Consider the following 43,278-nt stretch of genomic DNA (forward strand, 5'->3'; position numbering starts at 1 on the left):
AATCAATTACCACACGGATTTAGCCCATAGCGAGCTAAACGATGTTCTAGCTCATTAGCACCAAGCTGAGGATAGCGTTTTTGCAACCATTGTTTTGCTGTTCCTTGTTCGTAAGCTTTGAGGAAATCAACTTTTAAAGCCTGTGTTGGTAGCAAATCAATGTTTGCTCTGGCTACAGCTTCACCAGCCCATTGAATTGCACCTTCACCACTGTAATATTGTTTGCGGACAGCCTCAATACATTCTGTTAATGTCGGCTTGCGGTGAAAAACTCTGGTATGGTTGGCCATTCTCAAAGCATCGCGCTCTGGATCGATTCGCCAGTTACCCTCTGCATCCTGTTGCCATAAATTATCCTTAGCTGTTGCTCCCAGGCTGTCATCAGCAGTAAACTGACGCATCCCAGCGCTGTTATGTGTGAGATAGCCGTCGCAGTAGAAACAATGAGCTTCATCGACTTCTATATCATAAGTCTGAACATAATCGTAACTACCCAATCCTTTGACAGTGACGGGAATATCTAAAGAAATATCCGCCTCAGCAACGTAGCGTTCGTAATTAGCATCTACAGTGCGGGAACCCTGGAATCCCATGTCGCGCATTTCGCTGTAGCTGTAAGCTTCGCGCATGATTGTACCAGGAACGGTAAAACCATACATTTTTAGACCTTGATGTAGTTCACCTTTAGCTGAGTGAGGCGCAATCAGGGCATTGTAACGCTCCTTTAGTGCTGGAATTGTCAAGTTGTACTTGACTTGCCAACTTGAATTTTGCGGATAAGTTGTGGTCAGTCTCCCAGCAATACCCAAGCTGGATAAAACTACACTGACTTGTCTGATAAATGAACGATAAACTGAGGTAATTAGGTGAGGAGGGCGGTTATTAACAGCGCCATCACTATCCATTAATCCTGCTAAATATGCAGCTCGGATATCTACTGAACCCTGGAAAATAAAATTAGGAACAGCTAGGGCAACATTTGGCTGCTTAATATAACGATGGAAATACTCAGCTAGACGAATTGATGAACAGATGGACTTGGCTGTGTTTTCACCTTTAGTAATGCTATGAACAGCACTTAACCCAAATAAAGCTAAACAAGCATCAATTTTGCTCTGGATTCTAGTTGTAACTTCAGCATACAGGCTGTTCATTGACCACTCAACACGGCCGTAGGGTTTATTGTGTTTATTACGACCAAGAGCTACATAACCATCACCGTGTGTAAACCCAATAAGCCAAGCTATTTCCGCAGTTAGTTCCGGAATAACAAAAGATTTGGCTCCTTGACTTCGGCAAGGACGAAATTCAGTAAAATCTGGGGGTAAATGGGTAACTGTTCCTGGTAGAACTTGTTTGTTGTGCAGTAGGCGATCGCCTGCTTTTAAACTAGCAATATCTTTCCAGACAATGCCGCCTTTAGCATCCGCCAATACTGCTTGTCTATGGTTTAAAGTTGCTCTGGGATAAGTAGCATTAGTTTCAATTTCATAGACATCTTGAAACCCTTGGTCAAATTTATCAACAACCCGCCGGAATCCCAAAGGAGTTTGTACCAAATCACCTATTTGTACATCACGAATGGGAACTAGTCCTTTAGCTGTATGTACCAAAGCATCTTCAGGTAAACAGCGCCGGATATTACCAGCCACAATTGTCACCGCAGCTTCATCAATTAATAGACAACATTCAACAGAAGTTAATTGTCGCCCTTTGGCTTTATTCAGAATGGATGCACAACGCTGATAAAGTCCTGGCAATTTCACAGGATTCGCAACTCCCCCAAAGCCATTGAGAGTTTCTCCGGCTTTGCGGACATCACTAATATCAACTAAAACTTCAACATCTGAAGAAAAACGTTCATCTGTAGAGAGTTCCAACAGAGTTTGATATGATTCAACCCAACCTTCGCGGCTATCTCCAACGTAGATAGTAACTTTGTTACCTTCTATAAGTGTTTGTGTAAATTCACGACGCTCAATTCTAACAGTACTACCAAGTTCACCTTGTACGCTAACGTTCAAATGGTTACGGATGGGGGGCAACTGGTTAATATATTGTGGTTCTAAAATAGCTCCAGTACCACAGCCCATCATTGCCAAATCCATCATTAATCCGAAAGCACTCCAGTCTTGGAGATTGGTGGAGGTACAATTATAAGCACCGGAAAAATTCTTTGGCTTCCTAATCCAGTCTGTACCCCCAACCCACAACCAGCGCCCGCTAGGCATAGCTTTCAAATTGCGCTGCATCCGCTCTAATATGGCAACTTCTTCTCTTGTGAGTTTTCCTAACTCCATTAAGCCTTGTAAAGTGCGATCGCATACCTCATCCCATGTTTCCCTCAACCCTGCCTCAGTACGGCGGCTATAGGTTCTAAAAAATACAGGATTAGCAGCAGGAGCAGTCTCAGGGAACCCTCCGCTCTGGCGTTTTCTTTCAAGCTTCTGAACCATAAATCAAGTCTTGTTGCGTGCGAACAGATTATGACTATACGCCAAGTAGATTTAGGATTAAAGATTGTCAAATTGTCCACTTTACGCTAGCGCCATATCGTACTAATTGCAACATAACTTCATGATATATAATATCCATCATTTCTACGTAAAAATTATTTACTAAGTTTGAATTGCTACAAATTGTTGATGAATAAATCTTCCCATTCTCCACTCGCAAAACAATAAATTCATCATGCTAGAGTACAATCCATTAGCTTGTTTGCCCTCATCTGAGGAATTACCAGACTCAGACGATACCCCTGTGGATAACGAATTACAAGATTTAATTCCTGGTTTACTCAAAGCAATACTCGCAATTGCTTGGCCGGAACGTATGGATTGGTTTTTTGGCGTAGATATGGGTATTTATTATGACCCAGATTTGCCAGCAATAGTCCCAGATGGGTTTTTGAGTTTGGGGGTAGAGCGATTTTATGATGAAAACCTCCGCCCCAGTTATGTGCTTTGGGAAGAGAAGAAAGTACCGATATTAGTCTTAGAAGTAGTATCTCAAAAATACCGAGGTGAATATTCCACCAAAAAAATAGAGTATGCAAAATTGGGAATTTTGTATTATGTTGTCTACAACCCATTTCGTCGCCGCAAACGACCTTTAGAAGTTTATAAATTAGTGAATAATATTTACGAATTGCATGATGGTAATCCAGTTTGGTTGCCAGAAATAGGTTTAGGAATTGGCATCGAAAGAGGAACTTATTTAGGCATACCACGGGAGTGGGTGTATTGGTATAATCAACAAGGACAAAGGTTTTTAACGCCAGAAGAAGATAGAAAACTTGCTCAACAACAAGCCCAGCAAGCACAACAAGAAGTACAATTGTTACGAGAACGGTTGCGATCGCTCGGCATAGATCCTGATTCTCTCACGTGAATTGCTGTTAGAAAACTCTAACAAAAGTATCTTTAAGATTTACGAATCTCATTTAATTATTTTTAGCAACACAACTGTAAAATGACACTGGCTCCTTGGCGAAGTACCATCGCCCACGCCCTCCACCGCAACCGTAGCCTTGTTTACGCCCGTTACTTACAACTAGCAACGGTACAAGCAAACAATCGCCCCGCGAATCGGACTGTAGTCTTTCGCGGCTTTCTCGAAGATACCAACCAGCTAAAATTTATCACCGACAGCCGTAGCGCCAAAACCGACCAAATAGTGCAACAACCTTGGGCCGAAGCTTGCTGGTACTTTCCCAACACACGAGAACAATTCCGCATCGCTGGCTGTTTGACTTTGGTAGGTAATGATAATTCCCACAAAGATTTACAGCCAGCACGCATTTCCACCTGGCAAGAACTGAGTGATGCAGCGCGTTTACAATTTGCTTGGCCTCATCCTGGTAAACCCAGAGTTATGAAACCACAAGCCTTTGAGCCACCAGCACCAAACTGTGTGCAACCAGTACCTAATTTTTGTTTGGTGCTACTAGACCCAGTGCAGGTAGACCATTTAGAACTGCGCGGCGAACCACAAAATAGAAGACTCTATCACCGCGATGAAAATCAACAATGGTTATGTGAAGAAATTAATCCTTAATTTTGTCAGTTAGAAGCGCCCCATAATTTTTATTCCTCACTCCAAACTCCAAACTCCAAACTCCAAACTCCTAACTCCTAACTCCTAACTCCTAACTCCTAACTTTATATCCCCGCACCATCTAAAAACTGTTGTATTGCTTTATCTCTGAGGCTACACACAGGAGCATTTTCTAATAATTCAGCTTCCTTGGAGGCTACAGAACCCGCCAATACAGGAGTTTTTTCATTTGAAGAATGAATACGCTGAAGATTTTGTATTTGTTCTTCTAACGATTCGATTCGATTTACCAAAGCGCGAATTACTTCCGCTTCTGAGTCTGGCAAATTATTGTGTTCTAGTGGTGCAACTCTCACTCCAGAACGATACACAATACGGCCAGGTACTCCCACCACTGTGCAGTCAGAGGGGACATCCCTGAGGACAACTGACCCAGCACCAATACGGACATTATTGCCAATTTGGATATTTCCCAGGACTTTCGCTCCCGCACCGACTACAACATTTTCACCCAACGTAGGATGGCGCTTACCGCATTGTTTACCAGTTCCCCCAAGGGTGACACCTTGATAAATTAGTGCATAGTCTCCCACGATCGCAGTTTCACCAATTACCACACCCATACCGTGGTCAATGAATACGCCATATCCAATTGTTGCACCAGGGTGGATTTCAATTCCAGTCAAAAACCGAGCCAAGTAAGAAATCAAACGGGGAATAAAGGGAAGACCAACACCATGAAGCCAGTGAGCCAGCCTATGCAATAACAGGGCTTGCAAACCAGGGTAACAAAATAAAACTTCCAACCAGTTACGGGCAGCTGGGTCACGTTCAAATATGATACGAAAGTCAGCACTCAGAGTAGATAGCACGAGATAGTACCCTCGGAAAGCACAACAAGCTACTATCCCATATTATCGTCTTAGGTGTTGCATAAAAAATGGGCAATGGGGCATAGGGCATAGGGCATAGGGCATGGAAGTTAGGAGTTAGGAGTTAGGAGTTAAGAATTATTCACCTTGCCTCCCCATCCCCCCATCTCCCCATCTCCCCATCTCCCCATCTCCCCATCTCCCCATCCCCCCATCCCCCCATCACTGCTCCACTGTGACAGTATAATCCCGCTTCATTCCAGGATTAAATGTGCCTACCCAAATGCGATAGGTGCCTTTTTTCCAGTTGCGATCGCTAATGCTAGCATCTTTACTTTTGCCAGTGTCATCGCCGCAGCGAATGGTAGCTTTATCTGGCCCTTGGATGAGTAAGGTAGTATCGTTGTTATTGCTATCTATCTGCACTGTCAACTGGGAAAAGTCATTTTCCAAAACCATAATATGATCTGGATTCGGATCGGCAAAACCGATACAGGCTTTTTGTTCGCGATCGCGGTTACTAATGGCAGATAATGAGTAAGAACCACCTGTAAATCCCTGCACTTTTCCTTGTGCTGGGTCAAAGTTTGTTGATAGCGTCAAAGTACCAAAATTTGCTGTCTGTGCTATCGCAGGGGTAGCTGCTAAGGCTGTAATTATAGCTAACAACCAGCCGCGACTATATTTAAGTCGGGGGCGACAGTATTTCATAGTAGCCCTCCAACAGGCTTGAATAATAGTAGTCATATATACATAATTGTAGTTAAAAAATTACTGTGAAATTTCTATTCGATGTGCCACATTCAAATGTGCCACAATTCATGATTTTACAAAGCATACAGGTAATTGCTATCGCAATCATATTTTAATTGTGAACAATATCGGTGTTAACTGTTGAGTGTTGACTGTTAACACTCAACAAAGCTAACACTTAATATTTAAGAAATTATTTTTGATTACCCTATTTTGTATCTCGTTATCAACGAGTGAGTAAAATTTTTGCACTGAAATAAAGTACATAAAATTAAAAATTTTAACTTTATGTACTTTTAGTTAGTGCGAACATTTCAGGAATTATTTAGTTGGAAAAAGATGCCACCTTTGAGGGCTTGTGTGTTAGTTCCATAACTACTAACTGTGAGCGATCGCAAGTTATTAAAAAACGGTTTTCCGACAACTTCCACTAACTTGAGAATTGGAATTTGACGCTCTAATAAATCCTGGCTTTTTGCCCAATCAAGATAGATATAGCCTTGGTTTGGTCGAGGAATTGCGGCAATACTTTCTTGAAAATTAGGATTGTTAATTAAGGAGTTTTCCTTGGCTGTGAAAATTTCATCCATTGTCTCAAGGTCTGAGGTGAAAATTTCGTAATTTCCTAAAGTTGTATGCGCTCCTCTAACTTTTGCTTCAATGGTGAATGATGGTCGATTGTTGTCATTGGTTTTTTTACTAGCTGTAGTTAACTCTGTCCAAGCAGCAATTTTTTGGTTGTCTATGGTTACAGGACTGATGGTAAGTCCATTAGATGAAGCAATGGCGTCTAGGTTCGCCACGCCTTGTTCTACACCCTCTGATTTTTCCGCAACAAAAATCCAACGGGGAGTTGTTTGTTTTTGAGGTAATAATGCTATGGCATATTCTCCCTGTACCCAAGTGAAAATATCCTTTGGCAAATTTACTCCCCAAACTTTTTGAACATCGCCCAATGGTTTTAGTAACTGAGAAACCACATCTTCTTGGGAACCATATATAGTTGCTGCTGCTTGTTTCCAAAGTTTGGCTACATCAGTGTTAGCTAAATTACTCAAATTTGAGCCAGAAATTGCCAAACCTGCTGATGATGGAATATATTGCAATGCTCCCACAGGTTTTGTTAATGATGGCGATGGAGAAACACTTTCTAATGAACTGACAAAGGCTGTTTCTGCTAGCAATCCTTTGGGCTTCAACAACAGAGAAATTATTTCACTGTCATATGTTTGTTCGGCTAATTCTAATCCTTGCCATTTTGCCACAATGGGAAGGTTTAAGAAAGCTATAGCTATACTACCTTTGGGTAGTTCTTTGGTAGCTTTTTGGTATTCAAAGGAGCTAGTCAAATTCAAATCCGGGGCTTGGACGTTATTAATGGCCTCGCGCAGCACTTTCGCATCGTTAGCAAACAAAACAAAACCTCCGCCAACTACAGCGCCAGCTAAGTTATTTTGGATTTTACTTTCTGCTATCCCTTGCGGATTGTCAGAAATTAGCTTTATGCCTTTGTATTCTTCAACATTTAAGTTTGCCCCAGCTAAAGCTCGTTTGGAAAATAACAACTCGACAAACTCGCGAGTTTTTTCTGGTTGCTTGGTTGCAAGTGCCAAAAGATAGCCTGGTTGTTGTCCATTTTCCGGGTCGCGATCGAGATCTAGGGTGGTTATAGCGAGTGTAATTTCGTTACCTAGCCAGGGTTTAATATCTTCCTGGTAATCAATACCACTCTTAGCCAAGAAACTAGTTTTGAGTTTAGATAGTTCTCCATCACCCTCCAACGCTTGCAAACTGTCAGGATTTGTCAGTAATGACACTATTACGGGAGAAAGTTTCGATACAAATATTGTTGCACCAGGCTGGGATGTAGGGCTTACGAGGCTAGCCGGATTTTTCGGGAAAAACCAGTAGAATAAAGCGATCGCAATGGCTAAAACGGCGATCGCACCAGCTACGATAAAACCGATGAATGGGCGTTGTCTATTCACATTAAACCTATTAAAAAAGATAGTTCACAGCCATTTAAGCAGAAAGAGGATGCGGAAAGACGTAAAGACGCATCCTCCCCGTTTCCCCTTGGGAATCAATGCTCATGCCAAGGCAGAGATTTTCTGTCAACATAAGTAAATTACAATTGTCTACAAAAATCTCATGACAGAGAACTCTTTTAGTCAGCTCATTGCCCACATTAGCGTACAGGAACTATCACAACGTCTCGCTTCAGGGGATCCAAGCATACAGCTAGTAGATGTACGCGAACCACAAGAATTGGCGATCGCTAGAATTGAGGGCTTTGTTAACTTACCTTTAAGTGAATTTCCCGAATGGGGCGATCAAGTACCGACTATCTTCAACCCCCAAGCTGAAACCCTTGTGCTGTGTCACCACGGTATCCGTTCTGCTCAGATGTGTCAGTGGTTAATTGCTCAAGGCTTCACTAATGTGCAAAATATTTCAGGCGGTATTGATGCCTATTCTAAATTAGTAGACCCTTCGATTCCCCAGTATTAGGGAATTCCAAAAAATAAATAACAGCAGATGACTGTTAACTGTTAACGGTTCCCAGTCAACAGTCAAAATTAGCAATAGACTTTTAACAGAAGTGGGGAAAAGGGTAAGGGGTAAAGGGGAAAGGGCAAATAAATAAAAACCCTTTTCCCGGTTGGTGAGCTTGTCGAACCATTAACCTTTTCCCTTTCCCCCCTCTTGCAAAAGGTCTAATGTTATTGTAAAACCAGCCGTCAATCAATTTGGGGGTTTCTTGGGGAAGCTTGGAACCTTACATAGGATGGAGATTTATTCAGTTTTTAATTCCTAATTTAGCAGCGATCGCTACAAAAATACGTATTCGCTAATACTGTTCGCAATATATAGTTGTGCAAAAATACGGTTATAAAGCTATGAACTTGTAGATTAAGATAGTCGCTCTTTATAGCCAAAAATAAAATTATGTTTGCAGCAGAGCTTCCACCGTATCATACGCAGACTTTAAAAGTATTTATCACAATATAATTGTATAATCTATTAAATTAATTAATTAATTATTAATAATTTTGTTTAGGATCGAATCCTCAACTTTTTCCAATCCAATTTTGATTAAAATTTGCACTCAGCAAAGCATACTCTATGGAAGTCCAGTTGACCAATCGACAACAGCATATACTTTGGGCTACAGTACGTCATTACATAGCTACGGCAGAGCCTGTTGGTTCAAAGGCTTTGGTGGAAGAGTACGATTTGGGTGTTAGCTCAGCAACGATTCGTAATGTCATGGGTGTTTTAGAAAAGTCTGGGTTACTTTACCAACCACACACTTCTGCGGGAAGAGTACCTTCAGACTCAGGGTATCGCATTTATGTTGACCAGCTAATTACACCTTCTCTGAAAGACGTTACGCGAACAGAAATATTAGCAAAAGAAGTAGAAGTGGCACTGCAAAAGCGCCTACATTGGGAAGATTGGAGTTTAGAAACTTTGCTGCAAGGAGCTGCACAAATTTTAGCAACCTTGAGCGGCTGCATTAGCTTGATTACCATGCCTCAAACCACTACAGCACTGGTGCGACATCTACAATTAGTGCAAATTGACGCCGGAAAAATCATGCTGATTGTAGTGACTGATAATTATGAAACACACTCCAAATTAATGGATTTGTCGCTAGCACCAGAGGAAACACAACGCGAACCAGAAGTAATAGATCGCGAATTGCAAATTGTTTCTAACTTTTTGAATAGTCACTTACGAGGGCGGAGTTTGTTAGAATTAGCCTCTCTCGACTGGAGTCAATTAGATCGAGAATTCCAACGCTACGGCGAATTTCTCAAAACTTCAGTTGCAGAATTGACTCGTCGCACTCTAGCGCCCACTGCAACACAAATTATGGTTAGAGGTGTTGCAGAAGTTTTGCGTCAGCCGGAATTCTCGCAGTTACAACAAGTACAAACAATTATCCACCTCCTGGAAGAAGAACAAGACCAGCTATGGCGATTAATATTTGAGGAATCAGAGTCAGAAGATTTGGGTAAGTCCAAGGTAACCGTTCGCATTGGTGCAGAAAATCCCTTAGAACCGATACGTACTTGTAGTTTGATTTCTTCTACCTATCGCCGAGGTTCAATACCTGTGGGTAGTGTAGGAGTTTTAGGGCCAACACGCCTAGATTATGAAAGTGCGATCGCTGTTGTCGCTGCTGCTGCTGATTACCTTTCAGAAGCTTTCAGTTAATTTACAGAGATTATGGTGAGAAAAATTGCCTTTGGATTACTATGGCTGGGATTCATTTTCTATGCGTTTATCCTCTCGCCTCCCCAACAACCAGGCACATTCGAGTTGATTAAAAACCTTTCTCTTGGTCAATGGCAAGGTATTAATCCATTAGTAATAGCCCTATTCAACCTCATGGGGGTTTGGCCCCTCATCTACAGCGCAGTAGTGTTTATCGATGGTAGAGGGCAAAAAATACCTGCTTGGCTATTTGCGATCGCTTCTTTTGGGGTTGGTGCTTTTGCCCTATTGCCCTACTTAGCCCTTAGAGAACCAAATCAAAAATTTGTTGGTCAAAAGAATACTTTCTTCAAGCTGCTAGATTCTCGTGTAACTGGTTATGTTCTGACTTTAACTGCTGTGATTCTGGTTACCTACGGTTTAACACAAGGAGATTGGACAGATTTTATCCAACAGTGGCAAACTAACCGCTTCATTCACGTCATGAGCCTAGATTTCTGTTTACTTTCCCTATTATTTCCGACATTAGTAAAAGATGATATGGCACGGCGTGGTTGGGAAAATCACCAAATGCTATGGATAACAGCCTTAATACCACTATTTGGCCCATTGATTTACTTATGTGTGCGTCCATCTCTACTAGAAGTTGATGCACAAAACATAACCGCTAAGCAACCAGCAGCGAATTAAAAAATTTGGTCTTGCCTAATAATTCAATAGTTGAGGTTGACGGAGGGATGGTGGATTATGTAATCCCAAAAATTCGTAATTGCAATTTAGTATCTAATAGCTTAACATTACTTAATATTTATAAGAGCGGCCAATCATATTATTTATAATGCTTATTTGTTATTTATTCTCAATAAACATATCTTTTCAAATACAATAGGACTTACACAAGTACTACTTTTTCATTGCGGCCGAAACGAAGTTAAGGGAAGCAATCCCAAAGTTTTTGGCAATTACTCCTCTACAAAACGCTTGTCTGGGACAACCTGCGCGAACGCTTAGCTTGCTTGTCTATTCTTTAGTTTACTGTCGCACGTCATACCAATTCACCAAAATATTGGTACACATACAACAACTCGTAGGGGCGAACTGCTGTTGGCCCATACTCAAAGGCTGTGCTTTGGGGGTGCGTAAATTCTAAGAAAAAATTTTTTCTCAAAGTACTTTACAAAAATAAATACTTTGTTTTAAGATATGTAACAAGGTAGTCAAACCTACCTCATTTATTTGCACATAAACAACTGCATTTATAAAACAATGACAGCAACCATTCAACAGCGCCAAAGCGCCAACGTATGGGGCCGCTTCGCCAACTGGATAACCAGCACCAACAACCGCTTATACATCGGTTGGTTCGGCGTCCTGATGATCCCCACCTTACTAGCAGCAACAGCTTGCTTCGTAATCGCCTTCATCGCTGCTCCTCCAGTAGACATCGATGGTATCCGCGAACCAGTAGCAGGTTCCTTACTCTACGGAAACAACATCATCTCCGGAGCAGTAGTACCATCTTCCAACGCCATTGGTTTACACTTCTACCCAATTTGGGAAGCAGCATCATTAGATGAATGGCTTTACAACGGTGGCCCATACCAATTGGTAATTTTCCACTTCCTGATTGGCGTATTCTGCTACTTAGGACGTGAGTGGGAACTATCTTACCGCTTGGGAATGCGTCCTTGGATCTGCCTAGCGTTCTCTGCACCAGTAGCAGCAGCAACAGCAGTATTCTTGATTTACCCCATCGGACAAGGTTCCTTCTCTGACGGTATGCCCTTGGGAATCTCCGGAACCTTCAACTTCATGATCGTGTTCCAAGCGGAACACAACATCTTGATGCACCCCTTCCACATGTTAGGTGTAGCTGGTGTATTCGGTGGTTCTTTATTCTCTGCAATGCACGGTTCTCTAGTAACCTCTTCCTTGGTACGTGAAACCACCGAAAGCGAATCACAAAACTACGGTTACAAATTCGGTCAAGAAGAAGAAACCTACAACATCGTTGCAGCGCACGGTTACTTCGGTCGCTTGATTTTCCAATACGCTTCTTTCAACAACAGCCGTTCCTTGCACTTCTTCCTAGCTGCATGGCCTGTAATCGGCATCTGGTTCACCGCCTTGGGTGTAAGCACAATGGCGTTCAACTTGAACGGTTTCAACTTCAACCAGTCCATCATCGACTCTCAAGGTCGCGTCATCAACACCTGGGCTGACATCATCAACCGTGCGAACCTGGGTATGGAAGTAATGCACGAGCGCAATGCTCACAACTTCCCCTTAGACTTGGCATCTGCCGAAGCGGCTCCTGTTGCAATCAGCGCTCCTGCTATCAACGGTTAATCGTTGCCTTAGTCAACTGAACTGAAAATTAAATAGAATCAAAAGCGCCCTCCTTGATGGAGGGTGCTTTTTAGTGTCAGTGAAGAATGCGATTCAATTGTTTGGGAACCCTGCTTAAGACAGATTAGGGAACTCCAAAAAATCAGGACTTACGCACAGGTAACGGAAAATCGAACCGCGGAGAATAGGTAGAAATAAGAGTTTCAGAGAGTTTTTGCGTAAGTCCTAAAATAAATTATTCCGGTTAAAGAGTTGACTGTTGACTCTTAACTGTCAACCGTCAACGGTCTTCTATGAAATATTTTTTTACTTGAAAGTGCCTTAAATTATCTTCTTCGGGAAAATCCTAACTTCTTGTTTATGAGCAAGCTACCAAGTCCAAGGAATGCCAGAGCAAAGTTAGTATTGGGTTCTGGTACTGAGGTGGCGTTATCAAGTGACTGAAATCGAATAAAATCCAATTCATAAGCTGAATTCACACAACAATTGGGGAAAAAAATGCTGTCATTAGACCCGTCGCCAAATGCCACAGTACCAACCACACTTTCGTCTTGTGGTGTTACACCAGTACGTGTTAGCACAGGAGTTGCAGTACCGGCAATAATGTCGTCAAAAGATTTATCCACGTAGACATTCAGATTGCCATCTGTATAGCTAATTGCATATTCATGAAAAACAGAAGTGTCGATTGCGAAGCTATCCCCTACTAAGTCAGACCACTGTATACTGTTTTCGCCTATAGTTAATGAATTAGCCCGATCTAAGTTAGAACCCAAATAATTACCATTTGTGTCAAAAAATTGTTGTGCAAAGGGTGATAAACCCAAGCCATAGTCAAAAGAATTGAAAGAAGAACGCAGTACTTTTACACCCATCGAAATTATATAGTTAGTAGCATTAATGTTTCTGCTATACAGATGAACTGCTGTTCCGGTAGTACTAACACTTAATACATCACTGGGTTTACCAGTTAATTGTGGTATTACTGTTATCGTATCGTTCGGTAATTCTCCCAGAAAACTGTCTAATTGCCAACCAACAGCGTCGGGTGTACCACTTCCGTCAAAGAGAAATGTTGCTGCTTGTGCTGCATAAGGTAAACTCACACTAGCGCAACCGAGAACAACACCTATAGTGGAAATACCCAGTTTTTGAGTTAATTTCATGAGAAAATTTTGACAATTAAAATTGGATAATTTCGGTATTAAGTATTTTTACCATAAATATAAGTAGAACAGGGTAAATAATTAAAGGTTTGTAGTGAGAACTTTGGTTCTCAAAAAAGGACTAAAGTCCTTACTACGAAATGAATCTTATTTTTTACATTACTTAATATAGTTTGGTTTTTTCAAGTCGTTCTATTTAAATAGGACTTACGCAACGCCGATATTGTCATTGCGACCGAAACGGAGTGTAGGGAGGCAATCCCAGCGTCAGGGGGGATTACTTCCCTATCGCTCGTAATGACCGAATTACGTTATTTTTGCGTAAGTCCTGTTAAACAAATAATGTAAAATACAAAAGTTTAAAACCCCGAGCGAGACTGGCTTTTACCTCCTGCTTCCTGCTTCTACTTATCAGGGACAAGAATCAACATGAAACGAGCCTTATTAGTAATCGATGTTCAGAACGAATACTTCACTGGTAAACTACCAATAACCTATCCATCAGGAAGTTTAGATAATATTCTTCGAGTAATGAATATTGCTCAAGAGCGAAATATACCTGTGATTGTTGTTAGACATACACAACCGCTAGAAAACTCTCCCATTTTTCAAAAGGGAAGTCCAGAGTGGGAGCTTCATCCGGAAATTGCCAAATATCCCTACGATCTCCTGATCGAGAAAAATTTGCCAGGAAGTTTTACAGCAACAGAATTAGAAGCTTGGCTCAGAGAGAGGAATATTGATACCGTCGTTATCTCTGGATACATGACCCAAATGTGTTGTGACACAACCGCCAGACAAGCCGCCCATTTGGGTTTTTCTGTAGAGTTTCTTGCTGACGCCACAGGAACCCTTGGATTTCAAAATAATGGAGGTAGTGCTACTGATGAAGAACTTCATCGAGCAACTTTAGTTGCCCAAGATACTTTTATAAGTCAGGTAATCAATACTTCTAAATGGATTAATAATCTTGAAAATACCAAATGAGCCTAAAGCGTAACTGTGAAAATAAATTATTCAGGTTAAGGTATTGACTGTTAACTGTTAACTATGAACAGTCAACACTCTTCTATGGAATATTTTTTTAGTTGGAAATCCCAAACTAAATTTTTGGCTAGGCTAAAAAATGTTGGATTTTAGATTAACCCCATATCGTCGATGCTGGGGCTTGAATTTTTTAGGGTAGTACAACTAGCTGTACTACCCTACTACGTAAATGATTTATGAGACAATAGGGTTTGGTTAAAGGGAAAAGGGGGAAGGGGAAAGGGGAAAGGTTTTAAATACATCCTTTACCCCTTACCCCTTAACCCCTTCGGGGTTCGCCAGTCGCTCATGGGGGAAACCCCCAAGACCGCGCTGGCTCACCTTTTCCCAGACCACAAGGGAAGTTCATACTGCTTATCTGAACCGTATTGATTTATGAGAGTACTGGCTGGGCTTCCAGTTGCTGGGCTTTGTTCTTCAAAACAGTTGGTAATTCGCTGTTGAAAGCCTCACCTTCAACCACTTGGGAGCGGAAACCGTCAACTCCAACTGGAACGTCGCCGGTGATGGTGGTGCGGTAGAGTACGCGCTCGACTTCTATATGATCTAGATCTTGAGGTGCTAAATGTGAGGTGGCGCGGTTATCCCAGAAGGCAATATCACCATTGTTCCAGCGGAAGCGGGTGGTGTAAGCAGGCTTGGTAATCTGGTTGAAGAATAATTCAAGCAGCAAGTCGCTTTCTTGTCGTGACACGTCAAGAATGTGGGAGGTAAAGCCAGGGTTTACAAACAACGCACGTTCGCCGGTTTCTGGATGAACCCGAACAACTGGATGAATGGAAACCAAAGGATTGGCCGCAATGCGTTGGGCAATCTTGCTGTTGCTAGGCAAATTCAAACGCGCATTAAAACGATGTTCGGCTTTAAGTGTGTCTGCAAGGGCGCGCACGGGTGCTGATAAACCCTCGTAAGCTGCAACCAAATTAGTCCACTGTGTGTCACCACCAATGCTGGGAACGTTAACCGCACGCAAAATTGATGCCGCAGGGGGGTTGACAACGGCAGTCACATCTGTATGCCAGCGGCTTTCGTAGCTGGAACGCCGTAGACCGTTACGCTTTTCGTAGCGACTGCGGTCAATGGGTAGGATTTGTGAGAAACCTTCGATAGGCTCATCTTCGTGTGGATGTGCGTAGGTTACTTCGCCGAAACGAGCTGTGAAGGCGATTTGTGCAGCGTGGTCAATGTTCTGATTCCGAAAGAATACAACTTTCCACTTCAATAGTGTTTGCCGAATTTCTTGGACTGCTTCATCGTGCAGAGGACGCGAAAGATCCACGCCACTAATTTCAGCACCGATGAAACCAGACACTGGTTTGACTTCAATATGCTTGTAGCTCATGTAAATTCTCCAGAGTTCAATCTGTTGAGGAGTTTTCGTAAAGTCCGCTTCCTTTGGTTGCTATCTACGGTAATCAAAGGAAGCGATCGCAACTCAAAAAATTATACGGTAACTTGATAGATTTACCGTATAATAAATGTAAAGTTATACGAATCAGAAAACTCCAAAAAATAGATTGTTCCAATCTAGGTCGTTGACTCTTGAGTGTTCACAGTCAACGATCGAGCATTTGAAGTAACCATAAAGACGTTGCAATGCAACGTCTTTAAATTAGATAAACTGTTCGATAATTCCGCCACCTAAGACTTTTTCTCCGTCGTACCACACCGCAGCTTGGCCTGGTGTGATGCTGAATTGCGGTTCATCAAATACCAAGCGCACGCGGGAGTTTTCCAGAGGAATCACCGTTACGGGTGTAGGTGTGGAACGATAGCGAATTTGCACTTCGGCATGAATTGGAGTTGATGGTTCGGCAATAGAAACCCAATTTACTCGTCCTACAGTACATTCTGGCTGAGTTACTTTAGTGCGATCGCCAACGACAACTCGATTATTCACCGCATCTAATTCAACCACATACAACGGTTCCGGAGCGGCAATTCCTAAACCCTTGCGTTGTCCAATAGTGTAGTGATGAACGCCATCATGTTTTCCCAAAATTTTGCCCGTGGTATCCACAATATCGCCTGGTTTGGGAGCTAAATATTTATCTAGAAATGCCCGCATGGAACCATTACTTTCCACCAAGCATAAGTCTTGACTTTCTGGTTTATCAGCAGTTTGTAAACCATATTCAGCAGCGATACGACGGGTATCAGTTTTTTCCAATTCACCCAAAGGAAATATACTTGCTTCTAGTAAATCTTGAGATAAATCATAAAGGAAATAAGACTGGTCTTTGTTGCGGTCAACAGCCCTTAGTAACTGGTAACGTCCAGTAACTTCATCATAATTAATTCGGGCATAATGACCAGTGGCAATGCCATCGCATCCCAATTTTTCGCGGGCATATTGTACCATTGGCCCAAACTTCACAGTTTTATTGCACTGAGAACAAGGCAAAGGCGTAATTCCAGCGCTGTAACCAGTCACCAAATAATCGACAATATTCGTTTGGAAGACATCCCGAATATCCACAATTTCGTGGGTAATGCCCAGTTGTTCGCAAATACCAGCCGCGTCGATCATACCTTCAGAGCAACATTGGCCTTTGCCTTTCATCAGCCAAAGGGTCAAACCAATTACTTCATAGCCCTGATGGTACAGGATAGCAGCGGCGGTGGAACTGTCAACACCACCCGAAAGACCGACGACGACTTTTTTCATACAAACCCAACACGGTAGTTGCGTGGTTGTCCAATTGTAGCATAGACTCTTCAAAGCCTTGCTGACAAAGGGCTTTAGTTAACTGTTGACTGTTGACTGTTGACGGTTAAAAGTCAAGGTGAAATTCCATATCCTTTGAGGGTGGATAAGCTTAGCAGCAACCAAATAGGTAGTTGTCACTCACCTACTTATCTAAGATTAGTAACAGATGTATTGTTTAGAACCTAAATGAGGTAATTTAACACTAACGCTATCTAATTGCTACAACAGCAAACTAATTATTTCCTGACGTAAATTGCCATTTAGATTACTTTCTAATTAATTATGTCTAGTGCAATACCAAGTCAATTTATGCGATTTCAAATCTTCTCTTTGTTAATGGGAGGATGTTTTGTAGTGCTTGCCAACTCTATTCCAGCACAAGCACAAATCTCCAATAGCAAACTGCTACTAACTCAAGAATTTGAACCTTTACCGCCAGTTCCCTTCGCTCAAGAATCGCCGCAGTTACCACCAGCCGAACCAGCACAAACCGATCAAAGCGAACAATCCTCTCAGCCCTTAGAACCAGCACAAGTTTTTCAGCCCTCACAACCAACAGAAATTTATCAACCTGAACAGAATTTTCAGCCTTCTCAACCAACACAGTTTAGTCAATATAACCAAAACTTTGAACGCTATTTAGTTTTCGTAGATGCTAGCGATTTCCAGACCCTAGAACAAATACGTCGCCTAGAACCTAGTGCTTACGTTCGAGAATATCAAGGACGTAACGTCATTCAATCAGGAGTTTTTAGCAGAGTATCCAACGCCCAACAACGGGTGAATGAGTTACAGTCACGAGGCATTTATGGCGCAAGAATTATTAGCTTTGCTAACGGACAGGAAACAGGCTATTTTGACGCAGGTAATAGAAATAGCGATCGCCGTTCTGCAAATATCCCAAAACAAGTCTCTAGATATTTTGTAGCCATTCCCACCACTTCACAAGAATTACCTGCGATCGCTGCTCAAATTAGACAGACTTTAGCTCAATTCAGCCAAAATTTAGGACGATCTGGTGGTGTACTGGAAAGAACGCAACCACGAGGCCCCCACGTCGCAGTAGGGCCTTTTGCTGACCGAGTACAAGCAGAAGAATGGAATAAGTATCTCCGAAACATCGGATACAGAAATGCTAGGGTTTATTACGGTAAGTGAACAAGTTGAGAGTGGGAATTACTGATGTCAGATAGGCAAGAACAAATTTCACAAGTAGTAGTAACTGCTGAGCAAATGCGCGATATTGAAGCGCGGATTTTTGCAGCAGGAATGCCTGTAGTAGCTTTGATGGAAAAGGTAGCAGGCTTAATTGCCCGTCGCATTCAAAATATTTACCCAAATCAAAAGGACGCGGGGACATTGGGACGCGGGGACACGGAGAGTTCTTTCCCCGCGTCCCAATGTCCCCCACTCTTTGCGTCTTCTTCTTTGTTCTTCTCAAATCCCTGTATCGGCATTCTCGTCGGCCCCGGTCACAATGGGGGAGATGCTTTGGTAGTAGCCCGCGAATTATATTTTCGTGGCTATGAAATTTGGATTTATTCGCCTTTTTCTCAGCTCAAGGAATTAACTTCACAGCACTTGCAGTATGCTCGAAGTTTGGGTATTCCAATTTATCAAGAAATTGAACAATTGCCGAATTCTGATTTGTTGATTGATGGATTATTTGGATTTGGTTTAGAAAGAAACCTCACCGATCCCATCGCCTCTGCAATTAATCAGTTAAATCAATTGTCTGTGCCAATTTTGAGTATTGATTTACCTTCGGGATTGCACACTGACACAGGTGAAGTATTGGGAACTGCAATTCGCGCCACTCACACGTTTTGCTTGGGTTTGTGGAAGTTGGCTTTTTTGCAAGACCAAGCGCTGGAATATGTCGGTAAAGCTGAGTTAATTGATTTTGATATTCCTTTAGCTGATGTTGAAGCTGTTCTCTCAGAAGCACCCAGAATTAAACGCATTACACCAATAACGGCACTTTCGACTTTACCTTTACCCCGTCCAGCAATTACCCACAAATATAAGGAAGGACATTTACTGTTGATTTGTGGTTCGCGACGCTATGCAGGTGGAGCAATTTTAACTGCTTTGGGTGCTAGGGGTAGTGGTGTGGGAATGCTTTCGGTTGCGGTACCAGAATCTTTGAAATCTCTTTTGGTATCACATTTGCCAGAAGCGCTGATTGTCGGTTGTCCAGAAACGGAAACTGGAGCCATTGCCCAATTGCAACTACCTACTAAAACTAATCTTAATTCTTTTAGTGCGATCGCCTGCGGCCCTGGTTTAACAACAGACGCCAGTCCCATTGTCCAACAAGTCATAGAAAGCGATGTTCCTTTGGTTCTCGATGCCGATGCTTTAAATATACTTGCCGAAATTGCAACCATCCCCACTCTACAAAAACGCCAAGCACCAACTATCCTCACACCCCACACAGGCGAATTCCAGCGATTGTTCCCCAATATCACTGATGCCAAGCATCACAGAATCAAAGCAGTACAACAAGCAGCAGCCCAAACTGGAGCGGTAGTATTGCTAAAAGGTGCAAGAACAGCCATAGCCAACCCCCAAAATCAAGTTTCGATTATTCCAGAAAGTACACCCGCCTTAGCCCGTGGCGGTAGTGGCGATGTGTTAACTGGGCTACTTGGTGGATTGTTAGCCCAAGCGGCCACTAAACACATCCCAGTGGAAGATATTGCTGCCACTGCTGCTTGGTGGCACTCCCAAGCTGGGATTTTAGCAGCTCAAGAACGTACTGAGTTGGGTGTGGATGCGTTTACATTGGCACAATTTTTAATCAAAACTCTCAAGTCTAAACTCCAGTTGATTACTTATCATTAGGAATGACGTGGGGACGCTCTTACGCGGAGAATTTTTTTGATAAGTGATTAGGCGGACATAAGTAGGCCGATGTAAATAATTATTGTTGGGATAAGGCAGTTCTTGCTGGGAGCAGGGAGCAGGGGGAGAAAGAGTTTGAGCCTTATTTACTTTTCTTTACATAGTTTGGTTTTATTTCACCGACTTACTTAATATCATTTCATACGCAACCCCAATATTGTCATTGCCATCGCAACGAAGTGCAACGAAGCAATCCCAGCGTCAAGGGTGGATTATTTCTCTACGATATGCTTGTCTGCCACACGCTGCGCGAAAGGAGTACGCTATCGCTAGTAATGACGAAATTACTTGATTTTTGCGTAAGTGCTGTTTGGTTATAACTTTAGTTATATTCCTATTGATTATTAATAGTCTTCAACCAAAATTTTACCATCATAAAGTATGAGCTATAGACGAGGAAACGTCTCAATTTAATTCAGTCGTCAGTAGGAGGAGATTGATTCTATTATTTTTTAGACTAGCAGATAAAGATTATAGACAACTTGGGAACAGCATATGCCCCTTCACAAACTTGAACATTTCGATCCAAATTATCGAGAAACCTTTGGTGGAGATGACGTAAAATCACTGGATGTTTATACTGAAGGTGGACAAAAAATTGGCTTAGTTGTTGATGTTTTAGTTGATGATGATGGTCGTTTTCGGTATTTAATCATTGATACTACACTAGATTCTTTTCATAAAAAGATTTTACTACCAGTTGGTCTTTCACGTATCAATTATCCAGCAAGAACAGTCCATGTTGATGGATTGAGCAGGGAGCAAATAGAAAGGTTACCTGAATATCAGGAAATTGGAAATATTGATGTCGATTATGAAGAAAAAGTACGTAGTGTATTTCGTCCTTCAACCAGTAATCTAACTTATAATAATGCATACAGTTACCAAAAAGAACCAGCTTTATATGAGTTGAATGAGCAATATCATCAAACTTTTAGACTCTATGAAGAAAGATTGATTGCTAATAAGCATCGGGTGAAAACTGGGGAAGTAGCTGTAGGTAAGCACATTGAAACTGAAACCGCACGTGTTACAGTACCTATTCAAAAAGAACGAGTTTTAATTGAACGAGTTGTACCCACTGAAGTAGGAACTTTTGATAGCAACGAACTTAAGTTTCAAGAAGGAGAAGTAGCACGCATAGAAGTCTACGAAGAAACACCAGAAATACGTAAAGAAGCTTTTGTGCGGGAAGAAGTCAGAGTTAAGAAAGTAATAGAACGCGACACTGTGGAAGCACAAGATACAATTCGTCGAGAAGAGTTAAATATTGATACTGCTGGTGAATTACACATACAGGAAACTGATACTATTAAACATGAAAATATTTAATAGTGAGCAGTTACAAGACATTTCAATGAGATATATAAGAGTGGGTTGGAAAGCCCACTCTCAAGATTTATCAAAACAGCAATATTGGCGTCAGTCGCCAGAATGGCGAATTTACCTGAGTGTGAGTGGTGGATGAATAAGTGGTGAAGAAATATCACACTAAATCCTTCGCTTAGCGTCTTGTAGAGAAGATTTAGTAGTCTTAAATTAGACCAATTTTGATTTTAGATATTTCCACAGGCTTAGTGCAAGTTTGGGATTTTTTATTAAAAGCTTTTGCTACAAAGCTATTCTAAAAATTTCAAATAATACTTTTTATGCAAATTTGCTATTAGTAGTTAATTGGAATTCCTTACTAATTGATTTTGACTTCTAAATTCTTCTGCAATTTAGTGTTGAATTTTGTTGTATTTTATAAATTAAAACAGGCAAAATGAAATAATTTTTGCCTGTATTTCGGTATGAAAAGTTTTTAACTTATTTTTCATAAAAATCTACAACCTTTGATAATCCTTGATTAAAAAATTTATTTCGGTAGAAGGAGGTAAACAAGTGAATATATGTCTACCTTAGTTAATAAGGAAATGTAAATAAAAATTTTGAGGCTAAATAGAATGGTTCTTTACAAATTAGAAGATTTTGAGCCTAACTACCGAGATAGTTTTGACGGTCATGATATTAAAGGACTTGGTGTTTATACACAAGGAACCGATGAAAAAATTGGTACTATCAACGATGTTTTAGTTGATGAAGATGGGCATATCCGTTATTTAGTTGTTGACTTAGGTTTCTGGATTTTCGGTAAAAAAGTCTTATTACCAATTGGTCGCGCTCGTATTGACTATAATAGCGATCGCGTTTACACCATTGGCTTAACTAGAGAGCAAGCAGAAGATTTACCAGAGTTCAACGAACGCCTAGCCCTCGACTATGACTACGAAGAACGGGTGCGTGGAGTATATCGTCGCCCTGGAGAATACACCACTCCCGTACAAGCATCAGCACCCGTAGAAGCATCAGCACCATTAGATAGCACCTATTCTACTCCTAGTTACAATCGTGATAGTTACAAATACGAAAACGATTCTTCTTTATTCAATTTGAATGAACAAGATCATCAAACTCTGAGATTGTATGAAGAACGACTAATTGCCGGCAAACAACGCCGCAAAACTGGAGAAGTAGCAATTGGTAAACACGTTGAAACCGACACTGCACGAGTCGCAGTACCAGTAGAAAAAGAGCGAGTTGTAATTGAGCGTGTAACTCCAGCAGATGCAGGTAGGCCTGTTTCTGCGCGTGAAGCAGACTTCCGTGAAGGTGAAGTTGCTCGTGTTGAACTCCATGAAGAAACTCCTGAAATTCGCAAAGAAACTGTTGTGCGCGAAGAAGTAAGAGTGAAGAAAGTCGTAGACCGAGACACAGTTGAAGCTCAAGAAACTGTGCGCCGTGAAGAACTAGACATAAATGCTCCCAATCTTCCCATTGAAGAACGCTAACAGTAAATAGGGATTGGGGACTAGGGACTGGGGAATAGAAGCTATTTTTAATACCCAATACTTAGCACCAAACACTCAGTCCCCAATACCAATACCCAATCCCTTTTTGTAATAGCTAACCGATGACAAATAACATTGGACAGGCAAGCTCGAATATTCACACTAACACCTTACTAGTAAGTTTGAAAAATAAGGTAAAAAATTTTCTTGTCTTTGATAGTCAAGGTCAACTAGTGGGAAAGGTTCAGGATTTGATTGTGGATAGTAATCATCGGTTAAATTTAGTGATATCTAACCGAGTGAATCAACAAGTTCTATTATCTAATCAGGATTTAGCTGATAAAGATACTTCTTTCTTCTGGGTGCATAGCCAGAGAGTCAAAAAAATCGATAATCCCACTAAATCTGTTTTCATAGACTTCGATAAATCACAAATAGAGTATATGCCTGAATATTTAGCAGCAGAAACACCAGGCGAAGGCACACCGGAACTTTCACAAAATTCTACTCAAGAACTAGCTTATAATCAAACTATAAATAATTCTGTGAATACATCAGAATTAGAAGATGTTACTGAAGAAAAAATTATTCGTTTATTAGAAGAACGACTAGTTGTTGAAAGCAATAAACATAAAATAGGCGAAGTTATTGTTCGCAAAGAAATCGAAACTCGGATGATACAAGTTCCTGTGCGGCGTGAAAAATTAATCGTCGAACAAGTCAGCCCAGAACACAAGCAACTTGCAGAAATTGATTTAAGTGATGGTGGAATTTCTGCACTGGAGTTGAATCAAGGAGAAACACTCGAACTGACAAACTTTAAAGGTGGTTTAACAGTCAGTGGTCAATTTAGTTCACCGAAAATTGCTAGTCTATTATTGAATGCGATCGCCCTAGAAAAAAATCACGGATGCCATCAGGTACAAGTAGTAATTTCTGTTGCAGATGAATCACATCAAAAAAAATATCAAGAGTGGTTTGACCGCTGTTCCAAAGGTCAAAAACCAAAACCTGAATCATGAAGTCGGGGACTCTTACCTTCGGTCTAATTATGAATTATGAATTAATTTGAAGATTACTAAAGTTAATTTTGTGTAGTTCACGAAATTGAAATGTTTTCTAAATAAGTTTCTAGCAGATAAATCATTAGGGCGAGCATTGCACGCCCTATTTTTTTACTCATAATTTAATGTGAGTTTCCAACGGACGCGCACCAGTGGAAATAAACAAGTAAAGTCGCTTCTCTATGAGACGCTGCGCGAACACTCCAATTAAAAATAATTAGTGGAAGTTTGAACTTACCACCAATTGAAGACCGCCAAATCTGCATTACAGCAGTTTTCATCTATTTGAACCATATGTGTCGTAGGGGTGCAAAGCCTTGCGCCCCTAGCACGTGGTCTATTTACCTGAAAATTGCATTAAGTATGATATGCTTCCATTCTGAATTCTCAATTCTGACAGCAATGGCGATCCAGAAATTTCAATTCATCACAACTTGGTTGTAAGGCTAATAATAATACTTAGTTATAATTTTTTTGGCTACCCCAGATGAAATTTCGAGTCAAGCGATTTTCACGCAAACAAAAACAGCGTTTGCTCCCACGTATTGACATTCACGTTCGAGATGGAAAGTTTGAAATTATGGGGATGGGTATATGGTATTACTATTGGCGCGATCCCTACCATCTGCTACTGACCATTCCCTGGCCTGGCTTTTTAATACTGATTTGTTTATCTTACATAACTATTAATGCTCTGTTCGCCATAGCTTACCTGCTAGGAGGAGATTGTATCGCCAATGCTAGGCCAGGATCTTTTTTGGATGTTTTTTTCTTTAGCGTCCAAACCCTAGCATCCATCGGCTACGGTGCGATGTATCCTAAAACAACTTACGCCAATATCATTGTTACCATTGAAGCGATGATCGGTTTGGTGGGAATTGCGGTAATGACTGGACTAGCCTTTGCTCGGTTTTCTCGACCAACCGCCCGCGTAATGTTTAGTCGTGTAGCGGTGATTACACCTCATGATAACAAGCCGACTTTGATGTTTCGCACTGCTAATCAGCGCCGCAATATGATTTTAGAAGCGCAGTTGCGAGTATATTTGATGCGCGATGAAATCACAGCAGAAGGTCAGTTTATGCGTAGAATCTACGATTTAAAACTGCTGCGGAACCAAACACCAAGCTTTTCCTTAAGCTGGTCAGTGGTGCATGTAATTGATGAGTTTAGTCCTTTATATGGGATGACCGCAGAATCACTAATACAAACAAATTCGATGCTGATGATTTCTTTGAGTGGTATTGATGAAACAGTTACACAGGTCGTCTATGCCCGTCATAGCTATAGCGCCCACGAGATTTTGTGGAATAATCGCTTTGTCGATATCTTCCACGAAACACCTGATGGACATCGCTACATCGACTACAATCGCTTCCACGATGTTTTACCTTTAGATGAGATGGAGTGAGAAATCAGGAGTCAGGAGTCAGGAGTCAGGAGTCAGAATTCAGGAGTCAGGAGTCAGAATTCAGGAGTCGGAATTCAGGAGTCGGAATTCAGGAGTCAGAATTCAGGAGTCAGGAGTCGGAATTCACAAGACTAATTATTGAAATCTTTTTACGTCCCCATGTCCCCGCGTCCCCGCATCCCCGCGTCCCCGCGTCCCCACGTCCCCGTGTCCCCGCGTCCCCGTGTCCCCATGTCCCCGCGTCCCCGCGTCCCCATGTCTCCGCGTCCCCATATCCCCGCGTCACTCCTTTGGTGCTTGTGAGGGCTTAACTACAACCCGACCATTTTCAACCACAGTACAATTTTTACCAGTATTCTTGGTGTCCTGAACTGGTATATCCTGGCACTGCTTTTGGTGAGAGACGTTCTCCTCCTGTTGTTGATTGAGGATGACAACACAAGAGGAACAAGAAGCGAAAGACATATAAAAGTATCTCGATTTCTATAATTTATTATCGCTCTATTAAATGCTGTTTGGTTGAAAAATTTACTACTTATAGCGATTTTAACTGGGTAAAATACAGATGATTGTAGGAAAGTACAGCTAGCTGGGCTTCTTTACAATAATTGTTTGGCAGGGTTAGACAATGGGTTTTTCTGATGAAAAAATTTTGGCGATACCTGGGTTTGAGTTTTGTATCTACGTTTTTGACTGCTACTCCTGGATTGGCAGCCGATCGCATTAGCTTTTATTATCCTCCCTTTGGCGAATTCTCTTTGTCTGTGGACTCGCTAGAAGTTTTTGCCAAAGAAGGTAAAATCGATGAAGACTTTTCCTTCTATGCCAGCCGGGCTACTCCCGAACAACTCGCCCAATTACGGAATCTACTCCAGCAACGCTTCAATGTTAGTCCCACTGTAGTATCTCAGGTTACCTATTCCCCAATCGGTGAAGAGGTGATACAACGTCTAGGAGAATTACTCCTCACTGAGTCTCGGCAAAATGGTTTTTATGCTATACGTGCAGCTTTGATTGTAGCTGCTGCCGATCGCGATGGCTTAACAGTTGTAAATTTGCTGCGGAGATTCCCTAGTAAAACTATTAGGCTGAATTATTCAGAGGGGTTAAGGATTGTCGATAACCTGTCACAACTGATAGAAAAAAAGGATGAGGTTGTAGCTTTTCTCCAACAACAAGCAACGGTAGCCGCAGCCAATTCCAAAATTGATTTTTCACAACAACCAGATTTGCGATCGCCAGGAAAATTCTCTTGGCAGAAAAAAAGCTTTGAGTTAAATGATTTTTCTCGCAATCGTCGTCTCCCAGTGGATATCTATTTACCTCAAGGCAATTCGCAAGCCGAAGTCAAACCGCCATATCCGTTAATTGTAATTTCTCATGGTCTGGCTTCCGATCGCACTACCTTTGCTTACTTAGCTCAACATTTAACATCCTATGGTTTTGCGGTGGCGGTATTGGAACATCCTGGTAGTAATGCCGAACGCATTCAGCTATATTTTGCAGGTTTGGCAGGGCCGCCAGAACCAGCAGAATTTATCAATCGACCATTGGATATCAAGTTTTTACTCAATGAACTTGAGCGTTTAGAAAAATCCGATCCCACCCTCCAAGGAAAACTCAATTTTCAGCAAATTGGGGCTATTGGTCAGTCTTTTGGTGGTTATACTGTTTTGACTTTGGCAGGAGCAGCAATTAACTTTAACCAACTTTACCAAGACTGTAACCGCAATAATTCCTTCTTTAATGTATCGCTGTTGTTGCAGTGTCAAGCTGCTGAGTTATCCCCAAGGGATTACCAACTCAAAGACGATCGCATCAAGGTTGTCATGGCCATTAATCCCATTGATAGTACAGTTTTGGGTGAAGGCGGCATCAGTCAAATTAAAATTCCAGTAATGTTGGTAGCTGGTAGTCAAGATATTTTTGCTCCACCTGTATCTGAGCAGATTCTTCCTTTTACCTGGCTGACTGACTCCAATAAGTACCTGGCTTTGATTGAAAACGGTACTCACTTTTCCGCGATCGCTGAACCGACTCCTGAAAATAGCGTATTACCCGTACCGCCTGCCTTACTAGGCCCTAACCCTACTCCTGTTTATTCCTATCTCAACGCCTTAAGCGTAGCTTTCTTGTCAACCCATCTCCTCAATCGCCCAGAATACCGCTCTTATTTGCAGCCATCTTACGCCACATTTATTAGTAAAGAGCCTTTGAATCTCAGTCTTTTGCAATCATTAACACCAGAGCAATTTAATCAAATCTGGAGTGGAGCAATTCCCCAATCATTCCGACCATCAAATCCTCAACTAACGACTCCTCAGGGACAAGAAAGAAACATACCAGGGAACAAGCAATAGGCAACAGGCAACAGGGAACTTCCAATGCCAAAAATAACCAATTACTGTCTAGGGAGGGGGCAGGGGGTAGGGAAGAAAAAGAAAATATTATGTGAATAAATTGAGTAATTTATTCTCTGGAAGTTCCCAGATATAAACAAAGATTATTGCTAAGGTGATTAATTTATTGATAAAAATTAAGTGTTTTTTAATTGCGTCTCCCATGCGACAAATAAAGGCGGACAAGATGTCCAACCCACAAGTAGTGGTCATTAATTTCTTGCAACTGCCTTAGGACTGATACTATTTTTTTGTGAAGCACTGCGGTAGCCTCTGTCTTGCCGCTATGCGTCTACGTTAAAAAAATTACTTTGACAAAGAATTTTGACCTTAATCCAAGCGTATTGTTCTATGGCACATCTTTTTAGAGAATTGGTAGTAATCATAAACAATATAAGTCTCAAGGATTAATTAGCTAATCTCAAAGCTAAATATAAATTAATCATGATATTTGCTAAAAAATTAGAAAATAAATATAATTTTTTAATTTACATTTTAGATAAACATTTAGCCATCTTATCTGATGCAAAAAATCCTGAAAACAAGCCTTTATTTGGAGGCAATCAGTAAATGTACTGACAGTAATAGGCCAATTATTAATAAAATATAATTATTACAATCATAAGAAAAATGAGATAAAAATCTTAAACAATACCTGAGAAATAAGGTAATACAATTCTGTAATCAATAGGCATCTTGCGCTGGAAATTCTTACACATCAAATCCAATTGCTAGATATGTCTTTTTTACATCTAAGCTGTGGCTTCGATATCACAATTTCCCAAAACAGAAATCAATTGTCATGGCTTTGAGATATTTGTACTTACGTATTCATAAAAACTTATTTAATTAAATCTTTGATATATATATACTTGTGTTAACAAGTATTAAAAAATTCTTATTAAAGATTGTTGCAATCGCTTGATTTAATTGCTAACGTGTGTATGAAAACGATGCTGATGAATGCTCAAATCGAGGAGAAGTAAAATCTATGAGCTATATTGATTCAGCCAAGTAGGTTAGTAATTAACGAGTCAAAAACGAAAAATTTCTACTTCGCATAGGAAATTACGAAGGATTGCAGATTAACCAAGAAATACCTTGTTGCTAAAGCGATTGGGGACTGGGGACTGGTGAGATGGTAATGAGTACTCACCAATTATCAATGCCTCATACCCAATCCTTGATTAGATTTTGGAGGATGAAATCAATGGAGATTCAAGGTAAAGTAGCCCTAATTACGGGGGCTTCGCGTGGTATTGGCAGGGCGATCGCTCTGGAACTAGCGAAACAAGGCATCAAGCGGCTGATATTGGTAGCACGCGATCGCCATAAGTTAGTTGAGGTAGCGAACAAAATTCAGGCGATGGGTGTGGAAGTTGCGATCGTTGCTTTGGATTTGACTCAGGTAGTTGAGGTGAATGTCACTATTGCTCAAGTTTGGCGCAACTATGGCCCGATTCATCTGCTGGTTAATTGTGCAGGAGTCGCATACCAAAGCTCGTTTTTGCAATCTAAACTCCCCCAAGTTCAAGAAGAACTTTCTGTAAACTTACTGGGAATGTATAACCTCACCAGTTTGATGGCTCGACGCATGGCCAGCCAAAGGCAAGGAACAATCGTCAATGTATCGAGTCTAATGGGGAAAGTTGCAGCACCGACAATGGCCACTTACTCGGCCACCAAATTTGCCATCTTGGGATTTACCCAAGCCTTACGTCGGGAACTTGCCCAATACAATATCCGAGTGATTGCATTACTACCTTCTCTCACAGACACAGACATGGTACGCGACTTAAAATTATTTCGCTGGGTGATTCCCATGACTCCCCAGCAAGTGGCTCAAGCACTTGTCATTGGAATGCAAAATAATTCAGCAGAAATTTTAGTCGGATGGCAAAGTCATCTAGCAGTGTGGTGTCAACGCCTCGCCCCTTGGTTATTAGAACTGATTTTACAAATAGCAGCTCCACCAGCATCAAGAAGGCAAAAACTTAGTCCAAAACCGAGTTTTTTCGCAAAAATCCAGCGTTTTGCTGATGTATTTTTGTTGAGGAAAAATCAATGTCAAGCCAAATCGCTGTAACTATCGGAGGCAATAGGCAATAGGGAATAGGCTTAAAAGCCATTAAAAAGTAAAAAGTTAAAGGTCAATCCCCAAAAATAAATTTAGGGGATTTGGAAAAAACGCCATCACAAGTCAAAACAACTAGGTAAAAAGTAAAAATCAACATGAAAGTAATATTTTTTACTTTTAGACTTTAACTTTTTACTTGTGCTTGAGGATTTGAAATCGTTTTTATTTGTTCTTTGTTTTGCCTTTTGACTTTTTACTTTTGTCTTGCACTAAGGGCCAACCTTAGTAACTTGCATACATCCACGACCATTGTTGTAAACTTGCAAAATTGCATATTGATCTGAGCGAACTAACAAACCTACATATTGGGCCGCACTGACACCACTATCGCAAATGGTTGTTGGCTCACCAGACCTCAACGCTCGATCTGACCAGGTACATTGACCAGGTGACAAACCTTGGGGAACGGCTCCTGCTCCTGGTTGGAAATTGATTCGCACACTGTTACTACCATCATTTTGTATAGCCAGCGTACCACCACCACGACAGGTCATTGGATAGCTCTGTTGTGCAACAGCAGTATCTACAGCGAACATTGGCGTCAAAATAGCAACTAGAGCGGCCAGCTTAGAAAACTTGGAAAATACTGTCATTGTTGTGACTCCCAGAAATTAAAAAATTAGTCGTAGTGTGTTTCCAATAGCTATTAGGTTTGAGGAAAAACTTTTATGCAATAAAAAGCCAGAAATAAGTTCATAAATTGCCGTGCGATCGCATAATTAGACATACCTTGTTTCGGAGCAACCAGAAATGCTGACACTACCGACTAATCTCTCTTCTTTGCCCGAAATCATTGATGGCTTACCGAACATTTCTGGTTGGGAAACAGAGGTTCTCTCTGTAGTTAACCATGATATACCTGTATTTTTACCAACAACGAATATTAAGTTAGATGACGTAAATGCTGCATTTGCGATCGCTCTACACATGCACCAGCCTACGATCCCTGCTGGATATGGTGGTACGTTCATCAGCAATTTGCAATACATGTTTGAACATCCCAACGAAGGCGATAACCATAATGCAGGGCCTTTTGCTTATTGTTACAGCCGTATGGGAGATTTCATTCCCGAACTTGTCAATCAAGGTTGTAATCCCCGTGTGATGTTGGATTACTCAGGTAATCTTTTGTGGGGACTGCGGCAAATGGGACGCAGTGATATTCTGGATAACTTGAAACGTATTACTTGCGATTCTACCTATCAACCTTATGTAGAATGGCTGGGTACAATGTGGAGCCATGCTGTTGTTCCTTCCACTCCCATAGCAGACATCAAATTGCATATAATTGCATGGCAACATCACTTTGCTGCAATTTTTGGTTGGGAAGCATTAGCACGAGTCAAAGGATTTTCACCTCCAGAAATGCATTTACCCAATCATCCTGATGTCCTGTTTGAATTTGTGAAAGCCCTCAAAGAATGTGGATATCGTTGGTTACTCGTTCAAGAACATTCTGTAGAAACAATTAATGGTGAATCTTTGAGGCACAAACATTTACCACATCGTTTAATTGCTCGTAATTCTCAAGGCGAAACCATTAGCATTACAGCATTAATTAAAACCCAAGGTTCGGATACTAAATTAGTTGCCCAAATGCAGCCTTATTATGAAGCAAAAACCTTATCTAAACAACAATTAGGCAGCGTATTTGTGCCACCAATAGTTAGTCAAATTGGAGATGGTGAAAATGGCGGCGTGATGATGAATGAATTTCCCAGTGCCTTCAAACAAGCTTGGTGGGATATGGTAAATCATGGTGGAGGCAAATCAGGTGTTGTGGGGATGTGTGGCACAGAATATTTAGAATTAATAGAAGCTGCTGGATGCCAACCTAAAGACTATCCAGCTTGCCAGCCAGTTGGACAACATCAAATTTGGCAGCGAGTTTCACCAGAAAATTCCCAACCTGAAGCTGTGGAGAATGCCATTCAAGAATTAAAAGCAAATAATTCTAATTTTCACATGGATGGAGCCTCATGGACAAATCATATTAGCTGGGTTAAAGGATATGAAAATGTCTTATCTCCCATGTATGAATTAAGTAGCTTATGTCATCAAAAATTTGATAAATTACAGCAAACCGAAGCTTTAGAACCTATTACTAGAAAATATGAATACCGTAACGCTCTCCTACACAACCTTTTACTAGAAACTAGTTGTTTTCGGTATTGGGGACAAGGTGCTTGGACTGATTATGCAGGACAAATTTATCAACGAGGTAAAAGCTTGTTGTCAAAGACATCTTAAATTAGAAATGACTGCACAAGATAAAACTCAACGCATTCAAATAAATTTAGATTTATCGCCAGAATTGTATGAGACAATAAGCAATCTGGCGCAAAACATGAATGGAGATTCTGCTGAGGTACTGTTAAAAGCAATCGCACTTCTGGAAGTTGCAGTAGAAGCCAAGCAAAAAGGCAAACATATCTGGATTGTAGATGAAAACCAAAACCTGGAAACTGAAGTTATTGGTATCTAAATAGCATGACAGATATAAAAGATTTATCAAAAATCATTGCCACCAAAGGTAACAAGCCGTTGATTTTATCAATAGGCAAATTACAGTCACAAGAAGATGCAGAACTTGAACGTAGACTTCGTCAACTCAAGTTTAAACAAGAACTGAGAAAAGATTGGATTGTATTTATTGTTAGGGATGTAGTATTTTTTTCTGTTGCTATCGTTTTTATTATTGCTGTCAGCGGTTATTCGCTATTCACCCAGATTCATAGGTAATTTATCTGTTGATATCGCATTTAAGTTGGCAATATTAAACTTTGTAATGAACCACAGAGGCGCAGCGAAAAGTCGGAGCGCCTCTGCGGTTCTTAAAACTCATCCATCTCAGTAAACTTGCGTAATTAATTTTACAGACGACGAAGCTAACTTGTTACAAGTAAACTCATTGTCATATCCAACTATTTAGATTATCTCATCAAAATAGTTGAAATTCTCCTCTGCAAGTTTTATGGATTGAAGTTTATGACTATCGGAGTTTTCATATTTGCTGTGGCTTTAGTTGCCATTGTTGCTCTTATTCTCATTAATAGCTACAACGATTTAGTGAAGTATCGCAACCGCTACAAAAATGCTTACTCTCAAATCGATGTTCAATTACAGCGTCGCTATGATTTAATTCCTAATTTGGTGGAAACTGCCAAGGGATATATGAAACATGAGCGAGAAACTTTAGAAGCTGTAATTGCAGCTCGAAACTCTGCGATAAATGCTAATAGTCGTGCTGGACAAAATCCCGGCGATCCCCAAGCGATGCAGCAGTTGGGTAATGCAGAAGCAGCGCTGGCGGGTGCGTTAAGTCGCTTTATGGTACTTTCAGAATCTTATCCGGAATTGAAAGCCGATCGCACCATAAGTCAGGTGATGGAAGAACTTTCTTCTACTGAAAACCGCATTGCTTTTGCTCGTCAAGCTTTTAATGATGCTGTGACACTTTACAACACCAAAAGTGAATCTTTCCCCAGCAACCTTGTGGCAAATACGTTTAATTTTACCCTGGCAGAGTTGCTACAAGAAGCAAATCCAGAAGTGAGAAATGCTCCCCGCGTGTCTTTTTAGGTGTCTATGAATTTCTTTGAACATCAGGATCGGGCACGCCAAAATACACAAAAATTAATCGGGTTGTTTTCTCTATCCATCGCAGTGATGATTGTGGCAATTTATATTGCTACTTTATTTCTGTTTCGCATGGCTCCTCATATTTGGTGGCATTCAGGATTATTTCTGTGTGTGGCTGGGATTACAATCATTGCCATCGCTTTAGGAAGTCTTTATAAAATTGCTTATCTGCGTGAAGGCGGAAGCGTAATTGCCCAAGAGTTGGGGGGAAGGCTTTTACTACCAGAAACCGCCGACGAACAAGGAAAACAACTATTAAATATTGTCGAGGAAATGGCGATCGCTTCTGGTATTCCTGTGCCAGAAGTTTATCTCCTCGATAGAGAAACCAGCATTAATGCTTTTGCTGCGGGGTTTACCCCCACTGATGCCGTTATTGGAGTTACCCGTGGGAGTTTGCAACACTTGAACCGCGATGAACTCCAAGGAGTCATCGGCCATGAATTCAGTCACATTCTTAATGGAGATATGCGCCTGAATTTGCGTTTGGTGGGACTGCTACACGGAATTTTGTTTATCTATTTAACTGGGGAATTGTTGTTGCGGCTTCGTGCTGGTTCCCGCGAAGATAAGGGTTTGCCTTTGTGGGCCTTTGGTTTAGCACTCATGGCCATTGGTGGTATCGGCTTACTTTGCGGACGCTTGATTAAAGCCGCCGTTTCTCGCCAACGGGAATTTCTCGCCGATGCTTCCGCCGTACAGTTCACTCGCAACCCCAATGGACTGACTGGAGTGTTGGAAAAACTCCAAAAAATGGATTCCCGTTTGATTGCGCCTGGTAGAGAAGCCGCCAGTCACATGTTTTTTGGCAATGCCCTCAACCCTTATCTTTGGGACAGTATGTTTTGTACCCACCCACCTCTGGCAGAACGCATCCGCCGCCTTGGAGGTGTAAACGTCAGCAATTTACCACCAATGCCATCTCGCCATCGCACGGGTTCCCAGGAATCTTTAGCAATGGGGTTTGCTGGTGGTAACGCCATGTCGCAACAAGTAGTCAATCAAGTGGGAACCGTTGCACCAGAGCATTTTGCCCACGCTCAAGCACTGTTGTCGCAGTTGCCAGAATCTTTGCGTTTGAGGGTGCGGGAGCAGGAAAGTGCAATGGGCATCGTTTTTGCGCTAGCTTTGAATACGGAAAATCTCGAAGTCCAAAAACGCCAAATTGACTGGTTACGCCAAGTGCAGCCCACAGAGTTGGTAGAAAAAACTCTGGAATTGAGTAGCGAAATTAGCCAGTTAGATCCCAGCATTCGCTTACCACTTGTAGATTTGACAGTACCCGCATTGCGCCAAAATTCCGCCAAGGAATGCCAAAGGCTTTGCAAATGCGTCCACGGTTTAGTGAAAGCTAGCGGCAATTTATCGTTGTGGGATTTTGTGTTGCAGTTAATACTATGGCATCGTCTCCAACCTTGTATCAATCCTACGTCGGCCATAACAGTAGAATTCACCACCATTGAACAAATTTGGTCAGATAGCATCTTAATATTATCGGCACTCGCACGCGTCGGACATAGCAAACCCGATGCCATAGCTTATGCGTTTCGTTCTGGAGTTTTTCGACTTCCCAAAGCCGGAGAACAAGAAAAACCAGATACACCTGTTTGTTGCAATTTTTCGGATCTCAAGAAAAGTATCGAACGTGTCCAACTTGCTAGTCCTAAACTCAAGCAAGCTATTATTGATGCCTGTGCCCACACGGTACTCGTAGATAATAAAGTTACTCCAAAAGAAGCAGATTTATTAAGAGCGATCGCCATGACCTTAGACTGTCCCATCCCGCCTTTTTTAAATCCTCAACGTGGCGTTTTCAAACAAAAACAATCTTCCCCAAAGGTGAGTTAAAGCACAATTAATTGATTTAATTATTACCAGGAAAGAGTATCAGATTGTACAACAAAATTCTGATTCCTAGACATGATAGCCCAAGTATAGTTCAGGAGATAAACTGCTCCAAAAACCCTTACATTCAACGAAAACTCACGATTAGGCGATTTTTGCCAAGTCGTGACTTTTCAAAACACAGACTTTCGGTGTTGCCTGTTCGCTGCTACCAGTATTAATTTACTTAAAAAATTTGGACAAAATACCCGCTTGTTTAGCATTTTAGAAATTTGGTTGCTATAGTAGATCACAGCGCTTTTCAAGTAATTGAACTACACCACTCCCCATAACCCCTCTCAATCGTGGTCAAATACCTGAAAAATGCTGTAAATAACTATTCTTGCAAGGATTTGAAAGCTGTGCGGGATGATTTACAGGGCTTGGAAATTAGTCATAACGAACTGCAAAAGCTGACTAATTTACCTGTCAATGAAGAATTGTTAATTATTACAAATTTCTTGCTAAAATTTGGAAAAACATATATAGATAAAATTAAAGGTTCCGAAGGAGCGACTGTAATATTTATTGGGTTTTCCACATTTGTTTTTACCTATATTTTATTTGATTTAATTTTGAAAATATTTGTTTCTTGGATAACAATTCCATCCTGGATTTTCTTAATTATTTTAGGTCTTTGGGTCGGTGGTTTAACGCAAAGTGTTTTATATATGCTTTGGAAAAGTAGAAGTAAATTAATTAAAAAAAGCATGAATAATTCTCTACAAATACTATTAAATGATGTGAAAAGATATAATTCTATTATTAAAGCAATAGATATTAACGATCAAATAGAAGAAGCTGGTAATCCAGAAGTGATTATCCAGGAAAGAGAAAGTGTAATCGAAGCGCTTAAACTCACAAAGGCTGACTTAGTTCGGGCTTTGAAAACAGAAAGGATTTTGAGGGAAAATAAAAACTTTATTTTGAGTAATACAGAATTATTTGCCAATAATTTAGCAACTTTAGCAGCTATGCAAGTACACGAACAAGCTACTGAGCATGGCAGGTTACTCAACGAAGCATTACAAATTGCATTAGATGTACAACATGAAATGAAAAAATTACAGAGTCAGCGTTAAAAACTGTACTTTGGTTAAAGAATGTTGACTGTTGACGGTTCACTGTTGACTGTGAACTTTCAACAGTTATACCAATTTGAAAAAAGAATGCAACAGATAAATTTACTCCAACCCAAACACACAAACCAATTCCCAATCCAAAATCTAAAATCTAAAATCTAAAATGGTATTAGATTTTACTTGGAAGTCGCCAAGAGATGGGAAGTCTGTAGATGCTGTTGCACGTTAAAGTCCCAATAGCTTTTTTGCTAATCCTTCCCACGGTTACAATCCCCGTCTAACATAAATATTATTCGTGAAGCGATCGCTTATCGGCATGGACTGGAAAGAAGTTAGAGGTAACTGGGTAGTCATTCCCCGAAATCCCATAGGTATCATCCATTTTTTGGGAGGTGCTTTCGTCGCCACTGCACCGCATCTCACTTATCGCTGGGTACTGGAACAACTGGCAAGTAAAGGTTACGTTGTTATTGCTACGCCTTTCGTTAATACCTTGGATCATACTGCGATCGCCCAATCCGTGCTGCTCAATTTTGACCGCACCCTGGAACGCCTACATGATTCTGGAGCATTACGCAAGCTTTACTTTCCTATTTACGGCGTTGGGCACAGTATGGGCTGTAAACTGCATTTATTAATAGGTAGCCTCTTTGAAGTTGAACGCGCAGGCAATATTTTAATATCCTTCAATAACTACGCTGCGAAAGAAGCCATTCCCCTAGTAGAACAATTCAATTCTACTTTTGCCATCGAGTTTACTCCCTCACCATTGGAAACCAATAGACTTGTCCTAGAACGATATAATATCCGACGTAATTTATTAATCAAATTTAGCAACGATACCATTGACCAATCAGCAGCTTTAACCAAAATCTTGCAACAACGCTTTGGTGAAATGGTGACAATACAAACTTTACCAGGAAATCATACAACTCCTCTAGGTCAAGACATCAAATGGCAAACTGGAAGATCTTTCACTCCCTTTGATGCCTTGGGGCAATGGTTCAAGCAAGAAGCATACCGTGATTTGAATCAACTCAAAACCAGCATTCTTCTGTGGCTGAATCCGCTTGCACCTCCATAATCTTTTATGACTTTAAAAATTCATAAATTCGACGGAAAAATCAAAATATGTTAGTAGTATTAATACAGCAATATTACTAATATATTACTGAATTTGAATTGCCAGATTATCTATCTATTTCTTTGCTTTTTGACGACGATCGCCGCTCAATACGATTCGGTTAAAGGGGAAATGGGAAAGGTTTCAAATACATCCAAATCCCCTTACCCATTAACCCCTTCGGGGTTCGCCAGTCGCTCATGGGGGAAACCCCCAAGACCGCGCTGGCTCACCTTTTCCCAGACCACAAGGGAAGTTCATACTGCTTATCCGAACTGTATTGGATCGCCGCTCATATTAGAAACCAAAAATACCGTTTTGGCTATTTTTCGGGTTGGTGAAAAAAATTACTTATCCTTTGAGGATTACCGGAGTAATATCATATTTTATTTTATTTTTCTATATCAGGACTTACGCAAGTGTCACAAAAAATCAATTTTTTTTGCTTGTAGTAAGGACTTCAGTCCTTATTAGAGGACTAAAGTCCTTACTACGAACTTAAAATAATATGCCAGTTGCGTAAGTCCTATATATTTACAACAAATTCTTAATTAGTTGTTCGTGCAACATTCTATGTATCAAATACTAATAATTGACGACGACCATTCAATCAAAATACTCCTGAAAAGAATGTTGGAAAAACAGGGGTATGAAGTCATTACTGCCAGTAGCGGCGAGGAGGGAATAGAAAAGGCAGAGGCTTGCCATCCAGCACTAATTATTTGTGATTGGATCATGCCGGGGTTGAATGGTCTAGAGGTTTGCCACCGGATTAAAACAGACCCGAAATTTTCCACCACATTTTTTATTTTATTAACATCTTTAGATTCCGTTGCCGATTGTGTTAAAGGTCTAGATGCCGGTGCTGATGATTTTATCTCCAAACCCATTGAACATAATGAATTACAAGCAAGGGTGAGAGCAGGATTGCGCTTGCATCAATTAAGTAGAGACTTGCAGACTCAAAAGTTGCTTTTAGAATCAGAAATGTCAGAAGCCGCAGAATATGTGCGATCGCTCCTGCCTTTTCCCATGACTGAACCCTTCAATATAAATTTTCGATTTATTCCCTCACGACAACTAGGCGGTGATTGTTTCGATTATTACTGGCTTGATGCTGATTATTTAGCAATTTATTTATTAGATACTGCTGGACACGGACTTAAAGCCACTCTTCCCTCGGTTTCCGTGATGAATTTGCTTCGTTCTCGTGCCCTCAAAAGTCTCAATTACTATCAACCTAGTGATGTTTTAAAGGCCTTGAATGATACCTTTCAAATGAATTATCAAAATGACAAATACTTTACAATTTGGTACGGAGTTTACAACCGAGTCAATCGCCAGCTAATTTATGCTAGTGCAGGTCATCCGCCAGCAGTTTTAATTACCGGCACATCTCCTAGAAAATCCGAAATCAAACTCTTGAAAACCCCAGGTATGCCAGTGGGAATGTTTCCAGAAGCAAAATATGTTGATAATTTTTGCAATATTGAAAAATTCAGTACTCTTTATATTTTTAGTGACGGTGCTTATGAAATCACTAAATCCGACGGCACACTTTGGAGTTTAGATGCTTTTATTCAGCTATTAGTTAGCTTACAAAATTCTGTTGATAGCCAACTCGAACGGGTACTGAGTTATTTAGTCGCTCTCAACTCCAAAGATGGTTTTGATGATGATTTGTCTATTTTACAAATTAAATTTGATTAACTAAGTTTTAGACAATAAAACTTCATTAAATGCTTCTTGGGTAGGAAATATTTCAAATATCTTATCCATATTAGTTAATTCAAATAATATCCTGACTTGCTCGTTTATTGAACAGATTGCCAGTTGAACATCTGCTGCCCTCAAGGTTTTGAAAGCTAAAACTAAAGCTCCCAAACCAGAACTATCCATAAAAGTTACATCTTGAAAATCAAGTAAAACAGTTTTGGCACCAACTTCGATAATTGTAGTAATATTTTGTCTAAATTCCTGTGAAGTTGTGGAGTTCAGACTACCACTGAGTTTAATAATTTTGACTTCTTCTCTCATAATTATTTGACGCTGTTTTGTCTAAATTTTGTTTGGATTTTGCTATTATATACCGAGAGTAGGATTTTTTAAATATTAAATATCAACAATCAAATTAAATCTTGGTATCTTGTTCATTTGAGTAAATTACTAACTGAAACTTCAAGAAAAATTTTCGATTATTCATGGAATTAACAGCAGCGATCGCTCGTAGAATGTCTTGGTAAAAAGATTATTTAATTATTCAGCAATCTAGTATTTTTATTTATAAACGTGTTTAGTTTATTTAAAATATTGATGAAATATCATAATTAATATTGAGTTTATTTATGTCTAATAGGTTACATAATTGCATAAATTTAGATACGGATTTGAGAGACTAAAGCCAACTTTTTAATTTGGGTGACACCAAGCTCCAACAAACAAATTAAATGACTTTGAGGCATAAAGGTATTAGTTTATTTTTGACTAAGAGGAATAGTAATTATAAATTCAGCCCCACTCCCTAGCTGGGAAATGCATTCCAAGCTGCCGCAGTGCTTTTGTGAAATAATTTGGTAGCTGATAGATAAACCCATACCCGTACCTTTCCCAATGGGCTTAGTACTAAAGAACGGGTCAAAAAGTCGCTGTTTCACTTCCTTCGGAATTCCTAATCCATTGTCAGCGATACGAATAACAACTTGTTTTTTGCTAGTGAGTTCAGTTTGAATGCGAATCGTTGGAATTAGACATAGGGTAGACAGTTCGGTTTTGGAGTTTCTCACAGTGGAGCAACTGCTGTCATCGGGCATTGGGCATAGGGCGTGGGGAAGGGGGCAGAGGGGAAACACTCTTCTCCCCTGCCCCATCTCCCTTGTCTCCCTCATCTCCCCATTCCCTACTCCCCATTCCCTACTCCCCATTGCCTCTTCCAAAGCATCGATGGCATTTGCCAAAATATTCATAAATACTTGATTAAGTTGCCCAGCATAGCATTCTACCAAAGGCAAATCACTGTATTCTTTGATAACTTGAATGGCAGGCCGTTCAGGTGTAGCTTTGATCCTATGTTCCAGAATCATCAAAGTACTATCGATTCCCTCATGGATATTTACTTCTTTCATATCAGCTTCATCCATGCGAGAAAAATTGCGTAACGATAAAACGATTTCTCGAATTCGCTGAGCGCCAATCTTCATTGAGTTGAGAAGTTTGGGCAAGTCCTCTATCAAAAACTCTAAGTCAATTTCTGCTGCTATTTCTTCAATTTCAGATATGGAATGGGGATGGAGTTGCTGATATAGTCGAATGAGTCTGACTAGGTCTTGAATGTAGTTGTCGGCGTGAGCGAGATTGCCATAAATGAAATTTACAGGGTTATTGATTTCGTGAGCAACACCCGCCACCAATTGTCCCAAACTTGACATTTTTTCACTTTGGACAAGCTGTATTTGAGTTTGCTGGAGTTCCTCCAGAGTTTTTTCTAAATCTTTTGTCCGCTGCTTTAACTGAGTTTCTGCTCGTACACGCTCAGTAATTTGAAATGTTGTTCCCACTAACCGATAAATTCGACCTTCACTGTCTTTGAGGGGATTAATCGTAGTTAACGACCAACTTTCGTTACCTTGAAAAGTCAAGCATTCTTCGTAGGTAATAGGTTTAGCTGCTTCCACACAACTTATATATCTCTGACGAACTGCTGCACCTTCCACAACACCAAGTAAATCTTCTGGTGTTTTACCAATCACTTCCATACTACTGATACCAGCGACACGTTCTGTAGCTGGATTCCAACCTGTGAAAAGAAACTCACCATCTTCTTGAACATCCACTACAAATATCAAATGTTCAGCTCCTTCGTAGACAGTGCGGAGGAATTGCTCTTTCTGTTGGAGTTGCACTTCTTTTAGTTTACGTTCGGTGATGTCAGTCACTGCACCAACAAAACCAACATTCTCACCCGTGGAATCTTTCAGAGAATAAGACCTGAGGAAAGTCTGCATCATCCGACCACTAGCAGACTGTTGTTCAACTTCACCTATCCAGGATTTACCCGAAATAGTAACTTTCCATATCTCCTTGGCAACTGCCGAGTTAGTAAACACAGCACAAAAGCCCCCAAATTCCATGAAATCCTGCACAGTTTCACATTCATACAATTTGGAAAATGCCGAATTTTGGTAGATGTGATTACCCGCAGCATCCGCTATGCCAATAGCATCGCTGGAACTTTCTACCGCTTGTTTGTAAAGCATTAATTCTGCTTGTGCTTGTTGTCGTTGAGCAATTTCAGCTTGCAGTGCCTCGTTACTTTTGATTACTTGTCTTTCTAGTTCTGCATAAGCTTGCTGGAGTGCCTCGTGGGTTTGTTGCAGCTTTTTGAAATCATTAACAATTTCCAATAGAAAGGCAATAGAGACATTTTTTTGTTGGTTTTCAACTGGACAAGTGCTGACGAGTTCCCATAACTGATTCGAGGACTCATTTGTTGTGTTGTCCTTTTGCATACCCTAAGTCCTGTTTGTAATTGGAGTTTGGATGCACCTTCCCTTTCAAAAAAGTTATCCGAGGCATCGCTTCTGCTGCTTTAGTATTCCCTATGTCTGTTATTTATCAACAGACAATACCAAAACAGAAAATTTATGTTTATAACTCCTTACTGTCAACTTCTAATTCCTGACTTTTTCAACAGATCTTAGGGAATGGGGAATGGGGAATGGGGGGATGGGGAGATGGGGAGATGGGGAGATGGGGCAGGGGAGAATATAATTCCCCAGTCAATAGTCATCAGTTAACAGTCATCACTCATCAGTTAACAGTCATCACTCATCAGTTAACACCCCCAATGCCCCATACCCAATTTCTTCTACACAGGACTGACTTTGGCTCTATAAAGCAGTTTGTCACCTTGAAGGTAACCAGTGTAGCGTACCTTGACTTTTTCTCCAGATTGTGCAGTTCCTTCCATCAATTGGTGTAGTTGGGGATCGTAGGGTACTTCTGTTCCTACAGATGCGATCGCTTCCACTCCCCACCCTTGTAAAAGTTTTTCTAGGGGTTTCTGTATTAATGGCACTATTTTCACTGCTGCAAACTCTGGATTTTCCTGGGCTTTTTGTGCTGCTGTTGGCCATTGCAACAACAAAGACTCCAGCAGCTGTAAAGTTGACTGCTGGAGTTCTTTTAGTAATATTTCTCGCTGCTGTTCTAATTGAAGTTGCAAGCGATCGTACTCTATTTTTAAATTTGTAATTTCTTGTAATAATTCTTGATTAGTTGCTGGATTTTGTAATAATTCTACACTTGAAAAAGTTGTCACCAATTCATTTAATGGCATCTTCAGCACTGGCGACAGCTTCAGCAGCACATCTACCCGCATCTCCTTTAGTTTTCCTTGCCGTAAGCGCAAAATTTGACGCTCTGAGACACCTGTAGCACGACTGAGGGCTTTAAAACTAGAAATACCCACTCGTTGCATTAAATCTTGTAACTTTTCACTTAAATCAATGTTGGGCATGGGGCATTGGGGGGGTTGACTGTTGACTGTTGACTGTTGACTGATGACTGGGGAGTTATTATTCTCCCTTGTCTCCCTTGTCTCCCCATCCCCCCATCCCCCCATC

General features: G+C 40.8%; 36 protein-coding genes. 23 read left to right on the forward strand and 13 right to left on the reverse strand.

Annotation, left to right across the window (positions count from 1 at the left end):
• Nucleotides 1-2 precede the first annotated feature (2 nt).
• On the reverse strand, nt 3-2,456 hold the full coding sequence (locus VF06_RS07370) for an LAGLIDADG family homing endonuclease (RefSeq protein WP_244918018.1): 2,454 nt from the start codon (nt 2,454-2,456) through the stop codon (nt 3-5).
• Between the two features lie 235 nt (nt 2,457-2,691).
• On the opposite strand from VF06_RS07370, the gene VF06_RS07375 reads away from it, so the two are divergent.
• Together VF06_RS07375 and VF06_RS07380 are read left to right on the forward strand one after the other, a co-directional pair.
• Entirely contained in the window at nt 2,692-3,390 is a 699-nt protein-coding gene (locus VF06_RS07375) for a Uma2 family endonuclease (RefSeq protein ID WP_099071624.1), read from the forward strand.
• Between the two features lie 81 nt (nt 3,391-3,471).
• Complete coding sequence (locus VF06_RS07380; protein ID WP_099071623.1) at nt 3,472-4,056, forward strand: Npun_F5749 family FMN-dependent PPOX-type flavoprotein; 585 nt, start codon at nt 3,472-3,474, stop codon at nt 4,054-4,056.
• Nucleotides 4,057-4,160: 104 nt separating this feature from the next.
• On the opposite strand, the gene cysE is transcribed toward VF06_RS07380, so the two are convergent.
• The 3 genes from cysE to VF06_RS07395 all read right to left on the reverse strand — a co-directional run bounded on the left by cysE (nt 4,161) and on the right by VF06_RS07395 (nt 7,669).
• Nucleotides 4,161-4,928: a serine O-acetyltransferase gene (cysE, locus tag VF06_RS07385; protein ID WP_099071622.1), complete on the reverse strand. Its 768-nt coding sequence runs from the start codon at nt 4,926-4,928 to the stop codon at nt 4,161-4,163.
• Between the two features lie 222 nt (nt 4,929-5,150).
• Nucleotides 5,151-5,639: a hypothetical protein gene (locus tag VF06_RS07390; protein ID WP_099072946.1), complete on the reverse strand. Its 489-nt coding sequence runs from the start codon at nt 5,637-5,639 to the stop codon at nt 5,151-5,153.
• 356 nt (nt 5,640-5,995) lie between these two features.
• Entirely contained in the window at nt 5,996-7,669 is a 1,674-nt protein-coding gene (locus tag VF06_RS07395; RefSeq protein ID WP_099072947.1) for a DUF3352 domain-containing protein, read from the reverse strand.
• 163 nt (nt 7,670-7,832) lie between these two features.
• Here VF06_RS07395 and VF06_RS07400 point away from each other — a divergent pair, with 163 nt between their 5' ends.
• From VF06_RS07400 to psbA, 4 genes are all read left to right on the forward strand, one after another.
• Nucleotides 7,833-8,192, forward strand: coding sequence for a rhodanese-like domain-containing protein (locus VF06_RS07400; RefSeq protein WP_099072948.1), 360 nt, complete (start codon nt 7,833-7,835; stop codon nt 8,190-8,192).
• Nucleotides 8,193-8,807: 615 nt separating this feature from the next.
• Nucleotides 8,808-9,905 carry a heat-inducible transcriptional repressor HrcA gene (gene hrcA / locus VF06_RS07405; protein ID WP_099071109.1) on the forward strand — a complete coding sequence of 366 codons (1,098 nt, stop codon included), beginning with the start codon at nt 8,808-8,810 and terminating at the stop codon, nt 9,903-9,905.
• Between the two features lie 12 nt (nt 9,906-9,917).
• Entirely contained in the window at nt 9,918-10,595 is a 678-nt protein-coding gene (locus tag VF06_RS07410; RefSeq protein WP_099071110.1) for a DUF2834 domain-containing protein, read from the forward strand.
• 576 nt (nt 10,596-11,171) lie between these two features.
• On the forward strand, nt 11,172-12,254 hold the full coding sequence (psbA, locus tag VF06_RS07415; protein ID WP_099066039.1) for a photosystem II q(b) protein: 1,083 nt from the start codon (nt 11,172-11,174) through the stop codon (nt 12,252-12,254).
• Between the two features lie 326 nt (nt 12,255-12,580).
• Here the strand turns inward: psbA and VF06_RS07420 are convergent, their stop codons facing one another.
• Complete coding sequence (locus tag VF06_RS07420) at nt 12,581-13,420, reverse strand: hypothetical protein (protein ID WP_099071112.1); 840 nt, start codon at nt 13,418-13,420, stop codon at nt 12,581-12,583.
• A 429-nt stretch (nt 13,421-13,849) separates the two neighbouring features.
• Between VF06_RS07420 and VF06_RS07425 the strand changes: the two genes are divergently transcribed.
• Nucleotides 13,850-14,407, forward strand: a complete 558-nt coding sequence (locus VF06_RS07425) for a cysteine hydrolase family protein (protein WP_099071113.1) — start codon at nt 13,850-13,852, stop codon at nt 14,405-14,407.
• 433 nt (nt 14,408-14,840) lie between these two features.
• On the opposite strand, the gene VF06_RS07430 is transcribed toward VF06_RS07425, so the two are convergent.
• The gene (locus VF06_RS07430; RefSeq protein ID WP_099071114.1) at nt 14,841-15,809 is read right to left on the reverse strand and encodes a TauD/TfdA dioxygenase family protein; all 969 of its coding nucleotides are present in this window, start codon (nt 15,807-15,809) and stop codon (nt 14,841-14,843) included.
• Nucleotides 15,810-16,079: 270 nt separating this feature from the next.
• A complete protein-coding gene (gene mnmA, locus VF06_RS07435; RefSeq protein WP_099071115.1) occupies nt 16,080-17,135 on the reverse strand; it encodes a tRNA 2-thiouridine(34) synthase MnmA in 1,056 nt (351 codons plus the stop codon).
• A gap of 396 nt (nt 17,136-17,531) precedes the next feature.
• On the opposite strand from mnmA, the gene VF06_RS07440 reads away from it, so the two are divergent.
• The 6 genes from VF06_RS07440 to VF06_RS07465 all read left to right on the forward strand — a co-directional run bounded on the left by VF06_RS07440 (nt 17,532) and on the right by VF06_RS07465 (nt 25,390).
• Complete coding sequence (locus VF06_RS07440) at nt 17,532-18,335, forward strand: hypothetical protein (RefSeq protein WP_257208115.1); 804 nt, start codon at nt 17,532-17,534, stop codon at nt 18,333-18,335.
• A 24-nt stretch (nt 18,336-18,359) separates the two neighbouring features.
• The gene (locus tag VF06_RS07445; RefSeq protein ID WP_099071117.1) at nt 18,360-20,024 is read left to right on the forward strand and encodes an NAD(P)H-hydrate dehydratase; all 1,665 of its coding nucleotides are present in this window, start codon (nt 18,360-18,362) and stop codon (nt 20,022-20,024) included.
• Between the two features lie 555 nt (nt 20,025-20,579).
• Nucleotides 20,580-21,416 (forward strand): DUF2382 domain-containing protein, encoded by an 837-nt coding sequence (locus tag VF06_RS07450; protein ID WP_099071118.1) that lies wholly within the window; start codon nt 20,580-20,582, stop codon nt 21,414-21,416.
• Nucleotides 21,417-22,030: 614 nt separating this feature from the next.
• The gene (locus VF06_RS07455) at nt 22,031-22,915 is read left to right on the forward strand and encodes a DUF2382 domain-containing protein (RefSeq protein WP_099071119.1); all 885 of its coding nucleotides are present in this window, start codon (nt 22,031-22,033) and stop codon (nt 22,913-22,915) included.
• A gap of 122 nt (nt 22,916-23,037) precedes the next feature.
• Nucleotides 23,038-23,937: a YsnF/AvaK domain-containing protein gene (locus VF06_RS07460; protein ID WP_099071120.1), complete on the forward strand. Its 900-nt coding sequence runs from the start codon at nt 23,038-23,040 to the stop codon at nt 23,935-23,937.
• Nucleotides 23,938-24,466: 529 nt separating this feature from the next.
• Nucleotides 24,467-25,390: an ion channel gene (locus VF06_RS07465; RefSeq protein WP_099071121.1), complete on the forward strand. Its 924-nt coding sequence runs from the start codon at nt 24,467-24,469 to the stop codon at nt 25,388-25,390.
• Between the two features lie 135 nt (nt 25,391-25,525).
• On the opposite strand, the gene VF06_RS40440 is transcribed toward VF06_RS07465, so the two are convergent.
• On the reverse strand, nt 25,526-25,663 hold the full coding sequence (locus VF06_RS40440; RefSeq protein ID WP_180267535.1) for a hypothetical protein: 138 nt from the start codon (nt 25,661-25,663) through the stop codon (nt 25,526-25,528).
• 9 nt (nt 25,664-25,672) lie between these two features.
• On the reverse strand, nt 25,673-25,855 hold the full coding sequence (locus VF06_RS07470) for a hypothetical protein (RefSeq protein ID WP_100793704.1): 183 nt from the start codon (nt 25,853-25,855) through the stop codon (nt 25,673-25,675).
• A 176-nt stretch (nt 25,856-26,031) separates the two neighbouring features.
• On the opposite strand from VF06_RS07470, the gene VF06_RS07475 reads away from it, so the two are divergent.
• A complete protein-coding gene (locus VF06_RS07475) occupies nt 26,032-27,750 on the forward strand; it encodes an alpha/beta hydrolase (RefSeq protein ID WP_099071122.1) in 1,719 nt (572 codons plus the stop codon).
• Between the two features lie 1,249 nt (nt 27,751-28,999).
• Nucleotides 29,000-29,875: an SDR family NAD(P)-dependent oxidoreductase gene (locus tag VF06_RS07480; RefSeq protein WP_099071123.1), complete on the forward strand. Its 876-nt coding sequence runs from the start codon at nt 29,000-29,002 to the stop codon at nt 29,873-29,875.
• A 260-nt stretch (nt 29,876-30,135) separates the two neighbouring features.
• Here VF06_RS07480 and VF06_RS07485 read toward each other — a convergent pair whose 3' ends face one another.
• Nucleotides 30,136-30,519, reverse strand: coding sequence for a hypothetical protein (locus VF06_RS07485; protein WP_099071124.1), 384 nt, complete (start codon nt 30,517-30,519; stop codon nt 30,136-30,138).
• A 157-nt stretch (nt 30,520-30,676) separates the two neighbouring features.
• Between VF06_RS07485 and VF06_RS07490 the strand changes: the two genes are divergently transcribed.
• From VF06_RS07490 to VF06_RS07525, 8 genes are all read left to right on the forward strand, one after another.
• Nucleotides 30,677-32,176, forward strand: a complete 1,500-nt coding sequence (locus tag VF06_RS07490; RefSeq protein WP_099071125.1) for a polysaccharide deacetylase family protein — start codon at nt 30,677-30,679, stop codon at nt 32,174-32,176.
• A gap of 7 nt (nt 32,177-32,183) precedes the next feature.
• On the forward strand, nt 32,184-32,411 hold the full coding sequence (locus tag VF06_RS07495) for a DNA-binding protein (RefSeq protein ID WP_099071126.1): 228 nt from the start codon (nt 32,184-32,186) through the stop codon (nt 32,409-32,411).
• Between the two features lie 5 nt (nt 32,412-32,416).
• Nucleotides 32,417-32,668 (forward strand): hypothetical protein, encoded by a 252-nt coding sequence (locus VF06_RS07500; protein WP_099071127.1) that lies wholly within the window; start codon nt 32,417-32,419, stop codon nt 32,666-32,668.
• 246 nt (nt 32,669-32,914) lie between these two features.
• Complete coding sequence (locus VF06_RS07505; RefSeq protein WP_099071128.1) at nt 32,915-33,508, forward strand: LemA family protein; 594 nt, start codon at nt 32,915-32,917, stop codon at nt 33,506-33,508.
• Between the two features lie 6 nt (nt 33,509-33,514).
• Nucleotides 33,515-35,416, forward strand: a complete 1,902-nt coding sequence (locus VF06_RS07510) for a M48 family metallopeptidase (protein ID WP_099071129.1) — start codon at nt 33,515-33,517, stop codon at nt 35,414-35,416.
• Between the two features lie 398 nt (nt 35,417-35,814).
• Nucleotides 35,815-36,534 carry a hypothetical protein gene (locus tag VF06_RS07515; protein WP_099071134.1) on the forward strand — a complete coding sequence of 240 codons (720 nt, stop codon included), beginning with the start codon at nt 35,815-35,817 and terminating at the stop codon, nt 36,532-36,534.
• Between the two features lie 316 nt (nt 36,535-36,850).
• Nucleotides 36,851-37,618 (forward strand): DUF1350 family protein, encoded by a 768-nt coding sequence (locus VF06_RS07520; protein WP_099071130.1) that lies wholly within the window; start codon nt 36,851-36,853, stop codon nt 37,616-37,618.
• A gap of 612 nt (nt 37,619-38,230) precedes the next feature.
• The gene (locus tag VF06_RS07525) at nt 38,231-39,367 is read left to right on the forward strand and encodes a SpoIIE family protein phosphatase (protein WP_099071131.1); all 1,137 of its coding nucleotides are present in this window, start codon (nt 38,231-38,233) and stop codon (nt 39,365-39,367) included.
• Here VF06_RS07525 and VF06_RS07530 read toward each other — a convergent pair whose 3' ends face one another.
• The 3 genes from VF06_RS07530 to grpE all read right to left on the reverse strand — a co-directional run bounded on the left by VF06_RS07530 (nt 39,368) and on the right by grpE (nt 43,172).
• Complete coding sequence (locus VF06_RS07530; RefSeq protein ID WP_099071132.1) at nt 39,368-39,694, reverse strand: STAS domain-containing protein; 327 nt, start codon at nt 39,692-39,694, stop codon at nt 39,368-39,370.
• A gap of 437 nt (nt 39,695-40,131) precedes the next feature.
• Nucleotides 40,132-42,162 (reverse strand): PAS domain-containing sensor histidine kinase, encoded by a 2,031-nt coding sequence (locus tag VF06_RS07535; protein ID WP_099084775.1) that lies wholly within the window; start codon nt 42,160-42,162, stop codon nt 40,132-40,134.
• 359 nt (nt 42,163-42,521) lie between these two features.
• Nucleotides 42,522-43,172 carry a nucleotide exchange factor GrpE gene (grpE, locus tag VF06_RS07540; protein ID WP_099071133.1) on the reverse strand — a complete coding sequence of 217 codons (651 nt, stop codon included), beginning with the start codon at nt 43,170-43,172 and terminating at the stop codon, nt 42,522-42,524.
• Nucleotides 43,173-43,278 lie beyond the last annotated feature (106 nt).

The organism is Nostoc linckia z4, assembly GCF_002608075.1.
Taxonomy (GTDB): Bacteria; Cyanobacteriota; Cyanobacteriia; order Cyanobacteriales; family Nostocaceae; genus Nostoc; species Nostoc linckia.

Bases quoted from the DNA above. Each gene is read 5' to 3' on its own strand.
- VF06_RS07370 (WP_244918018.1), bottom strand. From the start codon at position 2,456: ATGGTTCAGAAGCTTGAAAGAAAACGCCAGAGCGGAGGGTTCCCTGAG.
- VF06_RS07375 (WP_099071624.1), top strand. From the start codon at position 2,692: ATGCTAGAGTACAATCCATTAGCTTGTTTGCCCTCATCTGAGGAATTA.
- VF06_RS07380 (WP_099071623.1), top strand. From the start codon at position 3,472: ATGACACTGGCTCCTTGGCGAAGTACCATCGCCCACGCCCTCCACCGC.
- VF06_RS07390 (WP_099072946.1), bottom strand. From the start codon at position 5,639: ATGAAATACTGTCGCCCCCGACTTAAATATAGTCGCGGCTGGTTGTTA.
- VF06_RS07400 (WP_099072948.1), top strand. From the start codon at position 7,833: ATGACAGAGAACTCTTTTAGTCAGCTCATTGCCCACATTAGCGTACAG.
- hrcA (WP_099071109.1), top strand. From the start codon at position 8,808: ATGGAAGTCCAGTTGACCAATCGACAACAGCATATACTTTGGGCTACA.
- VF06_RS07410 (WP_099071110.1), top strand. From the start codon at position 9,918: ATGGTGAGAAAAATTGCCTTTGGATTACTATGGCTGGGATTCATTTTC.
- psbA (WP_099066039.1), top strand. From the start codon at position 11,172: ATGACAGCAACCATTCAACAGCGCCAAAGCGCCAACGTATGGGGCCGC.
- VF06_RS07420 (WP_099071112.1), bottom strand. From the start codon at position 13,420: ATGAAATTAACTCAAAAACTGGGTATTTCCACTATAGGTGTTGTTCTC.
- VF06_RS07425 (WP_099071113.1), top strand. From the start codon at position 13,850: ATGAAACGAGCCTTATTAGTAATCGATGTTCAGAACGAATACTTCACT.
- VF06_RS07430 (WP_099071114.1), bottom strand. From the start codon at position 15,809: ATGAGCTACAAGCATATTGAAGTCAAACCAGTGTCTGGTTTCATCGGT.
- mnmA (WP_099071115.1), bottom strand. From the start codon at position 17,135: ATGAAAAAAGTCGTCGTCGGTCTTTCGGGTGGTGTTGACAGTTCCACC.
- VF06_RS07445 (WP_099071117.1), top strand. From the start codon at position 18,360: ATGTCAGATAGGCAAGAACAAATTTCACAAGTAGTAGTAACTGCTGAG.
- VF06_RS07450 (WP_099071118.1), top strand. From the start codon at position 20,580: ATGCCCCTTCACAAACTTGAACATTTCGATCCAAATTATCGAGAAACC.
- VF06_RS07455 (WP_099071119.1), top strand. From the start codon at position 22,031: ATGGTTCTTTACAAATTAGAAGATTTTGAGCCTAACTACCGAGATAGT.
- VF06_RS07460 (WP_099071120.1), top strand. From the start codon at position 23,038: ATGACAAATAACATTGGACAGGCAAGCTCGAATATTCACACTAACACC.
- VF06_RS07465 (WP_099071121.1), top strand. From the start codon at position 24,467: ATGAAATTTCGAGTCAAGCGATTTTCACGCAAACAAAAACAGCGTTTG.
- VF06_RS40440 (WP_180267535.1), bottom strand. From the start codon at position 25,663: ATGGGGACGCGGAGACATGGGGACGCGGGGACGCGGGGACATGGGGAC.
- VF06_RS07470 (WP_100793704.1), bottom strand. From the start codon at position 25,855: ATGTCTTTCGCTTCTTGTTCCTCTTGTGTTGTCATCCTCAATCAACAA.
- VF06_RS07475 (WP_099071122.1), top strand. From the start codon at position 26,032: ATGAAAAAATTTTGGCGATACCTGGGTTTGAGTTTTGTATCTACGTTT.
- VF06_RS07480 (WP_099071123.1), top strand. From the start codon at position 29,000: ATGGAGATTCAAGGTAAAGTAGCCCTAATTACGGGGGCTTCGCGTGGT.
- VF06_RS07485 (WP_099071124.1), bottom strand. From the start codon at position 30,519: ATGACAGTATTTTCCAAGTTTTCTAAGCTGGCCGCTCTAGTTGCTATT.
- VF06_RS07490 (WP_099071125.1), top strand. From the start codon at position 30,677: ATGCTGACACTACCGACTAATCTCTCTTCTTTGCCCGAAATCATTGAT.
- VF06_RS07495 (WP_099071126.1), top strand. From the start codon at position 32,184: ATGACTGCACAAGATAAAACTCAACGCATTCAAATAAATTTAGATTTA.
- VF06_RS07500 (WP_099071127.1), top strand. From the start codon at position 32,417: ATGACAGATATAAAAGATTTATCAAAAATCATTGCCACCAAAGGTAAC.
- VF06_RS07505 (WP_099071128.1), top strand. From the start codon at position 32,915: ATGACTATCGGAGTTTTCATATTTGCTGTGGCTTTAGTTGCCATTGTT.
- VF06_RS07510 (WP_099071129.1), top strand. From the start codon at position 33,515: ATGAATTTCTTTGAACATCAGGATCGGGCACGCCAAAATACACAAAAA.
- VF06_RS07520 (WP_099071130.1), top strand. From the start codon at position 36,851: ATGGACTGGAAAGAAGTTAGAGGTAACTGGGTAGTCATTCCCCGAAAT.
- VF06_RS07525 (WP_099071131.1), top strand. From the start codon at position 38,231: ATGTATCAAATACTAATAATTGACGACGACCATTCAATCAAAATACTC.
- VF06_RS07530 (WP_099071132.1), bottom strand. From the start codon at position 39,694: ATGAGAGAAGAAGTCAAAATTATTAAACTCAGTGGTAGTCTGAACTCC.
- VF06_RS07535 (WP_099084775.1), bottom strand. From the start codon at position 42,162: ATGCAAAAGGACAACACAACAAATGAGTCCTCGAATCAGTTATGGGAA.
- grpE (WP_099071133.1), bottom strand. From the start codon at position 43,172: ATGCCCAACATTGATTTAAGTGAAAAGTTACAAGATTTAATGCAACGA.